52 protein-coding genes and 7 pseudogenes (1 of these 59 running past the window's edge) are annotated in these 56,756 nt (G+C 62.4%); 21 read left to right on the top strand and 38 right to left on the bottom strand.

Annotated features, from left to right (window positions below):
• Positions 1-29, top strand: the 3' end of a protein-coding gene (locus tag AWB75_RS25650) for an alpha/beta hydrolase (protein WP_061126849.1). 850 nt of this gene lie to the left of the window's left edge; the window shows 29 of its 879 coding nt (coding positions 851-879); its start codon lies off the left edge, out of view; the stop codon is at positions 27-29.
• A gap of 17 nt (positions 30-46) precedes the next feature.
• Here AWB75_RS25650 and AWB75_RS25645 read toward each other — a convergent pair whose 3' ends face one another.
• The 4 genes from AWB75_RS25645 to AWB75_RS25635 form a co-directional block, all read right to left on the bottom strand.
• A complete protein-coding gene (locus AWB75_RS25645) occupies positions 47-319 on the bottom strand; it encodes a hypothetical protein (protein ID WP_143746497.1) in 273 nt (90 codons plus the stop codon).
• A 511-nt stretch (positions 320-830) separates the two neighbouring features.
• The gene (locus AWB75_RS25640) at positions 831-1,040 is read right to left on the bottom strand and encodes a superinfection immunity protein (RefSeq protein WP_061126867.1); all 210 of its coding nucleotides are present in this window, start codon (positions 1,038-1,040) and stop codon (positions 831-833) included.
• Positions 1,041-1,260: 220 nt separating this feature from the next.
• Positions 1,261-1,554, bottom strand: coding sequence for a hypothetical protein (locus AWB75_RS37230; protein ID WP_143746496.1), 294 nt, complete (start codon positions 1,552-1,554; stop codon positions 1,261-1,263).
• A gap of 254 nt (positions 1,555-1,808) precedes the next feature.
• Positions 1,809-4,253, bottom strand: a complete 2,445-nt coding sequence (locus AWB75_RS25635) for a membrane-bound PQQ-dependent dehydrogenase, glucose/quinate/shikimate family (protein WP_087086832.1) — start codon at positions 4,251-4,253, stop codon at positions 1,809-1,811.
• Positions 4,254-4,682: 429 nt separating this feature from the next.
• On the opposite strand from AWB75_RS25635, the gene AWB75_RS25630 reads away from it, so the two are divergent.
• On the top strand, positions 4,683-5,027 hold the full coding sequence (locus AWB75_RS25630) for a hypothetical protein (RefSeq protein WP_143746495.1): 345 nt from the start codon (positions 4,683-4,685) through the stop codon (positions 5,025-5,027).
• A gap of 94 nt (positions 5,028-5,121) precedes the next feature.
• Positions 5,122-5,503: pseudogene (locus AWB75_RS39500) on the top strand (diguanylate cyclase); the annotation flags it as partial.
• 160 nt (positions 5,504-5,663) lie between these two features.
• Here the strand turns inward: AWB75_RS39500 and AWB75_RS25625 are convergent.
• The 3 genes from AWB75_RS25625 to AWB75_RS25610 all read right to left on the bottom strand — a co-directional run bounded on the left by AWB75_RS25625 (position 5,664) and on the right by AWB75_RS25610 (position 10,166).
• Positions 5,664-6,368 carry a phosphatase PAP2 family protein gene (locus tag AWB75_RS25625; RefSeq protein ID WP_061126846.1) on the bottom strand — a complete coding sequence of 235 codons (705 nt, stop codon included), beginning with the start codon at positions 6,366-6,368 and terminating at the stop codon, positions 5,664-5,666.
• Between the two features lie 596 nt (positions 6,369-6,964).
• Positions 6,965-8,386, bottom strand: a complete 1,422-nt coding sequence (locus tag AWB75_RS25615) for a UbiA family prenyltransferase (RefSeq protein WP_061126845.1) — start codon at positions 8,384-8,386, stop codon at positions 6,965-6,967.
• Between the two features lie 211 nt (positions 8,387-8,597).
• Positions 8,598-10,166 carry a hypothetical protein gene (locus tag AWB75_RS25610; protein WP_061126844.1) on the bottom strand — a complete coding sequence of 523 codons (1,569 nt, stop codon included), beginning with the start codon at positions 10,164-10,166 and terminating at the stop codon, positions 8,598-8,600.
• Between the two features lie 486 nt (positions 10,167-10,652).
• Here AWB75_RS25610 and AWB75_RS39495 point away from each other — a divergent pair.
• The 4 genes and pseudogenes from AWB75_RS39495 to AWB75_RS25595 form a co-directional block, all read left to right on the top strand.
• A pseudogene (locus tag AWB75_RS39495) lies at positions 10,653-11,003 on the top strand (hypothetical protein); the annotation flags it as partial.
• 583 nt (positions 11,004-11,586) lie between these two features.
• Complete coding sequence (locus tag AWB75_RS37225) at positions 11,587-11,823, top strand: hypothetical protein (protein ID WP_143746494.1); 237 nt, start codon at positions 11,587-11,589, stop codon at positions 11,821-11,823.
• A 728-nt stretch (positions 11,824-12,551) separates the two neighbouring features.
• Positions 12,552-13,907, top strand: coding sequence for a murein biosynthesis integral membrane protein MurJ (gene murJ / locus AWB75_RS25600; RefSeq protein ID WP_061126842.1), 1,356 nt, complete (start codon positions 12,552-12,554; stop codon positions 13,905-13,907).
• A 602-nt stretch (positions 13,908-14,509) separates the two neighbouring features.
• On the top strand, positions 14,510-15,796 hold the full coding sequence (locus tag AWB75_RS25595) for an NRAMP family divalent metal transporter (protein WP_061126841.1): 1,287 nt from the start codon (positions 14,510-14,512) through the stop codon (positions 15,794-15,796).
• A gap of 597 nt (positions 15,797-16,393) precedes the next feature.
• On the opposite strand, the pseudogene AWB75_RS25585 reads toward AWB75_RS25595, so the two are convergent.
• Positions 16,394-16,861 (bottom strand): annotated as a pseudogene (locus AWB75_RS25585) (tyrosine-type recombinase/integrase); the annotation flags it as partial.
• Positions 16,862-17,132: 271 nt separating this feature from the next.
• Between AWB75_RS25585 and AWB75_RS25580 the strand changes: the two are divergent.
• Positions 17,133-17,408, top strand: a complete 276-nt coding sequence (locus AWB75_RS25580; protein ID WP_061126840.1) for a hypothetical protein — start codon at positions 17,133-17,135, stop codon at positions 17,406-17,408.
• A gap of 69 nt (positions 17,409-17,477) precedes the next feature.
• Entirely contained in the window at positions 17,478-17,756 is a 279-nt protein-coding gene (locus AWB75_RS25575) for an HU family DNA-binding protein (protein WP_061126839.1), read from the top strand.
• Between the two features lie 82 nt (positions 17,757-17,838).
• Here the strand turns inward: AWB75_RS25575 and AWB75_RS25570 are convergent, their stop codons facing one another.
• On the bottom strand, positions 17,839-18,060 hold the full coding sequence (locus AWB75_RS25570) for a hypothetical protein (RefSeq protein WP_235012233.1): 222 nt from the start codon (positions 18,058-18,060) through the stop codon (positions 17,839-17,841).
• 73 nt (positions 18,061-18,133) lie between these two features.
• Between AWB75_RS25570 and AWB75_RS25565 the strand changes: the two genes are divergently transcribed.
• The 4 genes and pseudogenes from AWB75_RS25565 to AWB75_RS25555 all read left to right on the top strand — a co-directional run.
• A complete protein-coding gene (locus AWB75_RS25565; RefSeq protein WP_061126837.1) occupies positions 18,134-18,577 on the top strand; it encodes an SET domain-containing protein in 444 nt (147 codons plus the stop codon).
• Positions 18,578-18,727: 150 nt separating this feature from the next.
• Positions 18,728-19,375 carry a hypothetical protein gene (locus tag AWB75_RS25560; protein WP_235012232.1) on the top strand — a complete coding sequence of 216 codons (648 nt, stop codon included), beginning with the start codon at positions 18,728-18,730 and terminating at the stop codon, positions 19,373-19,375.
• 9 nt (positions 19,376-19,384) lie between these two features.
• Positions 19,385-19,618, top strand: a complete 234-nt coding sequence (locus AWB75_RS38680) for a hypothetical protein (RefSeq protein ID WP_235012231.1) — start codon at positions 19,385-19,387, stop codon at positions 19,616-19,618.
• Positions 19,619-19,800: 182 nt separating this feature from the next.
• Positions 19,801-20,151 (top strand): annotated as a pseudogene (locus AWB75_RS25555) (DDE-type integrase/transposase/recombinase); the annotation flags it as partial.
• A 474-nt stretch (positions 20,152-20,625) separates the two neighbouring features.
• On the opposite strand, the pseudogene AWB75_RS25550 reads toward AWB75_RS25555, so the two are convergent.
• A pseudogene (locus AWB75_RS25550) lies at positions 20,626-21,314 on the bottom strand (transposase).
• 316 nt (positions 21,315-21,630) lie between these two features.
• Between AWB75_RS25550 and AWB75_RS25545 the strand changes: the two are divergent.
• Positions 21,631-21,939, top strand: a complete 309-nt coding sequence (locus tag AWB75_RS25545) for an HU family DNA-binding protein (RefSeq protein ID WP_159462805.1) — start codon at positions 21,631-21,633, stop codon at positions 21,937-21,939.
• A gap of 32 nt (positions 21,940-21,971) precedes the next feature.
• Here the strand turns inward: AWB75_RS25545 and AWB75_RS25540 are convergent, their stop codons facing one another.
• Both AWB75_RS25540 and AWB75_RS25535 read right to left on the bottom strand, forming a co-directional pair.
• Positions 21,972-22,232: a hypothetical protein gene (locus AWB75_RS25540; RefSeq protein ID WP_327219797.1), complete on the bottom strand. Its 261-nt coding sequence runs from the start codon at positions 22,230-22,232 to the stop codon at positions 21,972-21,974.
• A gap of 787 nt (positions 22,233-23,019) precedes the next feature.
• Positions 23,020-24,210, bottom strand: coding sequence for a hypothetical protein (locus AWB75_RS25535; protein ID WP_200823030.1), 1,191 nt, complete (start codon positions 24,208-24,210; stop codon positions 23,020-23,022).
• A 746-nt stretch (positions 24,211-24,956) separates the two neighbouring features.
• Between AWB75_RS25535 and AWB75_RS25530 the strand changes: the two genes are divergently transcribed.
• Genes AWB75_RS25530 through AWB75_RS25520 form a run of 3 tightly spaced genes read left to right on the top strand, consistent with a single transcriptional unit; the run spans position 24,957 to position 27,714 of the window.
• Positions 24,957-26,090: an acyl-CoA dehydrogenase family protein gene (locus AWB75_RS25530; protein WP_087086831.1), complete on the top strand. Its 1,134-nt coding sequence runs from the start codon at positions 24,957-24,959 to the stop codon at positions 26,088-26,090.
• Positions 26,091-26,092: 2 nt separating this feature from the next.
• Positions 26,093-26,860, top strand: coding sequence for a 3-ketoacyl-ACP reductase (locus tag AWB75_RS25525; RefSeq protein ID WP_087086835.1), 768 nt, complete (start codon positions 26,093-26,095; stop codon positions 26,858-26,860).
• An 8-nt stretch (positions 26,861-26,868) separates the two neighbouring features.
• The gene (locus AWB75_RS25520) at positions 26,869-27,714 is read left to right on the top strand and encodes a sugar phosphate isomerase/epimerase family protein (RefSeq protein ID WP_061126832.1); all 846 of its coding nucleotides are present in this window, start codon (positions 26,869-26,871) and stop codon (positions 27,712-27,714) included.
• A 13-nt stretch (positions 27,715-27,727) separates the two neighbouring features.
• Here the strand turns inward: AWB75_RS25520 and AWB75_RS25515 are convergent, their stop codons facing one another.
• From AWB75_RS25515 to AWB75_RS25440, 16 genes are all read right to left on the bottom strand, one after another.
• Positions 27,728-28,507: an enoyl-CoA hydratase/isomerase family protein gene (locus AWB75_RS25515; protein ID WP_061126831.1), complete on the bottom strand. Its 780-nt coding sequence runs from the start codon at positions 28,505-28,507 to the stop codon at positions 27,728-27,730.
• Positions 28,500-30,095 carry an acyl CoA:acetate/3-ketoacid CoA transferase gene (locus AWB75_RS25510; protein ID WP_061126830.1) on the bottom strand — a complete coding sequence of 532 codons (1,596 nt, stop codon included), beginning with the start codon at positions 30,093-30,095 and terminating at the stop codon, positions 28,500-28,502. Before AWB75_RS25510 ends, AWB75_RS25515 begins: the two co-directional genes overlap by 8 nt.
• Before the next feature lie 6 nt (positions 30,096-30,101).
• Complete coding sequence (locus AWB75_RS25505; protein ID WP_061126829.1) at positions 30,102-31,262, bottom strand: acyl-CoA dehydrogenase family protein; 1,161 nt, start codon at positions 31,260-31,262, stop codon at positions 30,102-30,104.
• A 19-nt stretch (positions 31,263-31,281) separates the two neighbouring features.
• The gene (locus AWB75_RS25500) at positions 31,282-32,805 is read right to left on the bottom strand and encodes an acyl CoA:acetate/3-ketoacid CoA transferase (protein ID WP_061126828.1); all 1,524 of its coding nucleotides are present in this window, start codon (positions 32,803-32,805) and stop codon (positions 31,282-31,284) included.
• 1 nt (position 32,806) lies between these two features.
• Entirely contained in the window at positions 32,807-33,265 is a 459-nt protein-coding gene (locus AWB75_RS25495; protein WP_061126827.1) for a MaoC family dehydratase, read from the bottom strand.
• Positions 33,266-33,280: 15 nt separating this feature from the next.
• A complete protein-coding gene (locus AWB75_RS25490; protein WP_061126826.1) occupies positions 33,281-34,099 on the bottom strand; it encodes an aldo/keto reductase in 819 nt (272 codons plus the stop codon).
• 12 nt (positions 34,100-34,111) lie between these two features.
• Positions 34,112-34,870: an enoyl-CoA hydratase/isomerase family protein gene (locus tag AWB75_RS25485; protein WP_061126825.1), complete on the bottom strand. Its 759-nt coding sequence runs from the start codon at positions 34,868-34,870 to the stop codon at positions 34,112-34,114.
• Positions 34,871-34,880: 10 nt separating this feature from the next.
• Positions 34,881-36,044: a dihydrodipicolinate synthase family protein gene (locus AWB75_RS25480; protein ID WP_061126824.1), complete on the bottom strand. Its 1,164-nt coding sequence runs from the start codon at positions 36,042-36,044 to the stop codon at positions 34,881-34,883.
• A gap of 20 nt (positions 36,045-36,064) precedes the next feature.
• Complete coding sequence (locus tag AWB75_RS25475; RefSeq protein ID WP_061126823.1) at positions 36,065-36,868, bottom strand: 3-ketoacyl-ACP reductase; 804 nt, start codon at positions 36,866-36,868, stop codon at positions 36,065-36,067.
• Entirely contained in the window at positions 36,844-38,109 is a 1,266-nt protein-coding gene (locus AWB75_RS25470; RefSeq protein WP_061126822.1) for a TRAP transporter large permease, read from the bottom strand. The genes AWB75_RS25475 and AWB75_RS25470 overlap by 25 nt, the downstream gene beginning before the upstream one ends.
• Positions 38,106-38,672, bottom strand: coding sequence for a TRAP transporter small permease (locus tag AWB75_RS25465; protein WP_061126821.1), 567 nt, complete (start codon positions 38,670-38,672; stop codon positions 38,106-38,108). Before AWB75_RS25465 ends, AWB75_RS25470 begins: the two co-directional genes overlap by 4 nt.
• Before the next feature lie 22 nt (positions 38,673-38,694).
• Positions 38,695-39,681, bottom strand: coding sequence for a TRAP transporter substrate-binding protein (locus AWB75_RS25460; protein WP_061126820.1), 987 nt, complete (start codon positions 39,679-39,681; stop codon positions 38,695-38,697).
• A gap of 185 nt (positions 39,682-39,866) precedes the next feature.
• Positions 39,867-40,895 (bottom strand): LacI family DNA-binding transcriptional regulator, encoded by a 1,029-nt coding sequence (locus tag AWB75_RS25455; protein WP_061126819.1) that lies wholly within the window; start codon positions 40,893-40,895, stop codon positions 39,867-39,869.
• A 74-nt stretch (positions 40,896-40,969) separates the two neighbouring features.
• Positions 40,970-41,794, bottom strand: a complete 825-nt coding sequence (locus tag AWB75_RS25450; RefSeq protein ID WP_061126818.1) for a shikimate dehydrogenase family protein — start codon at positions 41,792-41,794, stop codon at positions 40,970-40,972.
• Complete coding sequence (locus AWB75_RS25445) at positions 41,791-42,837, bottom strand: Gfo/Idh/MocA family protein (RefSeq protein WP_061126817.1); 1,047 nt, start codon at positions 42,835-42,837, stop codon at positions 41,791-41,793. The genes AWB75_RS25450 and AWB75_RS25445 overlap by 4 nt, the downstream gene beginning before the upstream one ends.
• 76 nt (positions 42,838-42,913) lie before the next feature.
• A complete protein-coding gene (locus tag AWB75_RS25440; RefSeq protein WP_061126816.1) occupies positions 42,914-43,507 on the bottom strand; it encodes a TetR/AcrR family transcriptional regulator in 594 nt (197 codons plus the stop codon).
• Between the two features lie 336 nt (positions 43,508-43,843).
• Between AWB75_RS25440 and AWB75_RS25435 the strand changes: the two genes are divergently transcribed.
• From AWB75_RS25435 to AWB75_RS25420, 4 genes are all read left to right on the top strand, one after another.
• Positions 43,844-44,602, top strand: a complete 759-nt coding sequence (locus AWB75_RS25435; RefSeq protein ID WP_061126815.1) for an enoyl-CoA hydratase/isomerase family protein — start codon at positions 43,844-43,846, stop codon at positions 44,600-44,602.
• 77 nt (positions 44,603-44,679) lie between these two features.
• A complete protein-coding gene (locus AWB75_RS25430; RefSeq protein WP_061126814.1) occupies positions 44,680-46,023 on the top strand; it encodes an MFS transporter in 1,344 nt (447 codons plus the stop codon).
• A 73-nt stretch (positions 46,024-46,096) separates the two neighbouring features.
• A complete protein-coding gene (locus AWB75_RS25425) occupies positions 46,097-47,701 on the top strand; it encodes an acyl CoA:acetate/3-ketoacid CoA transferase (RefSeq protein WP_061126813.1) in 1,605 nt (534 codons plus the stop codon).
• Between the two features lie 109 nt (positions 47,702-47,810).
• The gene (locus AWB75_RS25420) at positions 47,811-48,416 is read left to right on the top strand and encodes a MaoC/PaaZ C-terminal domain-containing protein (RefSeq protein ID WP_235012230.1); all 606 of its coding nucleotides are present in this window, start codon (positions 47,811-47,813) and stop codon (positions 48,414-48,416) included.
• A gap of 246 nt (positions 48,417-48,662) precedes the next feature.
• Here the strand turns inward: AWB75_RS25420 and AWB75_RS25415 are convergent, their stop codons facing one another.
• From AWB75_RS25415 to AWB75_RS25370, 10 genes and pseudogenes are all read right to left on the bottom strand, one after another.
• Complete coding sequence (locus AWB75_RS25415; protein ID WP_061126811.1) at positions 48,663-48,968, bottom strand: hypothetical protein; 306 nt, start codon at positions 48,966-48,968, stop codon at positions 48,663-48,665.
• Between the two features lie 316 nt (positions 48,969-49,284).
• The gene (locus AWB75_RS25405; protein WP_061126809.1) at positions 49,285-50,034 is read right to left on the bottom strand and encodes an IclR family transcriptional regulator; all 750 of its coding nucleotides are present in this window, start codon (positions 50,032-50,034) and stop codon (positions 49,285-49,287) included.
• 11 nt (positions 50,035-50,045) lie between these two features.
• Positions 50,046-50,798 (bottom strand): amino acid ABC transporter ATP-binding protein, encoded by a 753-nt coding sequence (locus AWB75_RS25400; RefSeq protein WP_061126808.1) that lies wholly within the window; start codon positions 50,796-50,798, stop codon positions 50,046-50,048.
• The gene (locus AWB75_RS25395) at positions 50,795-51,439 is read right to left on the bottom strand and encodes an amino acid ABC transporter permease (RefSeq protein ID WP_027778484.1); all 645 of its coding nucleotides are present in this window, start codon (positions 51,437-51,439) and stop codon (positions 50,795-50,797) included. Before AWB75_RS25395 ends, AWB75_RS25400 begins: the two co-directional genes overlap by 4 nt.
• An 11-nt stretch (positions 51,440-51,450) precedes the next feature.
• Positions 51,451-52,167, bottom strand: a complete 717-nt coding sequence (locus tag AWB75_RS25390) for an amino acid ABC transporter permease (RefSeq protein ID WP_061126807.1) — start codon at positions 52,165-52,167, stop codon at positions 51,451-51,453.
• Between the two features lie 13 nt (positions 52,168-52,180).
• On the bottom strand, positions 52,181-53,032 hold the full coding sequence (locus tag AWB75_RS25385; protein WP_061126806.1) for an ABC transporter substrate-binding protein: 852 nt from the start codon (positions 53,030-53,032) through the stop codon (positions 52,181-52,183).
• A 632-nt stretch (positions 53,033-53,664) separates the two neighbouring features.
• Complete coding sequence (locus AWB75_RS25380) at positions 53,665-54,303, bottom strand: porin (RefSeq protein WP_235012229.1); 639 nt, start codon at positions 54,301-54,303, stop codon at positions 53,665-53,667.
• Between the two features lie 128 nt (positions 54,304-54,431).
• A pseudogene (locus AWB75_RS36720) lies at positions 54,432-54,557 on the bottom strand (MFS transporter); the annotation flags it as partial.
• Between the two features lie 250 nt (positions 54,558-54,807).
• Positions 54,808-55,980 (bottom strand): glutamine amidotransferase-related protein, encoded by a 1,173-nt coding sequence (locus AWB75_RS25375; RefSeq protein WP_061126805.1) that lies wholly within the window; start codon positions 55,978-55,980, stop codon positions 54,808-54,810.
• A 254-nt stretch (positions 55,981-56,234) separates the two neighbouring features.
• Positions 56,235-56,565: pseudogene (locus AWB75_RS25370) on the bottom strand (aminotransferase class I/II-fold pyridoxal phosphate-dependent enzyme); the annotation flags it as partial.
• Between the last annotated feature and the right edge of the window lie 191 nt (positions 56,566-56,756).

Below are 56,756 nucleotides of genomic sequence, written 5' to 3'. Positions count from 1 at the left end.
TCAGGCAGATCGCGGCGCTTAGCACGTGACATTCAAAGCAACAGCCTTATCGTACCGCGCGCTTGGCATTCGCTTCGGCGCGGCCTTCGGCAGTTAGCTCGTATTTCTTCAGGACGGCCATGCCGCGTCCTTGCCGCAAAGTGACGATTTCGCGCTCGACAAACCCGCGTTCGTGAAGCTCGGCAGGGTCTTTCGCAAGATGCCGCGAGCGCACCAGTCCGCCGTGTATGGTGTAGGGCATTCCCGTCGACGCGCTATATTCGACGGCCAGTTCCCCGGCCCCGGTATGAATTGGAAAGGAACCCACATGGATTGTCACGCAAAGCGACGTAATCGCGGGCCTCTACGGCCACGCGCTCGACCTTGCCATCCGCCAAAAGGTACTTTCCTTCGAGTCACGATCAGGCGCAAGCGCGCCGATTGGCTGGCCGCGCAGGGTCGAGCCAACGAGGGCGCATTGGGCGGATCGAAGGCAAAGCGATGTGTAACCTGATGCGACCGAGTCGCGCTGACAACTTCCGGCTCCTTGTCGACCTATGAGCTACGCACCGGGTCGTCGATTGCAGAACGATCGTTCGATATGCAATGCCAGTGCGACGCGCGCATTAGCGCATGCGGAGCGCGACGAGAACCTGAGATCCCAGCCGAGTGTTGATGTCGCAGTCAAACCGCGCTTTTTGGGCGGCGCAAGTCAGGGTGATTTGGCCAATGCGCGGATCGTCTGCCCTGCCGCGTTCGAACAGGACGAGAGCGATCGCGCGGCTCGAGTGCGTCGATGCGCACAGAGAAACGGCCCAAAGTCGCAAGGCAGCGCGGGACAGATGCTGTTCTCACTCGGCTAAAAAACGTCGCTCGGCGGCGGTCGTTCTTGCTGCAGTGAGCGACCATACAAGCGCGCCAATCCAGCCGAGGAATGTCCAGCCGAGGAGGATGTTCAGTGCGACTATCGCGTCGTAGCTTTTATGATTGCGCGACTGGGCGATCACCGATGGCCACATATAAAACAAAATCAGGAGGATTGGCAGGGCGACTTCGATCATTTTGGTCTCCATGTCTTGTTTTGTGGCTGTCTTCTGCCATCGCGTCCGGGATCAAAGAAGAGCGCGCAACCAGTTTGATCTTGTGGACGCTTGACGTCAAAACGGAAGTGAGGCCTGCCGCGCACAACCCATCGAGTATCGATGAGTATTCCGTCAAGAACTGCGGCAGCGGCGCCTGTCGAGGCGCCAAAAATACGACAAGCAAATTGAGACGTCTTTATCATGCCTGCTTTGAGCAGCCAGTGGCGCAGCAATCTGAATCACCCTTTTCCAACGTCACTTCATCCAGCGAAGCAGTCGAGAATAGCGCGGCAATTTCGCGCGGTTGCGCTTCTACGGCGATAGATCGCACGCCACAAAGATCGTGGGAAGCAGTCAGACGTCGCCATGCGTCGATTACGGAGACTGCGTCTTTGATGATGTGTGCGGCGGATCCGGCTGAGTAGTAGTCGATCGAAAAAATGTAGTCGCACGGCAGGGCGGCCGCGAATGTATGAATACTTGCATGATCCATCGTTGTCCCCTGCCAATTTGTGTTGTTGTGGTCACGATAATCGTCGGCCGAGTGCTCAGATTCCGTCAGTTACCTAACATACCAAGTTTCGCTGCCAGGGCGTGCCCCTGTCTCCGCGGCCCTCGCCAACGTCATGGACGAAGGCGATAGCTTTGCGGGCGGTTAGTTCTAAATCGCCGCTAACACGAGTGCGAGCGGTCCAAGCGGGCGCGGGCGCCGCGGGCCGCAACGCGTTCGTGAGCGCCGACACGGCATTAGGCGCCGCGCTTGGGTAAGGCGTAGGCAATCACATAGTCGCCAGGCTGCGTCTCCATGAAATGATGGCCCGCAGCGACGATCACAATGAACTGGCGTCCATTCACTTCATACGTCATGGGAGTCGCCTGGCCACCCGCCGGCAGAACATCGCTCCAGACCACCTTCCCGGAGCTTATGTCGATCGCCCGGATAAGATTGTCTGTCGCAGCCGCGATGAAAACGAGGCCTCCGGCAGTGATGATCGGACCGCCGTTATTGGGTGTCCCGATACCGATCGGCATGCCGGTCGGCAGGCCGAATGGTCCATTCGCGCGCGCCGTGCCGAGAGGTCGCTGCCATAACACCTCACGGGTATGCATGTCGATCGCGGTGATCATGCCGTACGGCGGCTCACTGCACAGCAAGTTGGTGTACCTCATGACGAAGGGATGCACTGAAACGCCATAAGGCGTTTCGGCTTGCGCCCCTGAACCCCCTCCGTCCGGATCGAAGGCCCCGTCGTCGATCGACTTCAGGCGACGCGCGTCTGCCTCGGATCGAGTGAGCAACTGGTTGTACATAGGGGTGTTGTTCCAGTTGGCGACCAGCACGCCGTTTGTCGGATCGTACGCCACGCTGCCCCATTCGCTTCCACCGTTGTTTCCGGGGTATTGAATCCAGGGCCGGGTGAGGCTCGGCGCAGTGAATTCACCTTCATAACGTGCGCGTCGGAACTTGATTCGACAGTAGAGCTGATCGAGAGGCGTGAGTCCCCACATCTTTTCTTCGCTCAGATTGCCAAATCCGAGCCGAGGCATGCCAACCGACCACGGCTGGGTCGGTGTCCGAGGATCTTCCGCTATGACGCTGGACGGGGCCGGACGCTCCTCGACCGGCGTCAATGGCGCTCCGTTGCGTCGGTCCAGCACAAAGGTCTGGCCGCGCTTGGTGGGCACGATCATCGCGGGGATCGGGGCACCGTTCTTATCCGGGAAATCGATCAGCGTGGGCTGTGACCCGATGTCGTAGTCCCAGACATCCTTGTGCACGGTCTGAAATACCCAGCGCATCTCGCCGGTACGCGCGTCCAGCGCGACGATCGCGGAAGAAACCTCGTTTTCCTCGGGCGAGCGCAGCGCACTGTAGTAGTCGACCGCGGAGTTCCCCGTCGGTACATAGACGAGGCCCAGCTTGTCGTCGCCGACCATCATGGTCCATGAATTTGGCGTGCCGCGGCTGTACCACTGACCCGGTGGGGGTTCGCCGTGGTCGTTCGGACGCTTGACGTCCCACGCCCAGACAAACTTGCCGGTGTCGGCGCTGTAACCCCGAATCACGCCGGAGGGCGCCGAGCGACGCTGGCCGTCCAGCACCTCCTGATTCGTGACGATGATGCCGTTGACCACGGTTGGCGGTGCGGGTTCAGCAACGAAGCCAGGCACGGACGGACCCATTCCGACCATGAGATCCACCTGACCATGCTTACCGAACGTTTCACACGCCTTGCCCGTATCAGCATCGACCGCGATCAGGCGCTCGTCCAGCGTGGCTTCAATGATCCGTCTCCTGCACGGATGCTGCGCGGAAAGGACCTTCGATTCGTAGTACACCACTCCCCGGCACGCCGCGGTGTACGGTACGCTTTCGTACTTCACGCCTGATTTGTAGCGCCATACTTCATCTCCGGTCGCCGCGTCGAGCCTCATCAGATCGTTCGTCGCCGAGCACAGGTAGACCGCGTTGCCAATCTTGAGCGGGGTCGTCTCTGCCGCCCATTTGTTCTGCCGGCCCGCCGGAGGCAGATCTCCCGTGCGGTACATCCACACCTGTTGCAGTTGGCTCACATTTTCCGGTGTGATCTGCTTCAGAGGCGAGTATCGCGTCGCGTCATTGTCGCGGCCGTAGACTGACCAGTCGCTGTCGGGTTGCCGGGTGACATGTGACCTCGCTCCCGTGACGAGAGGCTTGTCCGGTAGGGGCCCGACTGCGGGTGTGACGTTGTAGGGCACAAAGGCGAGCGCAAAGGCCACGACGAAGATCACCGACATGGTCCCCGCCAGAGAGCGCGACACCTTCTTCGATACGTCCAGCATCGGCAATAACAGCGAGACGAAAAATGCGATGACGGTGATCAATCCAAGGCGCGGCACCCAACCCCAGTAATTCAGGCCGGTTTCCCATGCACTCCAGATTACTGTGCCGAGAAATACCATGGCGTACAACCACGCCCCAGACCTGCGAAAGCGAAACAGCTGGACGCCGGATGCGGCGATCCCTGCGCCTGCGATCACGTAATACGCGGAACCTCCGAGCAGGATCAGCCAGCCACCGCCCATGAGAAGCAAAAATCCGAGCGAAACCAACGATATCGCCAGCAGACGCAATGGCCATGGCGAGACGCCTTCCCGGGTTGTCGCGAGTGATCCTGATGCCGCGATTGTGGAAATGTTCGCGCGATCCATCGTGGTCCCCTCGCTTGTTCGTGTTTGTTGTATGCGAGGGAATCGTCGTTCAGTTGCCCGGGTTCCGTCAGTTGTCTAACGTACTGAATTTCGCGGCCGTGGCGCGCGCGCTTTCGAGCGCATCGAATTCCTTGTCTTTGCCTTGCTTTGTTTTCGTGCGCCTGCGAGAGTTACTGCTACGCCGCCCTCAGGGAATTCGTAAATACGGATGAACTGCAAATCCGTCCCGATTGACAGGGGTTCGCTGTGCTGCTTGCGGGACAAAAGGGACAAAAAGCTAGTAGCGCGCTACTTGAGAGGAATAGATCTGCGTGCTCGTGATGCTTATCAAAGTGAGCACGCAATGCGCAATCGGCTGCGACGATGATTGTGTTTTGCCTAGGAAACTTCAATGATCTTGCTAAGAGTGCTGAACCAAGCGAGAGCCAAATGAAAATGCTGAAACGGGAGACAATGCCTCTCCGAGAGCGGTTGGAATGGCTCATCGAGGCGGCTCAGACTCGGCGCTACGGCGATTTCTTGAGCACGGCCAATATTGCCTTTTCGACCGAATATCTAGTCGCAATCGGCCAGGCAGGCAAGAAGGAAGGCTGCGGCGCTGTCAGCGCTCGACTGCTGCGGGCAGATCTTACAGAGTTAGTTGACCGGGGAATTCTCTCCCGCACGCGCACTAATCGAGGATATGTCTATACGGTGAAGGCCCGAGACTCCGGACTGGACGTAAAAGACGGAAATGGGGAAATGGATCGGCGTCCAAATGCGTCGTCGGTTTGAAGCACAACGCAAGCTGCGCTCGATGTGACAAAATGTGGGAACACTCCAGTGCATGGGTTTCGACACATTCGGCATATGCACTGTCGACCGATGGGATCGGGAGTGGCGTCACGCCCGTCGCACTCGCAGCCTCTTTTCACTGCTTTTTGTCGACATCGGAACGACGGACGGTTGAAGGCGTTTAGCGCGTACGGCCATCAGGCGGGTCACGATGCCCTTGCCGCCGTCGCGCGTTGTATTGGAGAAAGCATCCAACCGCCCGGCCGACACTACCGCGCGCTATGGCGGAGAGAGGTTCCGAGCTCGCAACTGAGCATGCGGCGGCGAATTTGGCGGGTGACGGCCGGCATTGGGATAGCGACTTGGCGACCCGAGCAGAATGCGGAGCTGACTGCGCTCTACGGGGGACCGACGAGGCGCTGTATCACGCCAAAGCCGCCGGCCGAAATAAAGTCATTCCTGACCTTACTGACTGATCTACGTTTGAACGGCGCGAGTCGCAACCCAGTGTGCGCATGATGCTGCCGCGTGATTCGCCATCCTGAAGCATCAAGATCAGCTTCGCGCGTCGGACATCCGCCGCACGCACCGTCCGGCTGCGCGCCGCACTGGTCGCATCAGTTGCCGCCAAGCGCGTCAGCCTCGGTGTAGTTGCTTTATGACCAACACGACGAGGTAACGCGGCTCGTCGAACATCGTCGCGAGTTCGAAGAAGAACAGGAACGCAAGCATGTAAGCCATGCCCGGTCGATACGCCATGAATCGCATGAAGAACGGCGTGATGCGGGTGCGTATCGGCGCGCGCGTCAGCAGCCACACGCAGAACGCGCCGATGAGCGAGCCTGCGATGACGTCGGTCGGATAATGCAGTCCGAGGTACACGCGCGGCAGACACACGAAGACCGCGCAGTGGATGATCGCGAGCACGCCGATCCATCGCCACACGAGGAAGATGCCGACGGCAACCGCCATCCAGAGCGCGGCGTGATCGCTGGGGAACGAACTCCACAGGCGCATGCCGTCGCCGATCTGGTTCGTCAAGGGAAACGACAAGTGAAGGGCGGGATCGTAAAGCGGACGAAGGCGGAACGGCAACGTCAGCGCGAACAGGCGGCCGAGCAGAAATGCCGCGAGCGCGGCACATAGCGTCGCGACAACGATCTCACGGCGCCATTGCTGATCATCTCCCTTCTGGCACCACATGGCGCAGAGAATCGCCAGCGGAACGAGACCTTTGGTGAAGTAGAACTGGGCGATCGCCTGAACGGTATGAGTGAACAGGAAGGAAGACGCGCCGATATGGACCACCCAGGTTTGAATTGCCGTATCAAAAGCGCTCATTCTTCGGTTCTCCGTGAAATATATGTCGTTATTGTTAAGAGCGTACGTGCATCGGGGTGTATTCGTACGTTCAATACCCCGCATAGAGTCGGATCTATCGCTCCGCGGTACTGTTGCATGTACCGGCGCGTGGCCGAATTGGGCGAGAAGATCGTCATCCTTAAATTTGTTCGGCTCACGATTCTGTGCTCGCGCCAGCACGCGACCCAACGCTCAAGCCGTCGTTGACTGAGGTGCGAAGAGCAGGAAAACACTCACGACGAGGAGTGCCACTCCAGCGAAAGTACGCAGTGAAGTCCCCTCCTGCACGGCCACGCCGAACAGTGTTATTTCCCAGGATCGTGACTGTAACCATCAGCGGATAGGCAATGCTAAGCTCGACGCGCTTCAAGGCAATGGCATACAGGACGAAACCTGCCCCATAGGCGCAGATGGCCCCGAAACGGCAAAAAAGCGGACGCGTCGCAAAGCCGAGCAGGAGCGCGCCAACTAGTCTCCGGCAGCTTGCCGGCAAGACGGAGAAGGATACTTGCGAGCGCGCTGCAGGAGCCGCTCAACAGAAGCGTGATGTACGACATGGTAAGCAGGAAAATTGGTTATACAGCGACCACAACTGTGGCCACACACAGGAAAATGACGAGCAGACTAAAGGGGTCCTTGACTGCATAGACAATTGGGTCATCGTGCATCTGACTGCGGAACGCAAGCATCCACGTTTGGCTTATCCAGTACAACAACAAGCCAAAGAGCATCCACAACGCGTGTGGATGGCGATAGAGAACGTGCACCTGCGACGAATTCAGGTAAAGCACAAGGACCAGTACCGCAACATATCCGGAGGCCGTGCCGAACGAACGCAAAATACCCAAATCTTGCGTGACGTAGCCTCGTCCCGAGGCGGACACCTGACCCGCTCGAAGCAGGCCATCGAGTTCGGTGTAGCGCTTGACCATGGCAAGGCTCAGGAACATCATCACGGAGAACATGATGAGCCAGTCGGACAAGCGAATATCGCCGGCCGCACCGCCCGCGATGATGCGGCTCGTATAGAGCGCGGCAAGCGCAAAGACATCCACGAGCGCGAAGCGCTTGAGCTTGAAAGAGTACAGCAGCGTGGCGACGAAATAGGCGACCATTACCACTTGAAATAGCTGCTCTATTCGGGATGCCAGAGTAGCGGCCGCGATCAGGAGCGTCACGGTGAGCACCATTCCAAGCGCGAGCGACAATTGCCCCGACGCGAAGGGCCGACTCCTTTTCCTGAGATGGCGTCGATCCGAATCCAGGTCGAGCATATCGTTCAGCAGATAGCAGGCCGACGCACAAAAGCTGAAAGAAAAAAATGCTGTCACCTCAGCGAGGATCGTCGGCGCATCAGTGAAGCGGTGCGATGTGAGAAGCGGCACGAAGATCAGCAGATTCTTCACCCACTGATAGACGCGCATCTCCTTGACGACGAGGCGCAAAAGTGAGCGCCTCTGTTCGAAAACAACGATGGTCTGGTTGACCTTCTTCGCCGCCGCTGCGATGCGACGATTGCCTACGACGATCGCCTGACGCGCCTGCTTCCAAACGGGTACGTCCGCGAGCCCGTTGCCGCAATAGTCAAATCCTTGAGCGCCGAATCGTTCTGTCAGCGCACTGGCCTTCTGACTGCCCTTCAGGTTGCGGACTTCATCACTGGCAAGCACGCCTCTGAAGAACCCGAAATGTTTGGCGATTTGGTCGACGAGCTGCTGATTTGACGCCGAACAGAGATAAAGATCTCGCCCATTTTCGCGTTGCTCGCGCAGAAAGCCGACGAAATCCATGTTGTAGGGAAGCACCGAGACGTCAATGGAGACACGCTTCGCGATTTCGGCTTTCAAGCGGGCCTTGCCGTTCAACAACCAGACGAGGCACAAGAACAAGTAGATCGGGTTTTTCTTGACGAGCACGAGGAACGTCTCGGCAAGCAAGTCAGTCGAGGTCAAGGTTCCGTCGAGATCGACGCACAGAGGAACGCTTACGTCCGTCATTTCAGCACCACCCTTCCATTTTTTTATAAAGGCGACACGCGCTTTTGGAGCAAGGTTGTTGTTGTACATCGAAATCTTGGCTGCGCTCCGCGGCTTCCATGCACATCGGCAAGGTTGCTAACCCGGCGCTACCGCGCTCGATATGGAGCGCGGCGCGGTGGGACAGCACAACTTCTTATGCGTCGCGCTAGGCTATCGTCCGTAATCGAGGTCAACGAGAACGCAGCTCATAGAGCCGATGTTCGGGTAAAGTCGCGACGAGTCGCCAACCGTCAAGGGCCTCGGGAAGGCGCCGGTATGGATCGAACACCGCAAGATAGACCGCCGTGAATCGCCGTCGAAGGTCCGGAAAGCGTTCCTGCAGTTCAGTCGACCACGCGCGCAACATTGGGCCGTCTGCTTTGATTTCTGGCGCCCGGTTTGCGCTTTCATCCTGGAACGCCCGAAATGCTAGATTCTTACTGCGGTAGAGCACCGGTTGCTGGCCAACTTTGAGATATAGATCGGGGACGAGCACACCGTCCAGCGTGGCGAGCGCCACGACCTTGTCCAGATATGGGTTCCAGCGGCGGGGGTCTTGTCTTGGGGACGGAGAGTCTGTGTCTTGCTTGTACTGGAATAGAACGGAACCGGCCTTCAGAGATGCGAACGTATCGCGGTAAGCTTGAATGACAGGCTTGGCAGCCCGCCAGTCTTCAGTCACGGTTGCGATCCGTAAAACGAAGATGATCGTCAGCACGAGGGCGCTGAACCGTTGAAGACGTGGCGCCACCGAATCCTGTACGCCAACCAGCGCAGTCAGCAAAAACGCGAAGCTTATTCCGCACCGTTCGACCACGGCGTACGAAGCAAACGCATCAAATGGCGCAAGCAGGGCTACAACCGGAAGTGCGAGCACGGTTATGCGGAACTCTGGCTTGCACGTCCACCACCTGAGGATGAAGCCGACGATCACGAACACGCTCAAGCCTGCCACGACCGCCACATCGCCTGTGCGATCGCCCACCCAGAACACATCGATGCAAGCAGCGATCTTCCTGAATATGCGGAAGAAACCGAAGTTGGTTGACCCGTGAAGGCCGCCGGTGCTGCTGTGCGCCAACAGCGCAATGGGAAGGAGCAACGGAACGAGGCTCGCGGCCGCATGGCGAGCGAGTGAGCGGCTCGACACCTTCCCCTCTTGAATAAGACAACCAAGTTCCCAGGTGCCTGTGACCAGAGCGAAAACGGCGAGCGGAAACAGATGGCAAAAATAGATAACAAGCGCGCTGCAGCACGAGACAAGGATTCGGGCGGCAGTTGCCCCGCGCAACGTCACATGCAAGGCGATTGCCCAAAAGCACAAACCAAGGCCGAACAGGAAGTTGTCGTAGCCGCGAATGAGTATCCAGTTATAGAGTAGCAAGAAACTGGTAAACGGTAACCATGACCAACGTCCATTGGCGACGCGGCTCAACATTAGGCAGCCCGACGTCAGCAGCCCGAGCTCAACAAGGGTAAACAGCCAGGCGGCCCACTCTACCGGGAAAAACTTTGTGAGCCACGGGATGGCCAAGTCCATCGCAAGGTCAGGCAGAACATCCCACCGAACCACAAAATTGCTGGCATACGATGCAGGATGCGAAAGGATATCGACCCGAACGATGTTGTAAAAGTGTTGCCCGAGCGGCGGGATCGCCGTGGTGAGGAATGGCACCGATGCGACTACGGTCGCAATCAGCCAGACACTCCAAAAATGCGATGGCGAAACGCCATTGCTCGTTCGGTTTCCCCTGGTCATCCAGAACCCCGGTTGCTTGTTTTAATTCTTTGCGGCGAGATTTGCCGTGTTTTTTGGCCGTTCCAGCAATTGACGATCGCCCGGACGCGGGTAAACACCAAGGACGATGAACCGACATGAACTGGTCACGTCTGAATCGCCGGTTAAAAGTCGCTCATGCCCCGCGTTTTCGTGCGCGTATGTCAATTGCGTTAAAAGCGTACGTGTATGTCGCGCAATCGTTCGTTCGCCACCTCGCATAAAGACCTTTATGTGGGGAGAGTACGCTTTCCTTGCAGATCCACGCTCTACGTCAGCAGGCTTGGGGCGGCTTTGCTGCGACGCAGATAACTATAGGCAAATCGGATCGTCGCCATCAGGTAGCGCGCGCAGAGCTCGGGCTTTTGCTCGAAGAAATCTGTCGATACTCGAGCGCAGAAACCGGCTAGACGGCTGACCGAATATCCACGCTGCAATGTGTCATGCGGCTTTCCTGCGGCGCCATGGACCGCGTTAGGCAATCCTGGGCAGTCGAGCTATGTGGCGCCCAACTGCTATCTCGAGGCGCTCGTCGAATGGCGTCGCGCGGCCGGCATGGCATCCCGTTAGACGACGTGGGCTTCCTTGCCGTAACGAGAAGACGCGCGAGGCGCTGCAGTCCAGTATCGGCGGCTTGGCGATTTCGTCTAGCGACGCACTACCCGCGCTCGGCGAGACCCTGCTCGGGAGCGACGCGGAGGCGGCCGTCGTGCGGCTCGACTGGAGGCGCTGTCGCGCGGCATGCCGGCCGCGAGCGCACGCCGCTATAGGTCGATGCAGGCTCGCGGTGACGCGGAGCCCGCCCGCGAGAAGGCGACAAATGCAGGATGCGCGCGATTTGCGCGCGAAGCGTTTCTTCGACCAGCGCCGAAGCCTCGGCACGCGGCAGCGCGAGGTTTCAAGGGGCACTATGAGGCTTGTTCGCCTACTGCGGTTGTACGGCGCACGGACCCAATGCGGCTCGAAGCAGTGATTTCTTGCACCACGCCGTCGGCGTCGCACCTCGCGTGGCACGGCTTCAACTTGTGGCACGCGAGAGCACACTAGGTCGGAGAGTTACAACCGTTCGATGTTCGAACTCTTGCTGAGCGCCCAGCACCAGCTCTCTCGGGATTCTGAACAACAAAACTTTGAAGGCGACATCGCGCGGTGCGGTAGAGTTTCCCGCACGTGAGCGCTCGCTGTCGTCCTATCTTTTTGCCACGCGCGTATGCGTCGTTGCATGAGTCGCATTCAGCTTCGCCGTGAAGTGTTGGCTTTCGCGCACATATTCGCGAGCAGACTGTTAGCAACCTCCGAATGCAGCATAGAATCGCCTCCAAAGGAAACGCATAAAAGTCCGGACCGTCGAGTTCACCCTGCGCAGTCCGCACTCAAAATAAACAAACATCCGGTGCGCACCATGGAACACGGACACATTCCTACGATCGCGGCAGCCGTGCCGCGCGACTATATTTTCACCATCGATTACCACGCGTTCGGAAGCACCGTGCATATCGTCAAAGGGATGCGCCACGAGGCCGACGCGTGGCGACGCCTGAAGGCTGATTACGATCTGCGTGGCGTGCGCTCCATCACATGGAAGCCCAGCCAATCTAAGTGCTTGACTGGGTGGAGGCGGGCTTCGTCAACGGCTTGATTGGCTTCTCGTGACGATTCACGCGAGGCGGGTGCCGATTCATAGCCTAGCCGGAGAACTAGCGTCAATCTATGCGGCGGCGGGCGTCCCGTACACCATCTATGAGGGGGCGGCTACGCGCGAAGCATCTTGCGACCGACCTTGACGAGTTTCACGAGCGTGGGCTAGTTGAGCGCGATACAGTCACCGTGCGGCAAGGCGGGAGAACGACCGTCGTGAAGAAGTACGAGCTAACTGCCGAAGGCCGAGAAGAAGCAAAAGCCATTATCGCGCGCGCACAATGAGACCCGCATGAACCGTGAGGCCCATCTCCGCGCACGGCGCGATTCGCATCGAGCGGGCCTAGGTCTGCGAGTGAACGTGGTCAACTTCGCCATCGAGAACAAGCCATCGTTTGCCACGACCAGGCCCATCGCAAAGATCAGCTACTGGCTCTGTTCCTTGCTCATCTGGCGGAGCGGGTCGCTCAAAGTTGCCAGTGCGTCCTGCAATGCCGCGAAGATCAACAAGGCTTCACCCGACTACGTTCATCGAACTCCTGCCACGCCTTCGTCACCGACGATTGGTTGGGGATGGTGCATTAGCAAACGGTCGCGCAGCCCGCTTTCGCGCACGCCCCTTCCTTCTCTAGGGCTGGAGCGGTCAGCTCGCGCGACATTCACGCGCACAATGAAATTCGTCCTGACGTCGAGACAAGCGGCGAAAGGCTTTCACGCAGGAGGAGTACAGTGCTGAGCGCAGCGGTGCAATTGGTAAGACGACGTTTCGGCGACGTGCATGGGGATCACAAGCGAATCGCAAGAAGCGCGGTCGTGCTCCTGGCATTCGTGATCCTCGGCAAGTGCATAGGCGCATCGAAAGAAATGGCGATCGCGTATCGCTACGGGATCAGCGGCACCGTCGACGCCTATCAACTCGCGCTCACGCTCGTCACCTGGCTGCCCACGATGCTCACGAACGTGTTGAGCGTGCTGCTTGTTCCTGCGCTCGTCTCGCTCAAGGACGACAAGTCCGAGCAAAACAGCTTTCTCAGCGAACTCGAAGGCGCTGGGCTCGTCGTCGGAACCATCTCGTGTCTGCTGCTCTGGCTGTCCTGGCCATATATGGCGGAGGCCGTGGGGGGCAACCTCGCCGAATCGACGCGCGAGATTTGCCGGAACATGATCTTCAGCATGATGCCGGTCGGCGTACTGACCTTGACGATCTCCATCTCATCGGCGCGGCTGCAGGCTTCCGGCAAACACATCAACACGTTGCTCGAATGCGTGCCGGCCATCGGCCTGCTCGTGTTCGTGCTCGCCGCGCGAGATAACGAGTCGATCTGGCCGCTCGTCGTCGGCACGTCGCTCGGCTTCGTGGTTCAATCCGCGTGGCTACGCGTACTGGCGCGGCGTGCCGATTCGATGTCCGCGATGCCACGCGTCTCGACCCGTGCGAAGCAGTGGCCGCACACGATCCGATCGATGGGCACGCTTACGATCGGCTGGGTCGTCGCAGGTCTATGGCTCCCCGTCGACCAGTACTTTATGGCGCAACAGGGCGACGGCGCCATCGCGACATTCGGCTACGCGAACCGACTGCTGTCGCTCGTACTCAGCATGGGAACTCTCGCGATCGCCCGCGCAACCCTGCCGATTCTCGCGGAGATTCTCCATCGCGGCGATCGTGCGCGCGCTCGCAGCACGGCGCTCAAATGGTCCGGCGTGATGACGGCAGTTGGCTTGAGCGGCAGCCTCATTGCGTATTTGCTCGCGCCGTTCGCCGTAAAGCTGCTCTTTCAGAACGGCGCCTTCACGGCCGACGACACCGTCGCCGTCACGACGCTCTTCCGCTATGGGCTGCTGCAAGTGCCTTTCTACTTTGGCATGTGCGTGCTTACGCAGCTGTTCGCGAGCGAGAGGCGCTATCGGGCGATCACCGTGATTTCGCTGGTTGGCTTCGGAATTAAGATAGTCGGCAATATCATTCTCATCCGGTACTTCGGCGCGCAGGGCGTGCTGCTCGCGACCGGCGTCGGCGCGTTCGCCGTGCTAGCGTGCTACATCTATTGGACGCGCTTCGCCCCGGCCTCCCGTGCCCCTTAAACGAACGATCTCGAATGAACGACGGCCTGCTGACGGCGGCCGTTGAGCGCATAGGCAGCATCGGAAAGCGGAGACACCTGGCCTGCTCGCTAAGCCTTATCGACCCATTCCAACCAAACGGTCTCTTATCGGAGGCCATAAAGCGTGAGCAACGAGTTCGATCAATTCTGCTCGAGAACACGCCCGTACCGCCCAAACACAGGAAGCGATTGATGTATTCGCTCATCGAGATGCGGAGTGAAGCCGGCCGGCCTTCGTGCGAGCGTATGCACGTGCCCACTGCGTGTGCGATGTTGGTGCTGTTTCCTCTCGGACACGCTTACGAGAGCGTTTGGCACCTCACTACAGTCATACGGGGAACCCGTTGACATAAAGGAATTCAGCGTTCGGTTTGTTGTTCTCCATCACGGAATTTACGGAACCGCATAGGGCGCGAGTGAGAAGCACGCACGGTTGTAGCACGGCAATATAAAGCGCGGCTATCGGCGCTCCGAGGCGCGGGATGCGGAATTCCGGCTGAACGTGCGCGAGAGGAACGTTTTGTGCGCAGAGCGGCCTATCAATCGCTCAATCGCTCAATCGCTCAATCGCTCAATCGCCCGATGCGCTTTCTTCATAACAAGCCAGATAGCAAGGTGCAGGGCAGCGCCCGGCCCGCGCATTCGTGGGCGGCGGACTTTGGCCCAGGGCTCGTTACGACCGCGTCGGACAACGACCCCAGCGGCCTGGCGACTTATACGCTCGCCGGCGCATGGTATGGATTCGACATGCTGTGGGTGTGTGTCCTCACTTATCCGTCGACCGTCGCGCTGCAACTGATCGCGAGTCGAGTGGCCGCGATTACCGGCCGCGGACTGACGGTGAACATGCGCGAGCACTATTCGCCGCTCTTCTTCTACTTTGCCGTCTGGCGGTTCCTGCTCGCGAATACGTTCAATATCGCCGTCGATGTACTCGCGATGGGCATTGCGTTGCGCGTGTTTTGCGGCGGTTCGCTCGCGTGGCTCACATTCGCGTCGGGCGGCGCGTCGCTCGCGCTGCAATGGTGCATTCCCTATGCGCGTTATGCCCGGGTGCTCAAGTGGCTGACGCTCGCGATGTTCGCATATGTCGGCGTCATTCTCGTCGTCGACGTGCCGTGGCAGGCGATAGCGATCCGCTCGTTCGTTCCGCGCGTGGTCTGGGACGAAGGCTACATGACGATGCTGATCGCCGTGCTCGGCACGACCGTCAGTCCGTACCTGTTGTTCGCGCAGGCAGAGCAGGAAGCTCGAGACGCGGAAGAGGGCGCGGCGCGCAGGAATGCGTTGAACAGCAAGATGAGCCTCGTGCGCCGCAACACGCTGTTGAGGACCGCGCTTTCCAATGCGGTCTCGATCTGCGTGATGATTGCTGCCGCGGCGACACTGCATCTCCTTCCCGGCACGTTTGCGGGCGAGACCTCGCCGATGGCCGGCGTGCTGGAGCCGCTTGCTCATGGCTATGCACGCCACGTTTTGGCTCTGGCGCTGTTCGGCTCGGCCTCGCTTGCGCTGCCGCCGCTGGCGGGTTCGGCGGCGGAGGCCGTGGCAAGTTCAATTCACTGGGAGCGCGGCGAGCGGCGCGACCGGCGGATCGCCGGGTTGCTCGCGGCAATCATGGCGGCCGGCATGGCGATCGCGACGGCGCTGGCCGCAAGTCACGTCGAGCCGGCCAAAGCGCTCTACTGGAGCGCGGTCGTCAACGGGATGACCGTCACGCCGGTACTCGTCCTGCTCGTCCTGTTGAGTTCGAAACGCGGCGCGGTCGGGGATCTTTCGGCGCACTGGTCGCTTCGGGCGTTAAGCTGGCTCGCGGTCATCGCGACGGCGTGCGTGGTGATTAGCCACGCGGTGCTTCGGCTCGGGTGAGATGCCTTTCGGATCTGCGGCCGCGTCAGGCCTTGGCGATTACGCGGTGGCAGGAGCAGGTGAGCGCGCCCACGCGGGATCATCGACACCCATACAGTCCCGGCATCATAAGCGCTGGCCGGCTGCCAAAACGTAGCTCCCGACGGCCCCGTCATTGTGCGTAGTCGCGGTGTGTGCATCAACGCGCGCATGTCACAGCCGACCGGAGGCAGCGGTCCCATTCGACGCAATGCATCGTCTGTGCTTTTCATCCTGTTCGGAAGCTCCGCCGACAATCGGAGGCCAGCAGAAGGACGCGGAGCGACGCAATCAGCCTTTCGCGAAGTCGGTCGCAGATAGCTCAATTTGCTTTGAAGGCCGCGCCAAGAGCTTTCGCTCGGCGATGGCACGAATGCGATTGAACCCGTCGACGAAGACCTTCAACGTCCTTGCGTCGTCCGCATTCGGCGCGAGCCAAAAGCACGCCTCGAGGGCTCGCGGCAGACAACGCAGGTCACGGGTTCTCCGCGCCAGAGTATGACGAACGTGAGGCGACGTTTATCTGCCGAGATCCGTGGTTCGGGTGGAGCGTGCATGAAGTCGAGGCAATCGTGAGGGTTACCAGTCTATCCGGTGCTTTTCGTCGGTTTCTTGATGGCGTCGGTCATCATCGATGTGCAAGTAAAGGCTCGTCGTTGTCAACGACGCGTGTCCGAGGTTATCGCGCACGAGGCGCAAGTCGACTTGATGATCGGCCATGTGTGACCCGGCACTGTGTCTGAGCCAGTGGGCAGAGGCTTGTTCGAGGATGTCGGCGCGCGCTGCAGCGGACGGGTCGCGTTCGCGAAGGCCCGCCGCCGCACCCGCAAAGACATCCTTGACGATTGCGTGCAAAGCGGCGCGCGTCAGAGGTGAACAGGTCTCGGTGCCGTGATTGGCGGCGGTGGCGGCGATAGGCAGAACGAGGGGCGTATCCTCGTTGGGGGAGGGCAGCGCGCTCAAGCCGAGGTGCTGTCGATACCGCGAAAGTTCGGTCATCATTTCTCGCGTAGCCGGGATCAACCGCTCCTTGTCACCCTTGCCATGCGACGGACCAGAGCAGGAGTCGCTCGGCTTCCTTGCGGTAGTTTCAAGAGCAGGTGAAGTCGCTGCGCGGAACGTCGCGCCCTCCGCCGCGGCGCGTGCCCACGGCAGAATCCAGTCCGCCAGTCAGGCGAGCCGCGCGAAAGGCAGCCGTTGGCAAAACGTCGAGGGCGAAAGCTCGAACATAGATAATGACCGGGATGGCGCCAGCGGGTGGCGCCATCCGTGACCGCTTGGCGCTCCAGTCGCGCCGACGGTCAAAAGGAGTGAACAGGTGAGAAGATCGGCAGAGAACAAGTTAAGGGTTGTGGCGGTGCGCATCGACCCCGTCATCGAGCAGCGGTTGCGCGTGCTGGCAGAGGCCACGGGGCGCAAGCAATCGTTCTTCCTACAGCGGATGATCGAGGAAGGCATCAACGCGATGGAAGAAATCTGGTTGTCGCCGGACACGCTGGCCAAGGTTCGAAATGGTCACTTGCCTGAGTTGCTCGCTGCCCACAGCACGACCTCGGATCTGTTCGACCTGGATGCGACCGATGCTGCCTCGTAGCAGCGGCGGTCGCATGTTTTCATAGCGGTTCGGTAAGATCGCATTCGTTTCCAATTGAGAGGGGATCCAATGAACAAGCAGGAACTGATTGACGCGGTTGCGTCCCAGTCGGGTACGAGCAAGACCGCCGCAGAAGAGGCGATCAATGCTGTGTTCGAGACGATCTCGAAAACGGTTGCCGCGGGAGACACCGTTCAGCTGATCGGCTTTGGATCGTTCGGGACCGGCGAACGCGCCGCGCGGACCGGTCGGAATCCGCAGACCGGTGAGACGATTGAGATCGCAGCGGCCAAGACGGTGAAGTTCACCGCCGGGAAGAGCTTTAAGGACGCCGTCAACCAGCCGTGAACGCAGCGACGTTCGGATGACGCGCGACGGCCGCAGGTTGCCGCCTTGCCGTCGCATCACCCGTTCGACCGGTCACGCTTGGTCAGAAAAGCTGAGTCTCGAGCGGTATGAGGTTCACCCATTTCACCGCGGTGCGGCGCTCTTGTCCGTCCGGGTGAATGGAGCGAATCATGACGCGTTGTCCGCGGGCTTCGCCCAGAACTTCCGCGATCCGGTCTTCATAGCGCACCAGGGTGCCGCGCGCCGGCTTGCGTTTGAGTTTCCTGCGACGAGGCGGAGAGAACATTTCTGGACAGGCTGACATGCGATGATGCGATTATGCCTGTCGTCACCTCAGCGCAGATTTTTTCGTTCCTTCTCACGCCAGAGTCTCAACCATGCGCCGCATTGCAGTCCGCCACTCGCCCATTCATGGTCGCGGTGTGTTCGCCGCGGCGACTATCTCCGTCGGTGATCCGATCCTCGAGTACAAAGGCGAGATCATCTCGGCGAAAGAGGCACAGCGCCGGTATGAACGGTCGGCCGCCGAAGACGGGCATACCTTCTTCTTCGGGCTCGACGACGGACGCATGATCGATGGCGCACAAGGCGGCAACTCCGCGCGTTGGATCAATCACAGTTGCGCGCCCAACTGTGAAGCCGAACAGGAGGGCGACCGGATCTTCATCCGGGCGACACGCAAGATCGAAGAGGGCGCAGAGATCTTCATCGACTACGCGATGGATGTCGAAGGGCGCCGAACGGCCGCGCTCAAGCGCCTTTACGCTTGTCGGTGCGGCGCTCGCCGCTGTCGAGGCACGATGCTGAATGCGCGTCGGTAGCGTACTTGTCGTGAGGCGCACCTGGCACACGGTGGTCCACGAGAAGGCCGCCGAAGCACCGGCAACCGCTTCCTCGACGCGTTGAAAATGAATTAGCCTGATCGCTCTTCATCGACGACATTCCTGAGCGCGACGACGATGCAGCAAAGCATGCAACAGCTCGATATATTTGCCGACAGCCGCGACGTGGTACTGCGCAATGACGTCGTGGAGCACTTGCAGCTTCGCCACGCGGTGGACGCGCGAGCCTCGCTGACCCAGCTCGCCAGCGAATACCCTAAAGACAGCGCGCTGCCTGCGATGACGGTGCTTGTTCGCGAACTCGAAAACGAGTCAAGCCTTCCACTGACCGACCACGCGGAACTGGCCGCGGTCCGGCGACACCTCGAGGAGGATGTGATGCCTGCGGCCCAGCGGGTGATGCCGGTACAGGACGCTCATGCGTGGTCGACACCGTGCTGGCGCTCGCTCGCCCAGCGCGCTGCACCGTTGGTGTTCTGCGGGACCCGCACCGAAAGTCACGCCGCGCCGCTATGGCTTCGGGCAGGGGACTGGGCGGCGGCCACTGACGCCGTCAACACGATCGAATCGTGGTGGCGCATCCCGCCGCCACTCGCCTGGATGACCGAAGCGCGCTATCGAGCGGGCGGCCTCGATGCGGCGTGGCCGCTGTTTGCAGAATTGGCGTGGCTGGCACCGTCAGGGTTCGCCGCATTGATTGCCGGGCTTCGGGACGCTTCGCTGGATGCGCTGCGTCGGCGCTTCGATGCTGACTTTTCCGGCACAGGCGAAATTTGAGGACTGTGCATGGTTCCGGCCTGGCTACAGGTCGTCAAGCCAGCGCTCGCGAGCCGGCTGGGTGAGGCGCGCGTCCAGCGAGATTTGCCGGCGTCGCGTACCACTGCCTTGCTCGGGGAGATTTTGCGTCGCGAACATGAAGGCGACCAGCACGAATTGGTGGCCTTACGCGAAGAACTCAGCCGGCTGCATACGGGCCTGTTTGACGCCTACATGGCCACACGGAAAGTGCAGCATCGGTGACCGGGGCCGTTCGCGCCACCGGCTTTACTCCCGAGTTGTCGGTGGAGAGTTTTTGTCGGGGGGAAACACAAACACGCGCAGCGATGTTTCCGGTAGCGTTGCCTCTGCCTGCCCGAGCACTTGCGAGACCAGAGGATCCTTCGTACCAAGTGAATCACTTGAATTCGGTACAGCGCGGTCTTGACAAGGCCGCGGCGAGGCGCTACTTCGAAAAGTCAATCGAGCAAAACGGCGAACCCGAGACGGTGACAATCGATAAAAGCAGTGCGAACCTGGCCGCGCTGGATGGCCTCAACGCGGAGCGGGAAACACCGATCAAGATGCGCCAGAACAAGTATCTGAACAATGTTGTCGAGCAAGATCATCGGGCGATCAAGCGACGCACACGGCCGATGCTCGGCTTCGAGAATTTTCGTTGCGCCCGGATCCTGTTGAGCGGCATCGAACTCATGCACATGATCACCAAGGGCCAAATGCAAGACCGAGGCATCGGATGCACTCATGCCCAGCAGTTTTACTTACTGGCAGCATAAGCAATCCTACTTATACTGCCGTTTGTTCGCCACCTTCCCTTTACCGCGACACCCATTAGCCGGCCGAAGTCAAGGTACAAATGTATCCGTCGCGGGATGGCGTTTTCATCGTCATCCCGCGAAATTCCTTCCGGCATCCAGCCATGGCCCGCCTGCAAGGTCGGTATCGCATCCGTTTTCTCGAGCTGGTTGCGAACCGGAGCGCACCAGACACCCATCGGGTTCAAGCATGCCGTGATGGAACTCACGTCTGCCCTGGCGGTTGTTGCCGCCCCAGAGAAACGTTGGTGCCAGACAAGGTCCAAAAGGTTTCGCAAAACCGTGGCTGTTGCCTGCGCAACCCCAGTCAAGGATGGATCATCGCCTGGGCGACCCGGTCATCTACAAACAGCGGGTGGAACAAAGGGAAGACCCAATCAAAGCCATGGATTGTCACCAGTCGCAGTACTGGGCTCGTTCCCTTTGCGCCACCTTTTAGCCAAAGCAGCGGGTTATCTCAAACGGCTTGTGCTCCCGAAGCATGTGATAGCAGACACGCGCCAGCTTGTGTGCGAGTGCCTTGATCGCCACAATCCCGTTTCGCGCGCGTTTCTTGCGCTCGTAAAAGCGCCTGGCTTCCGGGCACGAGCGGATCGCGAAGTTGGCAGCCTCGACAAACGCCCACGCCAGATACTTGTTGCCGTTCTTCGTATTGCCTTCGCCTTTCTTCCTGCTGTTGCTTTCACGCCGGCTGTCTACGCAGCGGCAGTACGAACTGAAATTGCCAACCTTGGTGAAACGGGAAATGGTCCCGGTTTCCAGCATGATCGTAGTTGCGAGAACCGGACCAATGCCCGGCACCGTGCCAGACGCAGCAGTTGTGCGAGATGGGCAGCATCGGTGAAATCACCACTGTATTTCAGTCCCTCGTACTGCCTGATTGCCGCGGGGTTGGCCAGATGCACCCGGTAGCCATCGTTCATCAGCTGATCCACAAGCCAGTACCAGTTATACGTTGCTTCGATGACCACTCCCACCCGATCTTCGCGGTGCGGCGCGAGCGCCGCCCGGATCTGCACCGGATCGTTCGGCAACCGTCGCTGGTAGACAACCCGGTCAGCGTCATCGCTGACGACGACCACACTGTTGTTCGAGTGCAAGTCGATTCCACTAAACTTATTCATGCCGGCCTCCTGTGCGTCACGTCGGTGTTCGCACCCTGACTGTACGCCGCACGTTCGATTCGAACGGAGGGAGCTCGGCTATATGATTATCAGAACCCGGCAAACCGCAGGCTCGTACCTCTGCGTCCGCCAAGCGTAATCGCTCCGCGGCGCCGCGCGACGCTTACCTCAGTGTCCGGTGACGACCATGTGCCTATCTGCGCAGGCGCAACCATAGCCGTGCACCTTTCTAGCCACTTTGCCTCGACGCTCGTCACGGCGCGCACGTATCAATCGTTAAACGCGTCGACCTTGGTGCTCGCTGGCGTCCGGTAAGATGACAGTCGATTTCAAAGAGGAAAGCCGAATGAACAAGGAGGAACTGATCGACGCGGTCGCCGCACAGGCGGGAACCAGCAAGGCCGCTGTGGAAGAGGCGATCAACGCCGTTGTGGGCACGATCTCGCGCGAAGTGGCCGAGGGGAATCCGGTTCAGTTGATCGGGTTCGGGAGTTTCTCCACCGGCGCGCGTGCGGCGCGGACCGGCCGGAACCCCCAGACCGGCGAGACGGTTCAGCTCGCCGCCGCGAAAACGGTGAAGTTCACGGCCGGCAAAACGTTCAAGGACGCATTCAACGGCGCGTAAGGCAAACGGGGGAGGAGACTTCGCCCCGTTTATCAGAAAAGCTGGCTGTCCGACGGCAACGGATTCACGAGTTTTACCGCGGTGCGCCGCTCGGTTCCGTCCACGTGGACGGAACGGATCATGACGCGTTGGCCGCGAGCTTCGCCGAGCACCTCGACGATCCGGTCGCGGTAGCGAGCCAGTGTGCCGCGGGGCGGCTTGCGCTTGATAGGGCGATCAGCGGAGCGGGGCATAGGCGTATTGCAATACAGGCTTGACCGATTATCCAACGTTGCACAATTGACCGCGACCATTTTGTTGTTATCTCTTCAAATGCCGATCCGCCGTACTGCTGTCCGGTCGTCCTCCGTCCACGGCCGCGGTGTGTTCGCGGTCAGGTGCATTCGCACCCGGTGACGTGCTGTTCGAATGCAAAGGCAAAGGCTTCTCGTGGAGGGAGGTGCCGCGTCAGACACGAGCGCTCGGCCGCTGGGAACGGCCACACTTTCTACAGCGGCGCTCAGAAGACTTTTTGCGTGTCGCTACGGCTCACGATGCGTGTCGAGGGTCGATGCTGGCCAAGTCCTCAAACAGCCAACGCACCGATCCGAAAACGCTCAGCCCGAGCAGCGCGTGATTTTGCAACGAAGCAATCTCGGATCGGAGCCCGGCGTGCAAAAGCGGACCTCCCTTGAACCTGATCGTAAACTCGCTCTTATACAAGGAAGTGGTGACGGCAGTACGTGCAACATCGGCTCCGTTGCCGACAAGCGTTCGTCACTGGAGAGCGCGCCTCCATGATCTTCTCATCACCTACGCGTGGCTTCGCGTCCAACGTGCCCGGCTGTCGGCGCTTGAGCTTGAGGTCGAGAAGATCGCAAAGAAATCGGTGAACGTCGGGACGGGAAACGAATGCCGCGTGGCTCAGAGAACCGAACATGAAGCGGTCGACGCGTTGAGACTCGGGTTTCGAACACTTGACTCCGCTCCTCGGACGCCACCGCGATGCTTCATTCGCCGATCGCGGCGTCTCAACAACGGGACCGTCTTGGCGACCTTGTCCGAGAGCCCCGCACTCAAAGTTAGTTCCGGACGTCCCTGTTATAGCAGGACGGCTCGTTGCAATAGCTCCAACGCTTTCAGTTCGTCCAAGCGACCGGAGCGTGACTTGCCGGCGAGCGTCTTCAAGAGCGCCTCTGCGATAGGTGCGATTCCATCAAGACCGGCTAAGCTGGTTCCCAAAGTGGCAGAGGGTGGCGTGGCTGTAGGCTTTGACATAGAAAACGCGGGCAGCGACTCCGCCGGTGCAGCGATGGCTGCCGGCGCTCCCGGTTCGGCGCGTTCGACGAACCCGTCGTCGCGGGTGACGAATGTACTGCTGACGTTTTCATTGTGAGCGCTTGCTGCGCTGTCGTCCTCGCCCGCCGCATCGGCTGGCAATACTTCACTGTTCGGGTCGCTCGCAGAGCTGGGCAGGGCGCGGTCGATCTCGCCGGTCGGAGCGGCGGTGACTTGGGTGTCCTCATACGGTGCCGCGGCGGTTGGCGCCGGTGCTTGACCAGGCGCGCGCACGCGTGATGCGGGCGCCAGCAGCAGCGCGACTGACGCGGGGATGTCGGCTTCAGAGCGAGGTGTGTCTAGCCAGCCCGCAGGCAGACCAAGCCCCGCGGTGAAGCGCTCGGCTTCAGCATCATCCATGCGCTTCTTTCCGTGCAGTCGGTGCGCCATATTCGATCCGCTTAGACCCAAGACTGCGCCGAGCTTGACCTTTGAACCGTTGCGTGTGGTGAGAACGTGAAGGTTGGCCTGCCTGACGCTCTCTACTGCCGCACCGCCGTTTGCTTGGGCCTGCTTCCGCCCGGCCGCTTGATGCGATGAGCGCGGTTTGGGCGAATCTCCTGCTCCGGAAGCTTGACCGCTTGCCTGCTTTGAAAGCTTTTGGGCGCGGGTCTTGGGCGCGCCCGACGCTTCTTTCGAACTCCTAGACGGCATTGTCGTGTCCTCGGACAAACTGCTGGCACGCAGGGATGGCTTCTGCGCATTGAGAGAGAGGGGTGCTTCGTCGACTTCACTGTCATCGCTGATTTCGTCCGTATGGGCGGACTCGAGCGGCGCCTTAAGGCGCGCAATCGTCTCCGACGAAAGAAGTGGATGAGATTGGTCGAAAAAGCCGGACGGTAGCCCAAGCGTAGTTTCCATATGGAACGCGGTCTCGGGCGTGAATCGCTCTCCTCGCAGCAGTTCTGCAATCCGGGCCAAGCTGCACTCAAGTCCCAAAGCAATATTCTCCACGCCGACTGCGTTCCCTACGAACGACTATCGCCAGTCGCGCGTGGTGCGTGCTAAGAGATGACGCGTTCGCAACTGCTGAAAGGATGCCGTCAGTGGCGCGACGCGGTGGACATTCGCGGCGAGCCCCGCCCACTACTGGCAAAGCGTTCGAGCCTTTCCCGTGCACCAATATGAACGTACCGCGGCGCGCTTGTTAGTTGGCGGTCTGCCTCTTGCAGAACCGCTTCGAACAACGGCAGGTCAGCCGCCCCGAGTTTCCATAGTCGCTCGGTTTCGGCGCGCTGCAAGCTGCGCTCCAGAGCCGCTTCAGCGCGCGCATACATGATGGCATCCGTGTGCCCATAGCCCGCATCTTGTACAAAAAATGTGGCGTAGACGAGTTCGATAAGCTCGTTGAAAAGATACCGCCGAACCGGCGCCGACGCGACGGGCCGCGAACGTCAAGTGATTCGACAAAGCGACAGTCTGCGCCGCTGACGCAGGTAGGGGCAACAGCATCTCTTTGCTGAGCGGTTTGCGAGACAGCGACCGAGCGGCTTGCGATCCAGGGCGGCGAGATGACATCGGCAACGAAAGACCTGAGGTGTATTCCGGCTCGATGTAACGCCGCTGGCTGACACTTGCTAGATCGATCTAACTAGCTTAAAGTTTCGTGACCGGATCGGCGACCCATCGAGGGCCGATGCGCCGGCGCTGCCCTAACCGTATCGCGGCTTCGAAACGCCGCCGCCAATGGAGGAGACCAGTTGATTCTGTCCACCGAGCACCAGCAAGTGGCCGACATGGCTCGCCGCTTTTCCAACGAGGTCATCCGGCCGCAGGCCGAGGCGCTAGACCGCGACGAGCGCTTTCCGGCCGACATCTATCGGCAGATGGGGGAGACCGGGCTGTTTGGCATCACGGTGCCGGAATCCATGGGCGGCGCGGGGCTGGACTGCCTCGCGTATTCGATCGTGATGGAGGAGATCAGCCGCGGCTATGCGTCCGTCGCGGACCAGTGCGGTCTGGTCGAGTTGCTCGGCACCTTGCTGGGCAAGCACGGCACGCCGGCGCAGATCGACCGCTGGATCGGGCCGCTCGTGCGCGCCGAGTTGAAGGGCGCGTACTGCATCACCGAGGCGGGCGCGGGAAGCGACGTATCCGGCGTGAAGACGACCGCCGTGCGCGATGGCGAAGGCTGGTCGCTCAGCGGCTCCAAGCTATGGATACACAATGCACCGGTCGCCGACGTGGCGCTCGTGCTGGCGCGCACCGATCCCGCCGCGGGCAAGCGCGGAATGAGCATCTTCATCGTCGATTGCGCGTCGCGGGGCGTGTCGCGCGGGCCCAAGGAGCACAAGCTGGGCCAGCGCGCGTCGCAGGTCGGCGAGCTGCATTTCGACGACGTGAAACTGCCGGCGGACGCGCTGCTCGGCACGGAAGGCCGCGGCTTTCACATGATGATGAGCGTGCTCGAGAAAGGGCGCGTCGGCATCGGGGCGCTCGCTGTGGGCATCATTCAGGCCGCGCTGGAAGCGAGCGTTGAACAGGCCAGGATGCGCAAGCAGTTCGGCCAGGCGATCGCCGAGTTTCAGGCGGTCCAGTTCATGCTGGCCGACATGGCCAAGGACACCGAAGCGGCCCGGCTGCTCGTGCGCTCCGCCGCGTCGAAGATGGACGCGGGCATCGAGGCGACCGCCGCGGCGTCGATGGCCAAGTGCTTCGCCGGCGATGCGGCCGTCCAGCACACCAGCAACGCGATCCAGATCTTCGGCGGCAGCGGCTATATCCGCGGCTATGAAGTGGAACGCCTGTACCGCGACGCGAAGATCACGCAGATCTACGAAGGCACGAATCAGATCCAGCGGGTCATCATCGCGCGCCAACTGCTGAAGGCATGAACATGACAAGGATTGCCGTGGTAACGGGCGCGTCGCGCGGGATCGGGCGTTCCGCCGCGCTGGCGCTTGCCGCCGAAGGCTTCGACATCGCCGCCATCGCGCTCGACGATCAAGAGCGGCTTCATACGCTCACAGCCGAAGTCGAGGCGCTGGGCCGCGTCTGCGTGACCTTCGATCTCGATATCGGCGATATCGATAAGCACGCGAGTGTCCTGAACGCGATCGTCGAACGCTTTGGCGGCATCGACTGTCTCGTCAACAATGCGGGCGTCTCGGTGCTCAGTCGCGGCGATCTGCTCGACGTGAGCGCGCAAAGCTACGACCGCTGCCTCGACATCAACACACGCGGCACCTTCTTTCTGACGCAGGCCGTGGCCCGGCTGATGGTGGCGCAAAAGCCGGCGGGCGAGGGCGCGCGCAGCATCGTTTTCGTGACGTCGTCGAACGCGGTGGTCGCCACCATCGAGCGCGGCGAATACTGCATGTCGAAGAGCGCGCTGTCGATGGCGGCGCGCCTGTTCGCGCTGCGCCTGGCTCCTCACGATATCGGCGTGTTCGAGGTGCAGCCGGGCCTGATCCTGACCGAGATGACGGCGCCGTCGAAGGCCAGGTACGACAAGCTCATCGGCGAAGGCATGACAGCGACGCCGCGCTGGGGCCAGCCGGAAGACGTGGCGCGCGTGATCCGCACGATGGCGGCGGGCCTTTTGCCCTATACCGTGGCGCAGGAAGTGCGCGTCGACGGCGGCCTGATGATCCAACGCTATTGAGGCACACCATGCGCGACTTGAACGGACGCGGCGATCTCTGCTGCATCAACACGGGCACGCTCGGCTATCGCGAGCCGATCGAGGTGACGGCCGGCCGCATCGCCGACCAGGGTTTCGGCTGGATCACGCCGTGGCGCCAGGAAATCGACGAGAACAAGCCGCAGGCCGCCGCCAGCGCGATCCGCGCGGCGGGCCTGAAGGTCAACGCATACTGCCGCACGGCCTATTTCGCGGCGAACGACGCCGCCGGCCGCCGCGCCGCGATCGATTCCAACCGTCGCGCGCTGGAGACCGCCGCCGTGCTTGGTGCGCCGGTGCTGGTCGCGGTCGTCGGTGGATTGCCGCCCGGTTCGCGCGACATCGACGATGCCCGCGAGCAGATTCTCGATGGCCTCGCCGCCTTACGACCGACGATGAAAGAGACCGGCGTGCGCATCGCGCTCGAACCGCTGCATCCGCTCTACGCCGCCGATCGCAGCTTGCTCAACACGCTCGATCAGGCGCTGGACTGGTGCGACCGGCTCGACCCGTCGCGCGAGGGGCATTTCGGCGTGGCCATCGATGCTTACCACGTCTGGTGGGATCCGGCGTTGATGCCGGCCATCACCCGCGCGGCCGAACGCATCCTCGCGCTGCACGTGTGCGACTGGCTCGTCGAAACCCGCGACCCGTTGCAGGATCGCGGGATGATGGGCGATGGCGTCATCGATCTCAAGCGACTGCGCGCGGCGGTGGAGGCCACCGGCTATGACGGCCCCGTCGAAGTGGAGATTTTCTCGAAGCTCGACTGGTGGGCGCGCCCCGCCGACGAAACTTTGCGCACCTGCCGCGAGCGCCTGTTCGAGTGCTGCTGATTCACGCCGCCTCTCAACGTCCGACGTAGATCGGCGCACGCTTGTCCTGAAAGCTGCGGATGCCTTCGGCCGCGTCCTCGGTGCTGGCCGCGAGCGCGCCCGCCATCGCTTCCAGTGTCGAGCCGGTTTCCTCGCCGCTCGCCGCGTTGATCAACTGCTTGGTCAGTTGCAGCGATACCGGCGCGCGCGACGCCATCGCCAGCGCCAGCCGATGCGCGCGTTCCAGCACGCGCGCGTGTGGCACGACTTCATGCACGAGGCCGCACGCCTGTGCATCGGCGGCCGTCACGCGCTCGCCGCTCAAGGCCAGATACTTCGCCTGGCTTGCGCCGATCAGGCGCACGAGCCGCTGCGTGCCGGACCAGCCGGGACAGGTTGCGATCGACGCTTCCGGCAACGCGAAACCGGCCGCTTCGGACGCGATGCGCACGTCGGCGGTGATCGCCAGTTCCAGACCGCCTCCGAAGGCATGACCGTTGATCGCCGCGATCACAGGCTGGCGCAGCCGCGCCCACTGGTCGAAGACCTGATGACCCCGGCGCACCCAATGGCGCCACATGTCGAGCGGCTTGAGCGCGGCCCATTCGTTGATGTCGGCGCCGACGCAGAATGCTTTCGTGCCGCCGCCCGTCAGGATGACGACGCGCGTTTCATTACCGGCCTCCAGTGCGCGGGCCGCGTCTTCGAGCTGGTCCAGCATGCCGGGCGTCAGCGCGTTGAGCCTGGCCGGCCGGTCCACCGTGACGGTCGCGACGGCAGCATCGCGGACGATGGAAACGAAGCGATCAGTCATGGCGATTTTCGCGGGGTTTGAGCCGGAGTCCGAAGGGCGCGTCGGTGAAAAGCGCCGCATCCATCTGACGCAGATCGGGTGCGACCTTCAGCGCGACCTCGGCCTGATCGAGAATATCGCGCTGCAAATCGACGCCGGGCGCGATCTCGCGCACCGTCAGGCCGTCGTCGAGCAGATCGACGACACAGCGCTCGGTGACATACGTCACGCGCTGGCCGCGCTCGCGCCCGACGCGGCCGCTGAACGTGATCTGCTCGGCCGTCCGGACGAACTTGCGGGTGCGTCCTTCCTTCACGATGCCGAGCCTGCCGCCGCCGACTTCCAGTTGCGCGCCGGCGGTGAAAAAGCCCGAGAACACAATACGGCGCGCGTGTGCGGTGATATCGACGAAACCGCCGCAGCCCGCTGTCAGATACGGTTTCGATGCGAGCCGCGAGACGTTGACGCTGCCGTCGGCATCGACTTGCAGGAAGGACAGCAGGGCGACATCGAAGCCGCCGCCCTGAAAATAGGTGAACTGATTCGGCGACGCGACGATCGCATCCGCATTCGATGCGCAGCCGAACGCGAAGCCGAGCAGCGGCATGCCGCCGACCGCGCCCTGTTCGATGGCCCACGTCACTTCGCCGTGCAGGCCTTCTTCCAGCAGGATGCGCGGCACGTTGGCGGAAATGCCGAAGCCTAGATTGGCCGCGCAACCATGCGCGAGTTCCATCGCCGCGCGTCGGGCGATGACCTTCTCCGGTCCCCACGCCGTCGGCGCGAACGCATCCATCGGCAGCGTGATTTCGCCGCTGATGGACGGATCGTAAGGCGTCTGCGTGGTCTGCCACTGGTCCGGATCGACGACGACGTAATCGACCAGATTGCACGGCACGCGAACGTCGTGCGGCCGCAGCGTGCCGGCTTTCACCACGCGCTTGACCTGCGCGATCACGATGCCGCCGTTGTTGCGCGCGGCCAGTGCCTGATCGATGCCGCCAAGCAGCGCGCCTTCGTGTTCGTAGGCGAGGTTGCCCGCTTCGTCGGCGGTGGTCGCGCGGAGGATCGCCACGCGTGGCGCGATCGCAGGGAAGTAGAGCCAGTCAGCGCCATCGAAGGACACCTTGCGCACGACCGGGTGCGCGGCGGCGGCGGCGTTCATCGCGCAACCCTGGAAGTCGGGATCGACGAACGTGCCCATGCCCACCTTGGTCAGCACGCCGGGACGCTTCGCGGCCGCGTCGCGGTGCATGTCGAACAGGATGCCGCTCGGAATGTTATAGGCCTCGATTTCGTTGTCGACGATCATGCGCCAAACGTGGGGCATCGGCAGCGACGACGGGCCGCTCGGATACGAGCCCGCCAGCGTGCGCGCGAGCAGGCCCGGCCGGGCGAGATGATCGATGCCCTTGACGCCGTACATGTCGCCCGCGGCGATCGGGTTCAGCGTGGTGAGATCGCGCGGCTGTCCCTCGCGCTCGAAGCGCTCGCCGATGGCCTCGAGGATCTTGTCGGGGCAGCCGAGCGCGCTGGAGGAACTGATGCTGACGATGTCGCCGTCGCGCAGCAGCCGGGCCGCCGCATCCGCTGAAATGACTTTTCTCATGGCCTTTTATCGATGAAGGTCGAACAGGGCCGCGCCGCGCTTCATCGCATTTCGCGCGATGATGCCGCGATGAATCTCCGACGTGCCGTCGAAGATGCGATAGATGCGGGCATCGCGGTAGTAGCGTTCGATGGCCAGTTCCTTGCAAAAGCCCATGCCGCCGAACACCTGCACCGCGCGGTCGACCACGCGGCCGAGCGTCTCGGAGGCCTGCACCTTGACCATCGAAATCCAGTCGCGCGCGTCCTGGCCCGCGTCCATCATGCTGGCGGCGTTGAGCAGCATCAGCCGCGCCGCGTTGATCTCCATCACGCTGTCCGCGATGAGCTGCTGGATCATCTGGAAATCCCCGATGCGCGTGCCGAACTGACGCCGCTCGCCCGCGTACCCGATCATCATTTCGAGCACATGCGCAGCCTTGCCGATGCCGCGCGCGCCGATCAGCGCGAGGCGCACGCGGCCCAACATGTTCATCGCCAGTCTGAATCCTTCGCCCTGGCGCCCGATCAGGGTCATCGGCTCCAGCGCAACATCGTCGAAAAAGAGCTCGTGGTGGGGCGTGCCGCGCAGGCCCATCATCTGTTGGTCCTTGCCGAGCGCGAAGCCGGGCAGATTCTTGTCGACCGCGAACAGCGAGATTTCCTTCTCGCCGGTGCGGGCCGAGACGAGGAAGAAGTCGCTCCATTGCGCATCGCTGATGAAGTGCTTGCTGCCGTTCAGCACCCAGCCACGCCCGGTTTTACGCGCCGTAGTCCTGATGCCCTGTGCGTCCGAGCCCGCGCCGGTCTCGGTCATCGCGAGGCCGCAGGTACGCTCGCCGGCAATCGCGGGTTTGAGCCAGCGTTCGATCTGCTCGCCCTCGCACGCCAGGAGCGCGTCGTAGACGTTGCCGAAGGCGCGCCGCACCAGAATGTCGGAGCTGTGGCCGAACTGCTCCTCGCACAACATCGAGTCGACCGTGCTCAATCCGCCGCCGCCGAGTTCGGCGGGCATATTCACCGCATACAGGCCCAGCGCCCGGGCGCGCGACCGCAAGCCGCGCGCGATCCCGGGCGCGAGTGCGCCTTCGTCTTCCACTTGTTGTTCGAGCGGCTGCAATTCGGTGCGCACGAAGCGGCGCGCCGTCTCGATCATCATCTTCTGCGTGTCGCTGAGCGTGAAGTCCATCGATCTCTCCGGTTCGCGTTTAGCCCGCGCTGGTCGCCGCGACACGCAGCGACGGATGCAGCGCGACTTCGAAGGGCATGCGTTCGAGCACGTCGCGCACGAGATCCACGCCCGGCGCCAATTCGATCAGTTGCAGGCCGTCGGCCGTCAGTTCGAAGACGGCGCGTTCGGTCACATAGATCACGCGCTGGCCGTCCGCGCGGGCGCGCTTGCCGCTGAACGTGATGTGGCGCACCTGCTGAACCAGCTTCGGCACCGCGCCGTGACGCCGGATGCGCACTTCGCCGTCTTCCAGCTCGACTTCCAGCCCTTTCGCCTCGAAGGTGCCGCAGAAGACGACCTTGCGCGTGCGCTGCGTGATATCGACGAAACCGCCGGGGCCGACGATGTTCTCGCCGAGCCACGAGACGTTGACGTTGCCTTGCGCGTCCAGCTCGCCCATGCCGAGGAAGGCGATATCGATGCCGCCGCCGCTGAACAGATCGAACTGGTCATTGGATTTGAGGATCGCGCTCGCGTGGCGCGTGGCGCCGAACAGGTCGCCGCCGAGCAGTTCGCCGTTGTGCGATCCCTGTTCGATCACGGTCCAGCTAATGTCCACGCCTTCTTCGTGTGCGACGGCGGGTATGCCGTCGGGCAGGCCATAGCCGAAGTTGACGCACGCGCCGTGCTCAAGCTCCTGCGCGGCGCGCTTCGCGATGATGTAGCGGATGCCCGTGGGCAGCGCCGGCGGCGTGCGCGTGTCGGGCGCGGGCTGCTCGCCGCTGATGGCCGGGTCGTAGCCCGCGGCAGTGGTCTGCTTCTGATCGGCGTACACGCAAATATCGTCGACGAGCACGCCCGGCACGGTGACCGCGCGCGCCGGCGTGATCGGCATGGCGGAGACGTCGCGCACCTGCGCGAACACGCGGCCACCGCTGTTGTGCGCGGCGAGCGCGGCGGCGAACGCGTCGATATCGGCGGGTTCTTCACGCGATGTCAGGTTGCCCTGCATATCCGCCGTGGTGCCGCGCACGATCGCGAAGTCGATCGTGAAGGGCTTGTACCAGAGCAGTTCCTTGCCGCCCAGCGTGACGACTTCGACGAGATCCTCGCGCGCACGGGCGTTGACGCGGCCGCCGCCGTGGCGCGGATCGGCGAAGGTATCGAGGCCGATGTGCGTGACGAGACCGTGACGGCCCGCGCCGGCTTCGCGGATCAGCGTCTGGATCACGCCGGCGGGGAGGGTGTAAGCCTCGATGCGCTCCTCGCGCGCGAGCTTCTGCATCGGCCTGGACCAGGTCCAGTGACCGCCGATGACGCGCTTCACCATGCCTTCGTGCGCGAAACGGCTGATGCCGCTCTTCACGCCATCGCCGATCCCGAGCGCGTGGATCAGCGTGAGATCGCGCGGATGACCCGTCGCCAGAAAGCGCCGCTCGATGGCCTCGGTGATGTGATCGGCCTCGACCAGTCCGCCGCCCGAGCCGCTCAGCACGACGGTCGCGCCATCGAAGATCGCCGCCGCCATGAAATCCGCATCAGTCAGGTTTGCACGCTTCATCTTACTTTTCCTCGTTATGCGCACCCGCGCGGACCATCAGCACGTTGAGTCCTTCCTGGATCAGCACGCCGTCCTGGTTGTGTACTTCGACCTGCAAACGCACGATGCCGCGATCGGAGCGGCGCGTCGCGCGCTTGTCCAGCACGCGAATGCGGCCCTGAACCCTGTCGCCGATCAGCACCGGCTTGTGAAAGCGATACGTCCACTCCAGCGTCGCGATCGCGGCAAATTGCGTCGCCGCGCGGTTCTTGAGGCCGTCGACCATCGCGAGGCACAGGAGACCATGCGCGACGCGGCCGGGAAAGCCGACGCCGCGCGCGAATTCGTCGTCCATGTGGACATCGAAGAAATCGCCCGAGATGCCCGCGAATTGCACGACGTGGCTCTCGGTGACGACGATGCCCGACGTCGCGAAGGTGAGACCGGGCTCGATTTCGTCGAAGAGCAGGGGATGGCTCATGTTGTCGTGTCCTTGTCAGTCGAACACGGGCGCGGTGGGAACGCGTTCGCGATTGACGATGCGGTAATTGGTATCGTTCAGCGCGTCGATGCGATGCATGTCGATGCTGGACAGCGTGAAGTCCATCACGTCGAAATTCGCCTCGATGTTTTCGCGCTTCGTCGACATCGTGTTGATCGTCACGCCCTTCTGAAGCATCCAGCGCAACGCCACTTGCGCGGCCGACTTGCCGTAGCGCTGGCCGATCTCGTCGAAAAGCGGATATTTGAAGATCTCGCCGCGCGCGACCGAGCAATAGGACGAGAGCGGAATGCCCGTTTCGATGGCGGTGTCGAGCAGCACGCGCTGATTCAGCAGTGGATGGAACTCGACCTGATTGGTGACGAGCGGCAACGCGGTCGCGCCTTTCGCGGCGCGCATCATCGCGGCGTTGAAGTTGCTGACGCCGATATGCCGTGTCAGACCCGCGCACGCCGCTTCTTCGAGGCGGCGCACGGAAGGCGCGACATCGCCGTCGGCGGGCGGCCAGTGCAGCAGCAGCACGTCGGCCTGCTCGATCTTCAGCTTGTCGAGGCTTTCGCGCAGCGACGGCATGAAACGTTCGTCGGAATCGTTGGCGGGCGCGATCTTGGTGATGATGCACATCTCGTCGCGCGGAACGCCGATCGCGCGCAGCGCCGAGCCGACGCCGATTTCGTTGTCGTAGAGCTGCGCGGTGTCGATCGCGCGATAGCCGGTCTCGACCGCGTCGCGCAGCGCGTCCTTCAGTTGCTGGCCATTCAGCGGCCAGGTGCCGAAAGCGCGTTGATGGGTGCGTTGGAAAAGTATGTTCATGGCGGAGTGGCGTCAGAAGACGGCGGCCGTTTTCGCGAAAAAGGCGCGGATGCCGAGCTCCGCGTCGGGACTGGTGCGGATCGTGAGCGCGGCCGCGGGATAGGCCGCGTGCGAGTCCTTGTGCTCATCGACGATCAGGGCTTTGGCGAGCGCGGCAGCGCGCGGCGATACTTCGCACAGGCGCGCGGTCCATTCCTGCAATCGCGCTTCGATGTCCTGCGGCGTGCAGACGGTATTGACGATGCCCCACTGCAACGCGGTCACCGGATCGATTTCGCGCGACAGCAGCACCGCTTCGAGCGCACGTCCGCGGCCCGCGATGCGCTGCAGGCGGTCGCCGCCTTCCCAGCCGGGGATCGCGCCGATGGCGACTTCCGGAAAGCGCAGCCGGGCGTCGTTGCTCGCGAGCCGCAGATCGCAGCACAGCGCGAGCTCCAGCCCGCCGCCGAAACACAGCCCTTCGATGACGGCGACGGTCGGGCAGCGCGACCGCTCGAAGCGCCGGAACACCGCATTGCCTTCACCGATCCATTGCGTCGCGAAGGCTTGCGGATCGAGCGCCGACCATTCGCGGATGTCGGCGCCGGACGAGAACACGCCGCCCGCCGTACCGCGCAGCACGACCGCGCGGATGCCGTCGTCTTCGCCGATATACGCGATCTGTTCGTCGAGCGCGGCGAGCATCGCGAAATCGAGCGCGTTGGCCTTGCCCGGATTGCTGAGTTCGAGTGTGAGCACCGCGCCGTCGCGGCGCGAAAGGATCTGTCCCATCGATGGCTCCTCAGTTCTCTACGCCGTACATCGTGAGGAAGGTCTTCATGCGCGCGACCGCGAGTTCGGGCTGCCGCAACAGACCCGCCGCATCGGCGAGCCTGAAAAGATCGACGAAATACGGCAGCGGACGCATCGCCTGATGTCCGGCCAGCATCGTCATGTGCGATTGATGGCCGTTCAGGAAGGCGAGGAACACGATGCCGGTCTTGTAGAAGCGCGTCGGCGCGCGGAAGATGTGGCGCGACAGCGGCACCGTGGGCGCGAGAATCTCGAGAAAGCGCTCGCGCCGTCCAGCCGCCAGTTCGCTCAGGGCGGCGGAAGCGGCGGGCGCGATACCGTCGAAGATGCCGAGCAGTGCGTGCGAAAAACCGTGCTCGTCGCCGGCGATCAGCTCGGGATAGTTGAAGTCGTCGCCGGTGTACATCTTCACGCCGGCGGGCAGGAGGCGGCGCATGTCGATCTCGCGTTGCTTGTCGAGCAGCGACACCTTGATGCCGTCCACCTTGGCCGCCGACTCCGTGATGACTTGCAGGGCGACGTCGCGCGCGACGGTCAGATCGCCGGCGCCCCAGTAGCGGGCGAGCGCGGGATCGAACATGTCGCCGAGCCAGTGCAGGATGACCGGCTGATCCACTTGCGCGAGCACGCGGCGATACACCGACACGTAATCCTCGGGCGAACGGGCCACGCGCGCGAGCGCCCGGCTCGCCATCAGGATCAGACGGCCGCCCGCGGTCTGGATCGCATCGACCTGTTGCAGATAGGCATCCACGACGGCGTCGAGCGAATCGACCGATGCGGGATCGAGATGGTCCGTTCCGCAGCCGTTGAAGATGGGCACGCGGCTGTCGGACAGCTCCGCGCGTGTGCGGCGGATCAGTTGCAGCGACTCCTGCCAGGAGAGGCCCATGCCGCGCTGCGCGGTGTCCATCGCTTCCGCGATGCCCAGGCCGAGGCCGGCCAGATAGCGGCGATAGTCGAGCGTCCTGTCCCAATCGATCTTGCCGCCGCCGGACGGATCGACGTCCGCGAAGGGATCGGCGACGACGTGCGCGGCCGACAGCGCGATGCGATCGAAGGGCGCGGCGGGGCGGACGTCCTGAAGCGGCGTGCCCGTGAGCGTGTAGCTTTCCAGCGCGCCGGCTGGCGTCGGCAGTTGTAGGGTGTGCATGTCGCGATGAATGGATTGGGTTAGAGACGCGGAACGGAGAGCGCGCCGTCGATGTTGAGCACGCTGCCGGTGGCGAACGCCATTTGCCCCGAGGCAAGCGCCGCGACGGCCGAGGCGACGTCCTGCGGCACGCCCCAGCGCCGCATCGGCACGATGCCGTCGGCGATGCGTTCGTCGTAGCGCGCAGCGACGCCTTCGGTCATCGGCGTGCGGATGATGCCGGGCCGCACTTCGAACACGCCGATCCCAAGCGGCGCGAGACGCAGCGCGAAGAGCCTGGTGAGCATGCCGAGTCCGGCCTTGGACATGCAATATTCGCCGCGCTCCGTCGACGCCAGTTCGGCGCTGACCGACGACACCGTGACGATGCTGCGCGCATATCCATCCTGAGCGCCTGCGTGAGCGGCCATGTGGCGCGCCACGGCCTGCGTAAGAAAGAACGTGCCGCGCATGTTGATGTCGACGACGCGGTCGTAGGACTGCTCGTTGAGCTCCAGCAGGTCGCCACGCTGCTCCGCGGACACGCCCGCGTTGTTGACGAGACACGCGACCGGCCCGCAGTCCGCAACGATGCGTTCGACCAGCGCCCGATGCGCGGCGCTATCGGCGAGATCGTGCCGGTAGAAGCGCGCGCGCACGCCGTGCGATTCGGCGGCGGCCATGGTTTCGTGCGCACCGTCGTCGTCGATATCGAGCAACGCGAGGTCGAAGCCGCGTTGCGCCAGTTCGATCGCGATGCTTGCGCCGATGCCGCGGCGCGCGCCCGTGACGAGCGCGAGCGGACGTTCGCCGCGCGGCGTCAGTACAGGAGATGAGGTAGCCATTCGGAGAACGCCGGCACGAAAGCCAGCAGCAGGATGGTCACGAACATGACCGCCATGAATGGCAGCATGGGCCGCACCAGATTCACCATCTTGATGTTGGCGACGCCGGTGACGATGAAACAGGCCGTGCCGATCGGCGGCGTGACGAGCGAGATGCCGACGATGGCGATGGCGAGAATCGCGAAATGGATGTCGCTGAAGCCGGCTTCCTGCGCGATCGGCAGAAACAGCGGAATCAGCAGGATGAGCGCGGGAATGCCGTCGAGCAGCGCGCCCAGCAGCCAGAACACCACCACGATGAACACCGTGAAGACGATCTTGTTGCCGGTCAGTTGCGACGCGAACTCGGCCACCTGTTCGCCCACCGAGTTGTACGCGAGCATATAGCCGAGGATCTGCGCGACGCCGACAAGCGACAGCACGATCGCGCTCGTGCGGCCGGCCTTGATCAGAATGCCGAGCCACGCGCGAGACGGAATCGAGCGCTGGAGAAGCGTGATGATCGTCACGTAGGCCACCGCCGCCGCCGCCGATTCGGTCGCGGTGAAGAAGCCCATGAAGATGCCGCCGAGGATGATGATCGGCGCGCCCAGCGCGGGAATCGCCAGCAAGAAGGCGCGGCCGAGCTCCGGCACGCTGAAGTGCACCGGCGCCACCGGCGGCTCCGAGCGCGCGCGGTACATGATGATGAACATCTTCGTGACGCCGACGAGAATCGCGGGCAGCGTCGCCGCGAGAAACAGCTTCGTCACTGACATGTTCGAGACGGTCGCCAGCACGATGATGGTGATCGACGGCGGAATCAGAATGCCGGTCCCGGCCGCCGCCGCGATGATCGCGGACGACCATTCCTTGCGGTAGCCGGCCTTTTCCATCGACGGCAGCATGGCGGAGCTGATCGCGGCGGCATCGGCGTTGACCGAGCCGCTCAGGCCCGAGAACACCATCGTCGAGGCGACGGCGGAGACGCCCAGCCCGCCTGGCACGCGTCCCACAAGCAGGTTCATGAAGTTGACGAGGCGGCCCGCCGAGCCCGAGTGAAAGAGAATTTCGCCGGCTAGGATGAACAGCGGCACGGCGAGCAGCGTGAACGAGTCGACGCCGTGATACATCGCCTGCGCAATGTTGGTCAGCGGCAGGCCTTGCATCAGGCCGTCGATGGTGCCCACCGCGCCCAGCGACGCGATGATCGGCGCGCCCGCCACGACGAACAGCGCGAGAAGTCCGATGGTCAGAATCATTGCGCCCTCGTCTCGGTATGGCCGTGGCCGTGGCCCCGTTGCGTTCCGGAGTCCAGATCGACATCGATGGCCAGGTCCCATGCGTGCGCCAGCAGATGCAGCAGGCCCAGCGCGCTGCCGGCCGGAATCGCGGCGAACGAGATCCACTGCGGGATGCCGCTCGGCGTCAACTGATTGAGCCCGAGCTGCATGAACTGCCAGCCGCCCCACGCGAGCGCGACCAGCAGAAAGCCCATCAGCAGCATCTGGACGAAGGACGCGAGCATGAGCCAGCGTCCGCTCAGCTTGTCTTCGAAGAGTTCGAAGGCGACATGCACCTTGTCGCGCACGCCGACCGCGATGCCGATGAAGGTCATCCAGATCATCAGCGTGACGCTGACCTCGATGTTCCACGACAGCGAGACGTGGAAGACGAAGCGGGACAGGATGCCCGCCAGCACGACGCAGAAGATCGCGAAAACCAGGACCGCTATCAGCAAGTCTTCGACGCTCGCGAGCACGCGCAACGCCGCAGTGTTGTTGATGCCGTCCCGGGAAACGCGCGCACGCGAATCGGGTTTCATGTCGGGGAACCTCTCGCTGGAGTTATCCGAGGGCGGGCAGGTAGCTGCCCAGTTCGGCGAAGTTCGCGCGGTACTTCGTGTAGATCGGCTTGACCGCCGCCTGGAACGCGGGAAGATTCGCGTCGTTGAACGCGGCGCCGTTCTTCTTGGCTTCGGCGAGATATTTCGCGTCCGAAGCCAGCCACAAATCGCGCTCGTGCTGCTGCGCCTGCGCGGCGGCTTCCTTCACGGCGTCCTGCTTCTTCGGGTCGAGCGAATCGAACCACTTCTTGCTGGCGAGCATCGGATCGATCGAAAAGAAGTGGTTTGTATACGAGTAGTACTTCGCCACTTCGCTGTGATGCTGCTGCACGAAAAAGGTGACGGAGTTCTCGGCGCCATCGACGACGCCCTGCTGCAGCGCGGAATAGATCTGCGTCGTGTCGAGCGGCGTGGCCTGCGCGCCGAGTTGGTTGAACGTCGCGATCATGATCTGGTTGCCCTGCGTGCGGATCTTGAGGCCTTTCAGATCGCCGGGTTCGTTGATCGGGCGCGCGCGGTTGTAGACGCTGCGCAGGCCCGAGTCGAACCAGCCGAGCAGCACGAAGCCGAGATTGTCGAGGATGCCCGCGTAGGCCTTGCCGAGCGCGCCGTCCTGCGCCGCGAAGAGCGATTTGCGGTCGGTGAACGCGAACGGCATCGCGAACAGGCCGAGACGCTTGTCGTAGCCTTCGAGATCGGCCACGTTCGTGACCGTGACTTCGAGCGTGCCGTTGCGCAACTGCTCGTTCATGCGCGTGTGCGAACCGAGCACGCCGTCCGGAAACACGCGCGCGTCGAAGCCGGTCGTTTCCTTCAGACGCTTGGCCATCAGGTTCTCGGTGATGACTTCCGGATTGTGGCGGTCGACGACATCGCCGATACGGATCGTCTGGGTGTCCGCACTGGCGAAGCGCGGCAGGCAGCCCGCGGCCGCGGACGCCGCCGTGAGCATCAACAGTTTGCGGCGAGAGAGAAGGTAGTCACGCATATATCGGATTCCTACGGTTCTGATGCCCATATTGAACTGCGACGAAGGCGGCGCCGACGGCACGGCCGCGTGCCACTGCGAAAATGTGTTAGATCGATCTACTACAGAGTAAAAGTTGTGCGGATACGGTGCAAGCGGATTTTTCTAAGGGAAACCCGAACGGCGCGCGTTCGGGACGCGAACGCTTATTTGCGCGCGCCGCAGGTTCCGCGGATGACGAGAACCGGCTCGGAGACGATGCGCGTAGGCGTGCGCGACGGCTCCGTCATGCGCTTGAGCAGCAGATCGGCGGCGGCGCGACCGATGTCGTCCTGCAAGACCTGGACCGTGGTCAGCGGCGGCTCCCAGAGCTCGGCCTCGGGCACGTCGTCGAAGCCCACGACGCCGAAGTCGGCGCCGGGTTCGATGCCGTGTGCGCGCAGGCCGAGCATCACGCCGAACGCGACGATGTCGTTGCCGCACACCACCGCTGTCGGCGGATTTTTAAGCGCGAGCAGCTCGGTGATGATGCGCTTGCCGTCGTGACGCGTCAGCGGCGACGGGACGAGCAGCCGTTCGTCGAGCTTCATTTTTGCGTCGCGCAGCGCGTCGCGATAGCCCTCGGCGCGGTCGCTGCCGGTGGAGGCGCGCATGACGCCGCCGATCATCGCGATGCGTTTATGCCCGAGGGAAATCAGATGCGCGGTTGCGAGCGCCATGCCACGGCGATTGTCCGCGCCGACATAATCGGCCTGAAGCCCGGCGACGTAGCGTGAAGCGAATACGCATGGAATGCCCCACGCCAGCACCTGGCGCATCTGGGCGGCCGTGGTCGATTCGGTCGGACAGACGATGAGGCCGTCGATGTTGTGCTGCCGCACGGTCTCGAGAAAGCGGCTTTGCCGTTCGAGCGATTCGTCGGTATTGCCGAGCAGCGTCATGAATCCCTGCGTGCTCAGACTGGCCTCGATGGAGCGGACCAGCATCGTGAAGTAGGGATTGGCGAGATCGTTGACGACGACGCCGACGGTGTTCGTCCGATTGCTGCGCATGCCCGCCGCATGGCGGTTGTAGACGTAGCCCTTGCGCTTGAACGCTTCCAGCACGCGCTCGCGCGTGGCTTCGGAAATGCGCGGGCTGTTGCGCAGCACGAGCGAGACCGTTGCTCTGGACAGGCCGAGATCGTTGGCGATATCCAGCAGCGTGACGGGAGAACCTGGTTTGCCTCGGGACATTGGAACGGTCGATGAGTCGTATGCCCGGAGTGTATCCGAATCGGCCGCAAGGTCCCGTTTCCGCTCGGGCATGCTCAAGCGTGCTCAGCGTGCTTCAGGCCGAAAAACTCGGCGACGATTTCCGCCTGATTCTCCAGAAGATGCCGGCCGAGATGAACGCGATGGCCGCGTTCTTCGGCCTGATGCAGCAGTCGAGTCCGCTCCGGCTTCATGATGATGTCGGCCACCAGTGCGCGGCGGTCGAGCCGGGCGAGATCGAACGGCAGCGGATCGCCCGCCGCCATGCCGCAGGGCGTCGCGTTGACGACCATATCGACATCTTCGGGTGCGGCGCTTCCGGCCGAGACGTTCAGCGTCGGATAGGCCTGCGCCAGATCCGCGATCAGCGCGTCCTGCTTTGCGCGATCCACGTCGGTCAATTGCAGCGACTTCACGCCCGCGCTCGCGAGCGCATGCGCCAGCGCCTTGCCGGCTCCGCCCGCGCCCGCCTGAAACACCGACATGCCGCGCGGCTCGTGGCCCTCTTTGCGCAGCCCGCGCGTGAAGCCTTCGCCGTCGTACATCTCGCCGGCCCATTCGCCCGTTTCCGTGCGGCGCATGCAGTTGATCGCACCCACTTTCTGCGCGATCGGCAGCAACCGGTCGACGAGGCCGGTCATCGAGATCTTGTGCGGCACCGTGACGACGATGCCATCGAGATTGCCGATCGTCTTCAGTCCGGCGATGGCGGCGCTAAGCGACGCGGACGGAATCTGCATCGGCACGAGCACGGCATTCACGCCCATGCGCTGGAAAATCTCGTTGAAGACGAGCGGCGAGCGCGCCTGCGCGATCGGATCGCCGACGATGGCGAAAAGGCGCGTGTCTCCGGCGACGGCGGCATTCAGTGCGGAAGTCATGATGACGAGCCTGGGTTGACGGGCATGGGTCGATAATTCGCCGACGACGCGATCAGCGCATCGATCAGCAGATGGACGTCGAGCGCGCTCCGTAGCGAGGCGACCGGCTCGGCTCCGTGCGTGGCGGCTTCGATGAAATTGTCGATGACGGCCTGATGCGCGTGATGCGAGAAGGCCATCGGGTTCGCGCCGGAACCGAGGGAAGCCGTTTCGCCTTCTTCGAGCACGGCGCCGTCCATGTACTGCACGATGAGCCTGCCGCCGCCGAGCGTGGCGCTTCCTTTACTGCCGCTGATTTCGATGCGTTCGGGGAAGCCGGGAAAGATCGCCGTGCTCGCGTGCAGCGACGCGACGCAGCCGTTTCGATACTTCATGACGCCCGCCACGGTGTCTTCGCATTCCATGCGGTGCGCACGGCTGGTGATCGCGTAGCAGAAGACGTCGTCCGGAAGGCCGACCAGCCACAGGAAAAGATCGAGCGTGTGAATGGCTTGCGTCATCAGCACGCCGCCGCCGTCGCGGGCCAGCGTGCCGCGTCCCGGTTCGTCGTAATACGACTGCGGACGCCACCACGGCACGGCGATGCTCGCGCTGTGAATCTCGCCGAGCGCGCGTGCGTCGAGCAGTTCACGCAGCTTGCGCGATGCGTCGCGCGTGCGATGTTGCAGTACCGCCGCCGCGACGATGCCGCGTGCATCGCATAGCGCGACCAGCTCACGCGCGCGGGACGTGGTGACATCGATCGGTTTCTCGACCAGCAGATGCTTGCCAGCCGCCGCAATCCTGGCACCGAGCTCGAGATGCGTGTTCGGCGGGGTCAGCAGCAGTACGCCATCGACGTGTTCGTCGGCGAGGGCGGTGTCGAGATCGAGCGTCACGCGCGCGTGCGGCAACCGACGCGCGAACGCGCCTGCGCGCTCCTCCGAACGCGCGACGACATGGCGTACGGTCGCGCGATCCTGCAATGCCAGAAGGCTCGCCAGATGCGGCGCGGATGCCATGCCCGCGCCCACGACGGCGATATTGAAGCCGGTCTCGTTCATTTGTCGTCTCCGTTGGAGGACAATAAGGTAGATCGATCTAATTGTCCAGCCGCCGATGCGCTTCGGCGGAGAAAAATCACTTGGTGTACTTCGCGAGCACCACGACGGAGAAAGACTTCATGAACTGTTCGACGCGCTCGAAGCCGCCCGCGTCCTGCGCGAACACCGACAGACTGTCGACCAGATGCGTCAGCAGAAAGATCAGGTCTTCCTTCGGTGTGTCGCGCTTCAGCTCGCCGGTGCGGCTCGCATGCTCGACGGCGCTTTCGACGGCCCTGTGGATTTCGGCCGTGAAGCCCGCGAGCGCCGCGCGCGCCTCGTCGGTCAGGACATCGCTTTCCAGACGCAGACGTCCGATCAGGCTCCACGGCTTGCGCGTTCTGCCGCCGGGGTTGTATTTGCGGAACAGGTTGCGGTTATAGGCGACTTCGGCCTGCACTTTTTCTTGCAGCGACAGGCTTTCGTCGAGCCAGATCTTCTTCTGTCCTTCGATGGCGCCCGCCACGTATTCCTTCACCACTTCCTCGACAAGACTGTTCTTGTTGCCGAAGTGATAGTGGATGTTGGTCGTGGTGATGCCGAGCTCCTTGGCGATCACGCCGAACGTCGTCTTGTGATAGCCGTGCGCGATCAGGAGCTTCTTCGCCAGGTCCTTGATGCTGTCGTACATCGGGGACTTTCTCGATGCGGACTTCGATTTGTCGTTCTGACTCAACGGTTCACCTCGGCGAGGATCGGAGTATGGACTTGGCCTCATGCGGGGCGAAGCATCGGACCTGGATGATGCGCAATGCGCGGCTGATTTTACACGCCCCCCATTTATCGATCGCCCCTTCGGCCGCTCCGCAAACGACTGCGCGCGCGCCATTCTCCTTCTCCTCGAAAATTCCGTTGCCTACCGTTCGGCAATGATGTTAATGTCGGCTCACTGTACTTACTAGCAAATAAGTATAAGGGAAAACTCGAATGGGACAAGACTGCTACGACAGTCGGAAAAGGAGGCAGGATGCAGGATCGAATCGTGGTGCGCCGGCACGACGCGGTGGCCGAGATCGTCATCAATCGACCGGAGAAGATGAACTCGATCACGCCCGAAATGACGCAGACGCTGGTCGCCATCCGGCAGGACATCGAGCGCGACGACGCGATCCGCGTGGTGCTGCTGCGCGGCGAAGGCGAGCGCGCATTCAGCGCGGGCAGCGATCTGCATTCGCTCAAGACGTATCGCACGGCGTGGGAATTTCGCGCCCGCACCGATTACGCGATGGTCATCCGCGACTTCACCAAGCCGGTCGTCGCCGCGCTGAAGGGCTGGGTGCTCGGCGGCGGATTCGAGATGATGCTCGGCGCCGATGTCCGCGTCGCCGGCCAGAGCGCTAAGTTCGGCGCGCCCGAAGTCGTGCGTGGCTGGGTGGGCGGCGGCGGCGCGTCGCAGATGCTGCCGCGACTCGTCGGCTACGGGCAGGCCATGCGCCTTCTCCTGACCGGCGACACCATCGATGCGAACGAGGCGCGCAGCATCGGTCTCGTCGAGATGGTGGTCGAGGATGCGGCCGTCGTCGATACCGCGATGGCGCTGTGCCGCAAGATGGCCGAGTTCAGCCCGATCGCGACGCAGTCGGTGAAGGCGGCCGTGCGCGCATCGCTGTCGATGAGCGTCGAACAGGGCATTCGCTACGAGAACGAGCTGACGTCGCTCTGCTTCGCCTCGGGCAATTACGAGGAGGGCGCCAACGCATTTGGCCGCCGTTCGGGCCGATCCTGATCCGCAACGCGATCCGTCGACGAACGCCGTGACAGCGCGGCGTCGCACAAAACCAGAGAGAAGCAGGAGACAGCGCCATGCAAGCAGCACATGCGCAGAAAGCAGACCGCAGGAACATCCGGCGCGCCGTGTTCGCGTCGACACTCGGCACGATCATCGAGTGGTACGACTATGGGCTCTATGCAGCGGCATCGGGCCTCATCATCAACAAGCTGTTCTTTCCGCAACTGTCTTCGCTGGCCGGCACGCTCGCCGCGTTCGCGACCTTCGCGGTCGGGTTCATCATCCGGCCGCTCGGCGGCATCGTCATTTCGCATATCGGCGACAAATACGGCCGCAAGCCCGCGCTCGTGTTCTGCGTGACGATCATGGGCGCGGCCACGGTCGGGCTAGGGATATTGCCGACCTGGCAGCAGGCGGGCGTGATCGCGCCGATTCTGCTGGTGCTGCTGCGCATGGCGCAGGGCTTCGGCGCTGGCGCGGAACTCGCCGGCGCGATCACGCTGATCGCCGAATACACGCCGCCCAGCCGCCGCGCGTTCTTCACGTCGATTCCGAACGCGGCCACCAACTTCGGCGTGATGATCGCGATCGCCACCTTCCTGATGATCTCGTACGTGCCGGAGGACATCCTGTTCACGTGGGCGTGGCGGGTGCCGTTCCTTCTGTCGCTCGCGCTCTTTGGCGTCGCGGTCTACATCCGCTCGAAGCTCGACGAGACGCCCGAATACGTCGCCGCGATGGAGAAGGCGAGCGCAAAGGCCAGAGCGGAGAAGGTGCCGGTCGCGGACCTGTTCCGCAACAGCCGTCGCGAGCTGGTGTGCGGTTTCTTCGCGATGGGCGGCCATCAGGCGCTCAGCTACGTGCTCAACACATTCGCGCTGAGCTACATGACGAACACTGTCGGCATGGCCAAGTCGGACAGCCTCGTCGTGCTGATCATCGCGCTGGGCTTCTCGCTGTTCTGCGCGCCCGTCGGCGGCATGCTCGCGGACAAGTACGGCAGCGGCAACGTGTTCGCGGCCGGCGCGATTATCGCGCTCGCGCTCGTGTGGCCGCTGTTTTATGCGATCGATTCGAAAGACGTCGTGCTCGCCACGATCGCGATGAGCGCGGTCTACGGCATCAGCTGGGGTTGCACGTGCGGCGCTCAGGGCGCGTTCCTGTCGAATCTGTTTCCGACGCATTATCGATTCTCCGGCATCGCGATGTGCCGGGAATTCTCCGGCGCGCTCATCGGCGGGCCGACGCCGTTCATCGCGACCGCGCTCGTCGCCTATGCGAACGGCAAGCCGACCTACGTGATGGTGTTCCTCGCCGTCTTCTGCCTGCTCACGCTGATCGCCGCGCTGCTCGGGAAACACCTCTCGCGACATCGGGACGATCATCCCGTGTTCCAGGAATCGCGCTCGGCAGTTTGAGAGCCTGAAAGATCGGGATGCGTCGAAGAGGCGCATCGCGCATGCATAAACAGACTGAAACGGAGTAGAGAACATGCAGATTTTGACCGCCGACCAGGCTGCATCGTTGCTGAAGGATGGCGATACGTTGATGATCGGCGGATCGGGAAGCGGGCACGCCGTGCCGGAAGCGCTGATCGAGGCGCTCGAACGGCGCTTCCTCGCGCGAGGCGTGCCGCGCCGGATCACGTCGGTGCATCCGGTCGGCCTCGGCGACCGCGGTGAGCGCGGCGCGTCCCGTCTCGCGCATGCGGGCTTGCTCAAACGCGTCGTGTGCGGCACGCTGGTCGATTCGCCGGCGCTCGCGCAAATGGCGCTGAACAAAGAGGTCGAAGCGTGGACCCTGCCGCAGGGCGCGCTCTCGCAGCTCACGCGCGAGATGGCGGCGGGCCGGCCGGGGCTCATCAGTCATGTCGGACTGCATACTTTCGTGGACCCGCGCAACGACGGCGGCCTGCAGGGCGCGCCGAGCGACGACAAGCTCGTGAGCCTGATCGAACTGGAAGGCCGCGAGTGGCTGTTCTACAAGCCGTTCGAAGTCGATGTCGCGTTCCTGCGCGGCACGACGTCGGACGAGGACGGCAACGTGTCGATGGAGCACGAGGCCGTGTTCGGCGACATGCTCTCGATGGCGCAGGCGACCAGGCGCAACGGCGGCCTCGTGATCGTGCAGGTCAAGCGGCTTGCGAAGCGCGGCACCTTGCCCGCGAAGACGGTGAAGATTCCCGGCATGCTCGTCGATGCGGTCGTGGTCGTTGCCGATCAGCCAGTGACGTATCAGACGGCCTACGATCCGTCGTTCACCGGCGAGATGCGCATTCCGCTCGGTGGCTTCCCGCGCCTGCCGCTCGACGAACGCAAGATCATCGCGCGGCGTCTCGCGATGGAACTGAGCCTGGGCGCGGTGTGCAACGTCGGCTCGGGCGTGTGCACGGGGATCGGGTTGGTCGCGGCGGAAGAAGACGTGCTGCATCACATCGTGCTGACCAACGAGCAAGGGCTGATCGGCGGCGCGCCCGCGGCGGGGCTCGATGCCGGCGCCGCGCGTAACTACAGCGCAATCGTGGACATGCCGTATCAGTTCGATTTCTACGATGGCGGCGGCATCGATATCGCGTTTCTTTCGGCTGTCGAAATAGACGCGCAGGGCAGCGTCAATATCAGCCGCTTCGCGAACAAGCTGATCGGCGTGGGCGGCTTCATCAACATAAGCCAGAACGCGCGCAAGATGGTCTTCGGCGGCACGTTCACGGCGGGCGATCTGCGAGTGTCGTGCGAAGGCGGCAAGCTGCAGATACTCAAGGAAGGCGCGCATCGCAAGTTCGTGTCGAAACTGCAGCAGGTGTCGTATAGCGGACCGTTCGCGCAGGAGCGCAAGCAGACGACGCTCTTCGTCACCGAGCGCGCGGTGTTTCGCGCCATCGACGGCGCGCTGGAACTCATCGAGATCGCGCCCGGCATCGATCTCGAACGCGACGTGCTCGCGCATATGGCGTTCCGTCCCGTCATCTCGCCGGATCTCAAGCTGATGGACGAGCGCCTGTTCCGTCAGGAGCCGATGGGTCTCGATGCCGATATGGCGTCGCAGGGCTGGCCATGCCATCCGCGTCTTGCAGAGTTTGCGGAGGGCCAGCGGTGAAGCGCGAGTTGCAAGCGCTTCAGATCGACGGATCGACACGGCTCTCAACGCGCGCAAGATCGATGGCATCAAGATTTCCCTGCTCGACGATGCGTGCGAGATTGCGTGAATGGAAATTCGTGGAGAACCGGCTGCAGCGCCTGTTTTGATTCACCCGCTGTCAACCAGCTTTTGCCGCCTCAGCGCGTACACCGACACCAGACCGCATAAGGATAGAGACATGACACAATCCCGGAACGAAAGAGACTCCGTACAGCGGGGGCGTTTGCTCGCACCGGGGATGTATGACCTGAATGACATCGAGATAGGAGATCATTTCGTCACGTCCGGCATGACGGTGACAGAAACGCACATCGTTAATTTCGCCGGCGTCTCGGGCGACATGTACGACATCCATCTGGACGACGTCGCCGCGCAGCAGGCGGGATTCTCCGGCCGGATCGCGCACGGACTGCTCGGCCTGGCACTCACCGATGGCCTGAAGACGCGCTCGCCGGTCCGCATGAGCGCACTTGCGACATTGAGCTGGAACTGGTCGTTTCGCGCGCCGCTTCTTATTGGCGACCGAATTCAGGTCGATATCGAGGTCGTCGGCAAACGCGTGACAAAACGCATCGACCGGGGGATCGCGACGCTGAAGCTGAGCGTGCTGAATCAGCTTGGCAAAGTCGTGCAGGATGGTGAAACGCTACTGTTGATGACGAATCGTGCGTAGCTCCTTGTTTCAAACCCTCGGCACGTTTGACACGACGATGCTGGTTTTTCGCGCGGCTTGGGCGAGCGTTCGCTCGAAGGCCGCCTGATCGCGATGGGCCGATACTCGACTTCAACGTGATGACGCGCCGCGACGTCGCGGGTGCCGCATCGCGCATCGAGCCCGACAGCGCAATTCAGATCTCCACCTCCGCGGACGCCGCCGCTTTCGTCGTCGAAAACTGACTAGGCCGGCGCTCGTCGATCGTCAATTTCTCGGGGAATTATCGTCGGGGGAGCGCGGCTGCACGGCCTCGACGTCGACGGTCCGGGCCTCGTCGCCGAACGCGCGGGCCTGCCGACGCAGCCCGCGCGTCTTCCACCAGACATACCCGATGGCGACCGTTCCCAATCCGAACAGGACCACAAGCAGTACCACCGACAGCATTGCCGCCCCCGCGAGCACAACGACTCCTAAGACGATGGCCAGTATTCGGCCGAACCATCCCGGTTCGCCGACCTTGATTCCGGTTCCGTCAGTGACGCGCCGTGGCGGCGGTCTGCCGTTCTCCATACCCTCTCTCCATGCCGTTGCGCGATAACCAATCGCATCATACCGCTCGCGCGCACCTCAGCCTTCTCACAGGGACTACTTTCTTCGCTCGAAGCTGCCTTACGTGTAAGAGTCGGGGGCATCATCCTGATGCGATGCTGCCGCTTCATGCGGAACCTTCGCGCAAGGTGGCCGTGCGGCGGGGGCGCGTTCGTTCGCTGATCCGCTAAGGGAGCGTGCGTAATACGCCACTGCTTTGCGCAGAATATCGTTCACTTCCCTGAGCGCGGCGTTTTCCTGTTCCAACTCGTCGATACGCTGAAGCCGTGTATCCATGTCAGCGATGCGAAAGCGCTTGCGCCGACTGAAGTAGATCGTTCAGCATCGACTGACGGCGTTCGGGGTCCGTGTCGCGGCCCGTCATGAAGCACAGCGCGGCGATCGGCATGCCCGCGCGGTCGCGAACGGGCGCGGCCATGCAGAGCCGGAACGCGTTGGATAGGCCTTCCGTGCAGCAATAGCCAAGCGCTTTCGCGTTTCGCACGTCGCGCATGAATTCATCGAAATCGATGCGCACGCCGTTGTCGAGCACGAAGTCATCTGCAGGAATCAGGGTGCGGATGGCGTCGGCGTTCATGTGACCGAGCAGCAGGCGTCCGGTCGCGGTCCACGGAATCGGCACGCGCACGCCGATATCCGAGCTGATGTTGAACGGCCGCGCACTGTTCTCCGATAACACGACCGAGTACTTGTTCCCTTCGAGCATGCACAACTGCGTGGTCTCGTCGTACTTGCGCACAAGCGCCAGAATAGACTGATGCGCGCGGCTGATGAGGTCGTTGTGCGTCGCGTAGTCCGAGCCGTAGTAATGCATCTCGCGTCCGAAGAACACACTGCCATCCGCCGATGTTTCGAGCCAGCCCACTTCAGTGAGAATGGCGACGAGTTCGTAGATGCTCGAACGCGGTGCGCCGGTCGCTTCAATCAGTTCGCGCATCGTCATAGGCCGCTGCGCGTGATGCAGCTTCCTGAAGATTTCGATGACACGTTCCACGCCTCGCGCGCGCGACGATTCCGTTGCTGCCATTCGTTCGCCCTTCAATGGTCGAGCACACGGCTGAGAAACTGCCGCGTGCGTTCGTTCGACGGGTTGACGAACATTTGCTCCGGGTCGCCTTGCTCTGCAATCACGCCCTTGTCCATGAACACGACGCGATCCGCCGTCTTGCGCGCAAAGCCCATTTCGTGAGTGACAACGACCATCGTCATGCCGTCGCGCGCGAGGCCGCGCATCACTTCCGTCACCTCGCCGACGAGTTCGGGATCGAGTGCGGATGTCGCTTCATCGAAGAACATGATGCCGGGTTCGACCGCCAGCGCCCGCGCAATGGCGACGCGCTGCTGCTGTCCGCCCGATAACTGGCTCGGATAATGCGATGCACGGTCCGCGAGGCCCACGCGGTCGAGCGTTTCCATTGCGCGTTTGCGGGCATCGGCGGGCGGCATGCCGCGCGCCTTGATCAGCGCGAGGGTGACGTTGCCGAGCGCGGTCTTATGCGGGAACAAGTTGAACTGCTGAAACACCATGCCGACGTGGCCGCGAATTTCGCGCGCGCGCTTCGGATCGTGAAGGGGCACTTCGTTGACCCACACTTGGCCGGAGTCCGTCGTCTCCAGTCCGGCCATAATGCGCAGCACTGTGCTCTTGCCCGAACCGGATGCGCCGATCAGCACGAGTACTTCGCCTGCGCGCACGTCGAGATTGATCTCGTTGAGAACGCGCGTCGAGCCGAATGACTTGCTCACGCCCGACAGCGAAATGACGGGCTTGTTCTGAATGGAATCGTTCACGTAAGTCTCCGGCGGTCATGATGGCGCACCCATTGCGAAAGCGGGAAGCACACGACGAAATAGATCAGCGCGACGAGTCCGTAAATCTCGACCGGCTTGCCGACGCGATCCACGATCGCCTGGCCGCCGTGCATCAGTTCGGACATGCCGATCATGCTGACGATCGACGTATCCTTGATGAGGGACAGATACTGCCCGACGAGCGGCGGCAACACGATGCGTCCGGTCTGCGGTAACACGACCGAAGCGAAGGTCTGTGTGCGCGACAGGCCGAGAATCTGCGAGACTTCCCACTGTCCCTTCGGCACTGACTCGATGCCCGCGCGAAAAACTTCCGCGATATACGCGCCCTGATACACGCTCAAGCCGATCACGCCCGCTGCAAAGACATCGATTGCATAACCGAAGTACGAGACGCCGAAGTAGATGAACATCAGCGTGATGAGTACGGGCGTACCGCGAAACAACTCCGTATAGAGCTTCGCGATTCGGTCCGTGCCCCACGGCCCGAACGACCGCAACACGGCGGCCAGCAGGCCGATGAGCGTGCTTCCGACGATCGCCGCGACAGACAAGAGCAGTGTGGTCACGAGACCTTGCAGCAAAATCGACAGACTGTTTTTCAGCAGTTCGAGTGACATGACTCAATCCCTCAGGCACGATTCGCACGACGAAGCGTGAATCCAATCCAACGCGCACCCGGCCTCACGATGAGCGGCGGATGAAACATGCGTGCGCCGAGTTGACTGGCAATCCACGACAGCACATTGCTCAGCACCAGATACGCGACGAGCACGACCGCGAATGTCTGGACATACAAGAGCGTGCGCGAATTGATGACGGTTGCGGTGCCGGTGAGTTCGGGCAACGCTATTGCCGACAACAGCGACGTACCGAGCAACAACTGAATCAGATAATTGACGATGGCCGGATACACCGCACGCGCTGCCTGCGGCAACACGATCTCCTTGAAAATCTGCCCGCGTTCCAGCCCAAGAATGCCGGCTGCTTCAATCTGTCCGCGCGGCACCGATTGCATGCCCGCGCGAAACACTTCCGACAGATACGCGCCCACGTTCACGCCCAGCGCGATGACACCGGCCCAATATGCATCGAGCGCAATGCCCATCGACGGCAAGCCGAAGAACACAATGAAAATCTGCAGCAACACCGGCGTATTGCGGATGGCTTCGACGTAAGCGCGCGCGATGAACCGCACGATGGCCGACGGGGACATGCCGGCAAGCGCCGCGATCAGACCGAGCGCGAGCGCCAGCACGAACGACAGCAACGTGACCTGCAAGGTCAGCCAGCCGGCCTTCAGAAACTCGGGGACGTAGCCCCATAGAGTCAGCCATTGATAGCTCATCTGCGCCTCCGCCTCAGAACTGCGGGTTGAGCGGATATCTCGGATCGACGCCGAACCACTTCTTGTACAACTGCGCATTCAGCTTCGATGCATTGATGTTGAACAGGAACAGGTTCAGATAGTTGAGCCACGCCTGGTCGCCCGCCTTCACGCCGAACGCGTTGTACTCGAGCGGCACGAGCGCTTCGTTAGTCACGGCCAGTTCCGGATCGAGCTTCGCCTGATACGCAAGGAAGTTGTTGTCCTCGATCATCGCATCGGCCTGGCCCTGCTTGACGGCGAGAATGGCCGCCTGCGAACTGTCATATTCCTGAATCTTGACGGGGATGCCCATCGAGCGGACTTCGTCGCCGTTGGTCGAACCTTTGACCGTGGCGATGGTGCGCCCGCTCATGTCCTTCGCCGACTGGATGCCGCTGCTCTTCTTCACGAGCATCGCTTCGCTGGCGACAACGTACGGCGACGTGAATTCGACGACCTTCGCGCGTTCGAGGTTGCGCGTGAAGTTGCAGAACACGACATCGACCTTGGCGGTTTGCAGGTTCGGGATGCGGTTCGCGCTAGTCGTGTTCACGACCTCGAGTTTCACGCCCATTTGCTTCGCGAGTTCCTTGGCGAGGTCGACGTCGTAGCCGTCCGGATTGCCGTCCTTGTCGTAAAAGCCGAACGGCGCGAACGTGAGGCAGTCGCCGACGCGCAGCGTGCCGCGCTGAAGCACGGCCTGAAGCGTCGATGCAGGCGCCGCTGCCGATGGACCCTGCTCGGGCGTCGCCACTTTCGTGCAGGCGGAGAGCGCGAGCACTCCGCTCACGGCGGTTGCGGCAAACAGCAAGGCGGCCTTGGCGCCCTTTGTGGCGAGCTTCATGTTCAGATCCTGATCGAAGGGTTGGTCTGAGAAATCGCTGCCAGCCTGGCCTCGCGTTCACGACATCTTCCGTCGAAGCACTAGGTTGTCCGGTATATCGGACAGTTATCTGGCGAGCCGGATTGACATCGAAGTGTTGGACGCTAAAAAGGGTCCTGCAAGGAGCCAGAACCCTTATTGCTTTCAGAATTTTGTTGGGCTAGCTAAGGATGGCGTTCGCGTGTTCGCCCACGGAGCGGTAGCGAATTTTTGATCCTGCCGGCGAACGCGTTGCTCGCGCGGCCGGACAACGGCACGGTGTCCTTCCATGAGACCCCACATGACCGCGATGCGCTCCCGCGCGAAGTTCCGACCATTGACCCCGTTGAGTAGTCGCGCGCGTGAACGAGGCCGGGATCAAGACGGCAGCTAAGTGACTGCGGTCGCCGCACGGTGCTTGAGCTTAAGACCTGCTGCCCGTCATCGGAAAGGCGTCGGTACGTGTCCGTTGACTGACTCAAAGCGAAATCGCCCATTTGCACGCAGAGCGCCTGCATCCGTTTTGCATTCCGCGGCTGCGTGAACAGGCGGTGATGCTCTCGAGCGCGCGCATGAGAACCCGTGACCCGGGCAACGTCCGGACGCGCGACCGTTCAAAACAGGCGATGGATGCCGGCCAGCACCACCGTCTGCCGGTTCGACGACGACGGATCGATGCCCAGCGTGCTCGCTGTCGCGCCCGACGAAGCCTGCTCGACCATTACGTCGGCGTATAGCTGTGTGAGCTTCGAAAGCGAATAGACGTTGACGATCGTCACCTGCGTCCAGCGCTGTCCATCGAGCGTCGTGGTCCACGCGCCCGCACCAATCATGTATGCGGGCGTGACCTGAAAGTTTGCGCCGCCATCGATGGTGCGATAGTTCTCCGAGCGTCCGCGCGCCTCGATGCGCACTTGCGTCAGCAGCGCATGCAACTGCACGCGTCCGATCTGATAACTTCCGCCAATGCCCGCGTTCCTCACGCTTTGTGCGACGAACGATCCGCTGGTCGGAAGCGCAACGCCCTCGAAGCTGGTGAGTCCCAGCCCGTTCGCGAGATTGAACGCGCGATCGCGATACTCCGAATACGCCGCCGCAAGATTGAGCGGCCCGTAGCCATACGTCGCGCCGAAGCTGAAGCTTCGCCCCGTGGTGCTGCTCGACTGGTTCGTGAAGCCGTACAGAGCGCCGACGGTCACGCCCGCGAAATTCTCGCTGCGAAACTTCACCGTGTTCGACAGTTCGACCTCCACCAACGCGCACGGTGGCTCAACGCCGAATCGCATCGACATGGCCGCGCTTGCTGCGCGCAGCCCCGCGACGATCGAAAATATCACCGATGTTTGTCGCGTCGCATCGATCACATGACCAATTACGGGTTCGCCATGCCGACCGGCAGCGCGACCGTGATCCACTTCGGATCGATCAGTGCGGCCGACGCTTTCCAGTCGGTGCCGAGAAAATGCACAGGCACCCGGACGACCAGCGCATACCGCGCGGCATTCTGGATGCGGCAATCCTGACAAACTCGTCCCAATCTTCTTCGATGAGATGGAGTCTGACGTCGCGGTCTGTCACGGCACAAAGCTCTTGTTGCACGTCTTGTGCGAGGAACGTGAAGGTGCTTTAACCCGAAATCTGCACGGGAATCAAGAACGCCCCGTGCGCTGATCGTGGCATCGGGCGGGAACGTCGATGCCGCGTTGTTCGCGTCGGCGATCAGCTAAGTTCGAGCTTTTGCGTAAGCGCTCGCTTTCTTATGAACGGCGCGCCGCCGCTTCCAGAAACGCAATCAGCAACGGATGCGGCGCGTCATCACGCGACGATAGTTCGGGATGCCCCTGCATGCCCGCAAAGAACGGATGCTTATCGGCCTCGATGGCATCGGCGGTCGAGCCGCTCTCGTCGTGCGCGCTGACGGTCACGCCGAGCGTCGCGAGCGGCGCTTCGAGCGCCGGATTGAGCCTGTAGCGATGATTGCAGAGAATGCTCGCCTGCGCGCCGAGCATGGCCGCGATATGCGATCCCGGCACCAGGCTTATCGGCCGCAAGCCCGATCGATGCAACAACACGCCATCCTCGCCGACATGAATCGGCTCGAAGCTGGCGACGCGCGCATCGGGCTGCGCTTCCTTCATGCCGATCTCATCGCTCTTCAACGCGAGCCGCGCGATGGCCGTCGCCATTGACTGCATGCCGAGAGACAAACCCACGACCGGAATTGACGCCAGCCAGCCGAAACGCGCGGCCTCGATCTGTCCCGCCACGTGCGCCATGTCCGCGCCGCCCGGCAAAAGAATGCCGTGTGCATCGGCGAGCAAAGTCTCTGCGTTGTCGCGGTCGATGTCCTGCGCCGCGATGAAGCGCACGTCGAGATCGAAGCCGAGAGCATCGGCGGCGTCGCCGAGGGCGGCGAGCGTCGCAGGGTATTGCTGATGCTGGTCGCACTCACGGCCTATCAGCGCAATCGTCATGGACGGCCCGCTCGCGCGCGATGCGGCTTCTTCCGTGGATCGCCATCTTCCATAGCGATCCCGATGCGCTTGCAAAACCACGCCCGAACCATCTTCGACGAGCTGTGCGCTATCGGCTTGATGAACGACGCGCAACATCTCCACGTCTTCGGCGCATTGCGTAGGAAACGCATCGAACGATTGCACGAGGAGCACGATATCGCGCGTCCGCGCCAGCGCAAAAATCTCATGGCATGGTTCGGCAGCGTCGGGCAGGCCCGTGCGGGTGCGCCAGATCAGACCGCTCGCGACTAAACGTCCATCCGCTGTGACGTGCTGATGCGCATCCGGAAACCGCTCTTCGTCGAAATGCACGCCTGCGCAGCGGAGTTCGGCATTCAAAGTCCGGGCGAACAGCGCGGGAAGGGCGCCGAATTGCGCCGGCTCGGGGGTAGCGTCTTCGATGAGATAGAGCATGGAAGGCCATCCGATAAAAAGAAAAACCGGCGCACGGCACACGTGTCGCGGGCATGGCGTCTCGTGTTCAGGCGCTTCAGACCGCGGCGACAGCGGGTGTCAACGCCGCACACGCGGTCGCGGTGCGCCGGCACGCGTCGCAGCGTGGGCATCGGACCAGCATACGCGATCCGCACCGCACATGGTTCTCCACGCCGAATGCGCTACCGTGTACCACGCCGACATGCGCCGCCTCCAGCAGATAGTTGGCGAAGTCTCTGCGATTGCAGCGTCTGCATCGCGCGGATTAGCCACGCCGGACCGCCCGCATAGCCGATGCGCCAGCCCGTCATCGAATACACCTTCGATACGCCCTTGACCGTCAGCGTGCGCTCGCGCAGACGCGGTCGGACTGCACGGGCGTATGGAACGGCCCGCCGTAGCGCATGTGTATGTAGATGTCGTCGGCCGTCACGAGCATATGTTCGTTTCGAGCAGGACATCGGCGAGCGCGCGCAGTTCTTCGCGCGTATAGGCCGCGCCGGTCGGGTTGTTCGGCGAGTTGAGGATGACCCAGCGTGTCTTGGGTCCGATGGCAGCACGCAGATCGTCAGAACAGGCTCGGTCACCAATGAAGCAGCTGTGCTGCTCGTTGATGAAAGCAAAAGACAACGCGGTCCACCCATGATTTGACATAATTCAATTTATCGCATTTTCCTTTGTCAGGGCTTTTTAATAATGTCCGATTTGAGCTCATTAGAAATGTCCGATTTCAGCCCTCTGGCGCATGCTGGCGC

The sequence above is a fragment of the Caballeronia catudaia genome (assembly GCF_001544755.2).
GTDB lineage: Bacteria > Pseudomonadota > Gammaproteobacteria > Burkholderiales > Burkholderiaceae > Caballeronia > Caballeronia catudaia.
This window is presented reverse-complemented; position numbering and strand designations above follow the sequence as displayed.

Bases quoted from the DNA above. Each gene is read 5' to 3' on its own strand.
- AWB75_RS25455 (WP_061126819.1), bottom strand. From the start codon at position 40,895: ATGTCCCGAGGCAAACCAGGTTCTCCCGTCACGCTGCTGGATATCGCC.
- AWB75_RS25505 (WP_061126829.1), bottom strand. From the start codon at position 31,262: ATGGACTTCACGCTCAGCGACACGCAGAAGATGATGATCGAGACGGCG.
- AWB75_RS25500 (WP_061126828.1), bottom strand. From the start codon at position 32,805: ATGAAGCGTGCAAACCTGACTGATGCGGATTTCATGGCGGCGGCGATC.
- AWB75_RS25415 (WP_061126811.1), bottom strand. From the start codon at position 48,968: ATGGAGAACGGCAGACCGCCGCCACGGCGCGTCACTGACGGAACCGGA.
- AWB75_RS25625 (WP_061126846.1), bottom strand. From the start codon at position 6,368: ATGAGCGCTTTTGATACGGCAATTCAAACCTGGGTGGTCCATATCGGC.
- AWB75_RS25390 (WP_061126807.1), bottom strand. From the start codon at position 52,167: ATGAGCTATCAATGGCTGACTCTATGGGGCTACGTCCCCGAGTTTCTG.
- AWB75_RS25430 (WP_061126814.1), top strand. From the start codon at position 44,680: ATGCAAGCAGCACATGCGCAGAAAGCAGACCGCAGGAACATCCGGCGC.
- AWB75_RS25565 (WP_061126837.1), top strand. From the start codon at position 18,134: ATGCGCCGCATTGCAGTCCGCCACTCGCCCATTCATGGTCGCGGTGTG.
- AWB75_RS25445 (WP_061126817.1), bottom strand. From the start codon at position 42,837: ATGAACGAGACCGGCTTCAATATCGCCGTCGTGGGCGCGGGCATGGCA.
- AWB75_RS25485 (WP_061126825.1), bottom strand. From the start codon at position 34,870: ATGGGACAGATCCTTTCGCGCCGCGACGGCGCGGTGCTCACACTCGAA.
- AWB75_RS25470 (WP_061126822.1), bottom strand. From the start codon at position 38,109: ATGATTCTGACCATCGGACTTCTCGCGCTGTTCGTCGTGGCGGGCGCG.
- AWB75_RS25425 (WP_061126813.1), top strand. From the start codon at position 46,097: ATGCAGATTTTGACCGCCGACCAGGCTGCATCGTTGCTGAAGGATGGC.
- AWB75_RS25640 (WP_061126867.1), bottom strand. From the start codon at position 1,040: ATGATCGAAGTCGCCCTGCCAATCCTCCTGATTTTGTTTTATATGTGG.
- AWB75_RS25595 (WP_061126841.1), top strand. From the start codon at position 14,510: ATGCGCTTTCTTCATAACAAGCCAGATAGCAAGGTGCAGGGCAGCGCC.
- AWB75_RS25560 (WP_235012232.1), top strand. From the start codon at position 18,728: ATGCAACAGCTCGATATATTTGCCGACAGCCGCGACGTGGTACTGCGC.
- AWB75_RS25490 (WP_061126826.1), bottom strand. From the start codon at position 34,099: ATGAACATACTTTTCCAACGCACCCATCAACGCGCTTTCGGCACCTGG.
- AWB75_RS25375 (WP_061126805.1), bottom strand. From the start codon at position 55,980: ATGCTCTATCTCATCGAAGACGCTACCCCCGAGCCGGCGCAATTCGGC.
- AWB75_RS25615 (WP_061126845.1), bottom strand. From the start codon at position 8,386: ATGACGGACGTAAGCGTTCCTCTGTGCGTCGATCTCGACGGAACCTTG.
- AWB75_RS25395 (WP_027778484.1), bottom strand. From the start codon at position 51,439: ATGTCACTCGAACTGCTGAAAAACAGTCTGTCGATTTTGCTGCAAGGT.
- AWB75_RS25475 (WP_061126823.1), bottom strand. From the start codon at position 36,868: ATGGCTACCTCATCTCCTGTACTGACGCCGCGCGGCGAACGTCCGCTC.
- AWB75_RS25480 (WP_061126824.1), bottom strand. From the start codon at position 36,044: ATGCACACCCTACAACTGCCGACGCCAGCCGGCGCGCTGGAAAGCTAC.
- AWB75_RS25510 (WP_061126830.1), bottom strand. From the start codon at position 30,095: ATGAGAAAAGTCATTTCAGCGGATGCGGCGGCCCGGCTGCTGCGCGAC.
- AWB75_RS25610 (WP_061126844.1), bottom strand. From the start codon at position 10,166: ATGACCAGGGGAAACCGAACGAGCAATGGCGTTTCGCCATCGCATTTT.
- AWB75_RS25465 (WP_061126821.1), bottom strand. From the start codon at position 38,672: ATGAAACCCGATTCGCGTGCGCGCGTTTCCCGGGACGGCATCAACAAC.
- AWB75_RS37230 (WP_143746496.1), bottom strand. From the start codon at position 1,554: ATGGATCATGCAAGTATTCATACATTCGCGGCCGCCCTGCCGTGCGAC.
- AWB75_RS25575 (WP_061126839.1), top strand. From the start codon at position 17,478: ATGAACAAGCAGGAACTGATTGACGCGGTTGCGTCCCAGTCGGGTACG.
- AWB75_RS38680 (WP_235012231.1), top strand. From the start codon at position 19,385: ATGGTTCCGGCCTGGCTACAGGTCGTCAAGCCAGCGCTCGCGAGCCGG.
- AWB75_RS25385 (WP_061126806.1), bottom strand. From the start codon at position 53,032: ATGAAGCTCGCCACAAAGGGCGCCAAGGCCGCCTTGCTGTTTGCCGCA.
- AWB75_RS25460 (WP_061126820.1), bottom strand. From the start codon at position 39,681: ATGCGTGACTACCTTCTCTCTCGCCGCAAACTGTTGATGCTCACGGCG.
- AWB75_RS25435 (WP_061126815.1), top strand. From the start codon at position 43,844: ATGCAGGATCGAATCGTGGTGCGCCGGCACGACGCGGTGGCCGAGATC.
- AWB75_RS25420 (WP_235012230.1), top strand. From the start codon at position 47,811: ATGGAAATTCGTGGAGAACCGGCTGCAGCGCCTGTTTTGATTCACCCG.
- AWB75_RS25515 (WP_061126831.1), bottom strand. From the start codon at position 28,507: ATGACTGATCGCTTCGTTTCCATCGTCCGCGATGCTGCCGTCGCGACC.
- AWB75_RS25520 (WP_061126832.1), top strand. From the start codon at position 26,869: ATGCGCGACTTGAACGGACGCGGCGATCTCTGCTGCATCAACACGGGC.
- AWB75_RS25540 (WP_327219797.1), bottom strand. From the start codon at position 22,232: ATGGTCGCGGTCAATTGTGCAACGTTGGATAATCGGTCAAGCCTGTAT.
- AWB75_RS25525 (WP_087086835.1), top strand. From the start codon at position 26,093: ATGACAAGGATTGCCGTGGTAACGGGCGCGTCGCGCGGGATCGGGCGT.
- AWB75_RS37225 (WP_143746494.1), top strand. From the start codon at position 11,587: ATGGAACACGGACACATTCCTACGATCGCGGCAGCCGTGCCGCGCGAC.
- AWB75_RS25570 (WP_235012233.1), bottom strand. From the start codon at position 18,060: ATGTCAGCCTGTCCAGAAATGTTCTCTCCGCCTCGTCGCAGGAAACTC.
- AWB75_RS25630 (WP_143746495.1), top strand. From the start codon at position 4,683: ATGAAAATGCTGAAACGGGAGACAATGCCTCTCCGAGAGCGGTTGGAA.
- AWB75_RS25450 (WP_061126818.1), bottom strand. From the start codon at position 41,794: ATGACTTCCGCACTGAATGCCGCCGTCGCCGGAGACACGCGCCTTTTC.
- AWB75_RS25635 (WP_087086832.1), bottom strand. From the start codon at position 4,253: ATGGATCGCGCGAACATTTCCACAATCGCGGCATCAGGATCACTCGCG.
- AWB75_RS25545 (WP_159462805.1), top strand. From the start codon at position 21,631: ATGACAGTCGATTTCAAAGAGGAAAGCCGAATGAACAAGGAGGAACTG.
- AWB75_RS25405 (WP_061126809.1), bottom strand. From the start codon at position 50,034: ATGGCAGCAACGGAATCGTCGCGCGCGCGAGGCGTGGAACGTGTCATC.
- AWB75_RS25495 (WP_061126827.1), bottom strand. From the start codon at position 33,265: ATGAGCCATCCCCTGCTCTTCGACGAAATCGAGCCCGGTCTCACCTTC.
- AWB75_RS25440 (WP_061126816.1), bottom strand. From the start codon at position 43,507: ATGTACGACAGCATCAAGGACCTGGCGAAGAAGCTCCTGATCGCGCAC.